Consider the following 54,374-nt stretch of genomic DNA (forward strand, 5'->3'; position numbering starts at 1 on the left):
AGGAACAAGATCAGCACGCACTCCGGACACCCTGCCGACCAAGATCGTCGAGCACAAGACCCGCAGCGCAACTCATTCTGAAACGATCAGTTAGTGACATCCACGACCGGGATATCGACCCAGGAATCGGTCTCACCGCGCCGGTACTGATAAGTCACACCAGTGTACGTGGTCTTGCCGGTCGAGGTGAGGCTGACTCGGCGAGCGGCACTGTCACCATCACCCGGGGTGAGCAGACCAGCACCGTCACCGACGCCGAAGGCGTAGGCGGTGGCGGAGGTGGAGATATTGCCGCCGGAGTCGATGGTCTTGGCGTACAGCTTGTGCCAGTCCTCACCCGGGCTGATCGAGATGGTCAGCGGGTCACCGCCGTTGCCGTCGACGGTGTCGTACACCGACTTCGGCGTGCTGGAGTCGTCCAAACCCCACAAGTAGCCCTGGCCGTCGGACGAGGACGTGTCCAGGGTGCAGGTCGCGCCACTGTCCGCCTTCGCCGTCCAGGTCTGCTCGGTGTACGGGTCGCACGAGATCGTCGGCGCGTTCGGCTTGGCGACGTTCGGCACGAAGTAGATGTACGACGACCAGGCCCCGTAGTCCGTGCCGTCATAGCCGCGCACCCGCATGCGCAGGTGTGCCGCGGCCAGCTGGCTCGCGGACGGGATGGTCAGCGTCGCGGTGCTGCCGGAGGCCACCGAGGACGAGGTGCCGGTGTAGGAGTACGACGTCTCGCCGGAGTACGAGGGGTCGTTGGTGATCTCGAACTGCGCCTTGACCGTGGAGCTGTCCGCGTCCGTTACCTTCGCCGACAACGTCGGGGTGTAGGTGGTCACGTACCGCTTGCCGCTGTACGCGTTCACGCTGCTCGGCGAGATCGCCAGCGAGCTGGTCGTGGCGTACGAGTTGTAGGTCACCACCAGCTTCGGGGCGTACCCGGAGGTGGTGTAGTTCGCCGACCGGAAACGCCGCCAGGTGGTGGAGTCGCTCTCGCTGTCGGCGCGGATCTGGAGGCCGTAGTTGGTCGAGCCGTCCGCCCATGCCTGCACGATCGTCTGCAGGTTCCAGTTCGACCAGTTCGCCGCGCAGCCGGTGTAACCCCAGTGGCCGGTGTTGGAGGCCATGCCCGTGGTCGTGGTCGACGGCTGCGCGCCCCAGGTGATCGATGACGAGGACCACGTGGAGGTGATCCGCTTCGCCACCGTGGCCGCCCCGGAGGTGGAGCAGGTCGCCGAGTAGTAGTTGTACAGCGACATCGTCGCCGCGGTGATGTGCTTGCCGGTGAACTTCGACACGTCGAACTTCAGGTACGAACGGGCCGTGTCCGTACCGCCGTCGTACGTACCCGACTTCAGTTCCTGCGAGGAGATCTGAGAGTCCGGGTAGTCCGGGTTCTGCACCCAGGTGTCGGTGGTGACCGCCAGGGTGGTGGTCGGGTCGACCGTCACCGGGTAGGTCGCGGTGGCCAGGAAGTCCTTGTCCGGGGTCAGGACCAGAGTCTGGGAGCCGTCGTCCGCGGTCTCGACCTTCGTCGCCACCTGCTCCTGGTGGGCGGACTCGCCGGACGCCTCTCCTTGCTCGCGTCCCACATCATCGGGGCCGGCGCCTCGGCCACCAGGTCTCCGTCGCTGTTCTTCAGCAGCAGGTGCCCGGAGTCGGCCTGGGACAGCTTCAGCCCGTCCAGGTTCAGCGGAAACCGATAGGAGACCGCGTCACCGTCGGGCTGCTGAGTGAGCTTGACGTTCTCCGAGAAACCCTGCGCCAGCGCCGTGACAGACAGGGTCTGGCCACTGCCCAGGCCGTAGGAGGCGGTGCTGTCCTTGACGGTCGGGGTCGGGAGCTTGTCCTCCCAACCGAGCCCGAAGGACTCCTTGTCCTTGGTCACCGACGCCAGCTGTGTGTCACCGCCGTCGGAGACGGTGACGTCGGCCGCCGCCGCGGCCGGCGTGAGGTCGGAGCCGGTGTCGGAGAGCGACGTGTCGATGTCCTTCCACACGCCGTCCTGCTTCACCCGGACCGGACCCGCGTACGCCTCCGTCTCCAACTCACCGCTGGGCAGCGCATACGTCGTCGAATCCGTCGTCCGAGCGGACAACACCTCGATCTTGCGGTCCTGCAGACGCGCCATCAGCACCGCCGACGCCTCGTCCTGCGCCTCCGCAGGACCCGACGCTTTGGTGGTATCCGACTGGACGGACTCCACTGTTGCGCCGGATGCCGGCGTGGCGAACGCGACACCGGTGTCTTGCGACACCAGCGCGGCCTCCGCTGCGAACAGCATCACCACGCCGATGGCGATCTGTCGTAGCCGTCGCGCCTGGCGCGACCCGCCCCTTCTCCATCTGTCATGGGCCACAGGTCTGTGACGCACGATCAGCTCCCTCCCTGACACTCCGCAACGCGGAGCCAACAGAAACGAACTGATCTTCACTGAAGGTTCGCAGTACACCCATAGGGGTCGCAGGAGATGCCCAAATCAAACCCTTGAAAACACCAAGGAATTCCAAAGTGCTTCCGATGGGTAGTCAGGTATAAACTTCCCGATTGGGGGCTTTTGCTCCCCTAGGTCTGCATGTGGCGGATGCCGCGAGGCCGCAAACAGGTTCCCTCGACCGATTCAAGATTTTCCCAAGACGTGAAAGAAGACGTGGATCAATCGGTAAGAATTTCGCAAGAGTCCTGACGGGTCGCCTCCCCGCCCCCTCCCTGACGTCACGAGCAACTTCAAAGTGACACGGCTCAGTGAGACTGGTTCAGGGCACGAGTCAGTTCCCTGTTGGCACCCCGAGCCGCGTCAAGTTCCTCCGCCCTTTCCTCCAGCTCTCCGCGCGTCACCGCGAGTTCCTGTTCCAGCATGGCGATGCGTCGCTGCAGTTGGTCGACGTCCGGTGCGGCCCCGAGTCCGGACTCGCGCCATGCCTGCTCACCGAGCTGCTCGGACAGGCGCTTCTCCAACTGCCGCACTCGTGCGGCCAGACGAGTGTTCCGCTCCAGTGCGTTGGCCAGGTCGGCCTGCAGGGAGGCTCGGCTGACGACAGCAAACCGTCCCTCCTCGACGGGCGTGTTGGCAGCGGCGTGAATGCGTTCGAGCAGGTCACGGTGCCGGTAGAGGAAACTGCGATCGACGCGGGCGGCGCGAGCGAGGCCGGAAACGGTGATGTCATCTCCGGTTCGCAGGGCCGTGTCCAGGGCCTTGATGACGCGCTCCCGGCGCCGTACGGAGTCGGCTCGCTTGCCTTCGATCATGCTGGAGGTCATACGGTCCTCTCGGGACGTAGATCGGGCAGGGGCTGTCTCACCTTCGGCATGCCGAGCGGGACAACGCCCGCCCGCGTTCTGCGGACGACGGTGACGGCCTGCTGGATCTGGGCCCGGTCCTCGTCGGTGAGATCGTTGAGTTCCCCGCGAACGCGCTTGACCAGTCGGCGCACCCGGCTGATCTCGTCGTCCGAGGGCATGGCCTCGCCCTTAGCCCAGTCGTCGGCCTCGGTGAAGGCGGCCAGCCGCTCGCGGTTGCGCAGGAGATCCGCCAGGTAGGCTTCCAGATCGGGCAGGTAGGACACGTCGGTGCGGAAATGGCTGCAGCCGACGCACCGGAACCGGACGGGGCAGTCCTGGCCACCGGCAGCGACGTTGGAGGGTTCGGTGCAGGTACCGTAGGGGACCTGGGTCTCGCCGACCACCCGGCGGGCGTGCTCGGAGTCGAGGACGGCCTTGGCCCGGCGCCAGACGCGGTTGCCGTGCCGGTCGAACTGCATCGCCGTGACACGCTCGACCGCTTCCCGCTGACGCTTCTCGCCGACCCGGTAGTAACGCTGCGTAGTGGCGAGTTGGCGATGATCCATCAAAGCCCTGAGAGCGTCGACAGGGACGCCGGCATCGGCGTGACGTTGAGCGTAGGTGTGACGGTAGGCGTAGGCAAAGATCTTCGCCTTGTCGAAGGGCAGCATCTTCGTGACGCGCTCGCCGGCGACCGCGACGACGGTGGGGAGAAGGAAGTCGGGCAGGGAGTCGACCCACCCTCGGTGGCGGTCCCCGAGCCAGCTGGCGGTCAGCGACTTCGTGCCGTGCGGGTTCGCGACCGGCGAGGGCAGGAGCGCGAGGTCTTTGTCCGGGGTGTGGGGGAAGCGGGCCCGCACTCGCTGCCGCTGTTCGATGATGAGGGCCGCGGTGGCCTTGGCGATCGGGAGCCGTCGGCCGTTCCGGAGTGCCTTGCGGTTGTCGTAGATCAGGACGGGCTCGCCGTCGCCATCGCGTTCGAGGCAGTCGAAGGGCAGCTTGCAGATCTCATCCGGTCTCCGGCCGGTGTCCATCAGCAGCTCGACCGCGGTGCGGGCCTGCAGGTCGCCCTTGCCCAAGACGTCAAGGTGATCGCAGAGTTGCCGCATCACCTCGGGCGGCAGGTCACGGCCGGCCTCGGTGTCCTCGGGATCGTCCGGGATGTCCTCGGGCCGGAACGTGAACTGTTCGGACAGGCCGTGCAGCGAGTGGCCAGGCTGGGTCAGCCCAAGGCTCCGCATCCGCAGCAGCATGCGCCGCAGGTGCCGGACATCGACGACGTGACGCGTGGCGGCGACCTCTCCCTTCTGTACCAGGTAGCGCATCCGGTTGAGGATGGCCACAATGTCGTCGCGGCCCAAAAGCCGCGGATCCGTGCCCTGGTCCGGCCGGTTCAGCCGGAGGCTCTCCGAGAGCCTGACGATGCAGTTGATCTGCGTCTGCATCGCTCCGCGGGGATTGGTGCCTCTGTGGCGGGGAGCGTCGTCGACCGCCCAGTCCTGGGCGGCTCTGCGCAGCCAGGGCTGGCTGATCTTCTCGAAGTGGAGGTAGCCGGTCATGCCGAACGCGGCGCCGTCCCAGGTGTCCTTGTGCCGCTCGGTCTCCGGCGACATGCGCAGTCGGACGACGTGCTTGAGGAACCCCTTCGCCAGCGCGGCGTTCATCTTGCCCAGGTCACAGGTGTCGAGTTCGGTCAGCGAGCCGACCTGCCGGGTTCGGACGAGGTCGCAGAACGGCCGGACGTGGTGGTCCTTGTGCCGGATGCCGGCGGCGACACGTTGCTGCAGTCCGTAGAGGATCTCGGTCACGACCCGGTCGGGCAGGCCGAGCAGGCTGACCACGCCGGCTTGGGCGATGGCCGGGGTCGTCAGCCGCCAGGTCTCCTCATCGAGGGTGCTGCCCTTGCTGATCTCCAGCAGACGGCGCTGATAGTGGGCCATGCAGTACCGGCGGCTGTGTCCATCGCGAGATCGCGGACACGCAGCGACCTCACAAGGGCCGAAGCCGGGCAAGGGCTTGACGCCAGGGTGGTGAACGAACTCCTCCACCGACAGGCCGAGCGACTTCTGCTGGCCCAGATGGGTGCTGCACAGCCCGGCGCGTGACGTCTTCGACGGGCGCCCGCACTCCGGAACCCCGCAGTTGCTGATCCCGATCGAGCGCCAGTGCCGTTTGACGGTGGCCACGAACTCCTCGAAGCTCTGCCCGCTGCCCTTCAGGCGCTTCGCGCAGCCCACGCACAGCCCATGGTCCGCGGTGTGGAAGACGACCTTGTCACAGCCCGACACCAGGCACTCCGGCCCGCCGAGCAAAGGATGATCACGAGGGAAGACCAGCTGCCGGGCCTCGCCGTCCCAGCTCATGAGCCGCTGGAACTCTGCGGTCACTGCACCCATGAGAGCGACGGTGACATCGGCCAGCTCTGCCGGCAGGTTCTCGACCAGGGCGATCCTCACCGAACGTCCTCCTTGGCGGCCACACGCGGAAGAGGAACCCGCTCAACGGCCTCGCGAAGCCGCGAAGGCTTGGGATGCAGGTAGGGCCGCGGCGATTCCGCACTCTTCTGCCCGAGCAGGGCCTGCACCTCGTCCAACTGCCCGCCGGCATCAGCGACGTTGCTGGCCATCGCATGACGGCACATCCGCGGACCGATCGTGCGGCCCAGCCCGGCCCGCCGGGACAAAGACTCACACAGGTCACCGATCGCATCCGGTGTCATCGGCGCCCCGTAGGGCGGCCGGAACAGGTTGACCAGCAGAAAGTCGCTGCCGTCCGCGCCCAGACGCTCGTGGCGTTCCAGCGCGTACTGGTCGAATGCCTGGACCACAAGGAAGTCCACTGGCATCGCCCAGGACTTCCTCGACTTCGACCAGGCGCGGTTCTCGTTCTCACGCCGGATGACGTGCACGTGGGCGCCCTCAACGTCGCAGCCCAGCGAGCGTGAGTCCATCAGCAGATGCGGATCGCAGCGGCGCAGCCCCGCGACCTGTCCCGGGCGCAGGCCGACCCGCGACAGCAAAACGAGGATCAGCCTGTCGCGGGCGGAGCGGCACTGCAGGAACATCGCAACGATCTCCTCGTCACCGGCCCGGTCGATGGCGCTCTCGGGCTCCTGGAGCCGGTGACGGGCCCGCATCCGGTACCGCATGACGCCGCTCTCACCACGAGCCTCCCGGGGCAGGTCTCGGTCGTCGCCGAGCTCGTAGATCTGTTCCAAGATGCTGGCCGGCGCAGCCTTGTTCACCACGGCGTGCACCAGGAACATGCGGACGGCAGTCAGCACCTTGTTGATCCGGCGCTCGCCCCGGACCGGCTTCGTACCCGGCCCGGGCACCACCACCCGCCGCTGACCGCCGTTTCCCGGGGTCCACTTCAGCCAGAGCATGAACAGCCCCATGTCGCGAGCGGCAGTCCGCCACTCCCGCCCGGTGGTCGCGCACCACACCAGGAACAGCACGATGGCCTCGGCATACGCCTTCGTCGTCGTCTCCGCCCGCCCCCGGGCCAACCTCAACTCCCGCAGGAAGCCGTCGGCTTCCTCCACCGCCCCCAACTCGTCATCCAACACAGTCCAGTACCGGACGCCCGACGGCAGCTGTACAGGAAATGCACGCACTGGTACCCCTACTCCACGACTCGACCGCAACGATCCACCGCAGAGCCACACCCCCTGAGAACCGTCACGACCTCCCCAACGAGAGGAACCGGTACGACGTCACACCACAGCCGGGGAACCCCCAGAGAACACCCGGCTCGCCGACAGGATCCTCGTCATGGACCAAGGGCGAATCATCGAGCAGGGCCGATACGAGGAACTCGCCGCAGCCGGCGGCCTGTTCGCCGAGCTGGTCTCCCTGGCCCAGGACCGCTGACACCACAGGATCGAGACGAACATGACCGAGGCGAACATGACCGAGGCGAACATGACCGAGGCGAACATGACCGACGCGAACATGACCGAGACGCACATGACCGACACCTGGCAGACGATCACTCGCCTCGCCACCCGCCTGGAGAACCACTCCACCCTTCCGCGCGAACAGCGCATCCTCGTTCAACTGCTCAAGATCCAGGAGGAGGCCGGAGAAGTCGCCGAGGCCGTCATCGGCGCCCTGGGACAGAACCCCCGTAAGGGCCACTCGCACACATGGGAGGACGTCGAGGCCGAGGTCTGTGACGTCATCGTCTCCGCCATGGTCGCGCTGACCCGTATGAACCCCGAAGCCGCGACCGTGTTCGCACGGCACATGGAGCGCATCGCCGCACGAGACCTGGGCGGGGCCGCGGAGCGCACCCCTGAGCGTGTATCCGTGCGCGGGGACGTTCGACAGGTGATGCCGGCCAGGTGATCATCACGGCCACGGCCACGGCCACAGCCACGGCCAGCCAGGGTCATGGCCACGGCCAGGGGTCATGGCGAGGGGTCATGGTCATGACCACGGCCACTGGGGTGGTCCGCGGTGGCTGCGGCAGGACCGGGCGGCGCGGGGTCCGGGCACCTGAGCCGATGACGCGTTAAATCACGCCAGAGATCCCGAAGAGCCCGGCGCAGCGCGCTGACGACGGGGACTGCCGAGCCACGCCCACCTCGCCTGAAGGAGATCGCAATGAGTGGCATTCCGGGCCTGCCGACACCGGCGGGCCCCTATCTGGGCGACGGGCTGCTGCCTGCCGACTTCTACGCTTTCGAGGAACTGCTGTCGGACACGGAGCGGAAGAAGATCGAGACCCTCCGTGAGTTCCTCCGCACGGAGGTCGATCCGGTCGTCGACGACTACTGGTCCCGCGCCGAGTTCCCGTTCCAGCTGATCGAGCGCTTCGGGCGGCTCGGCCTTCTGGAGTGGGCCGACCCGAACTCCTCGCAGACGAGGCCGAGCAACCTTCTCGCGGGCTTCATGGCACTGGAGTTCGGGCACGCCGACGCCTCCATGGCGACGTTCTACGGCGTGCACGCGGGTCTGGCGATGGGCACCATCATGGCCTGCGGTTCCGAGGAGCAGAAGCAGCGCTGGTTGCCGGCGATGAGCCGCTTCGAGAAGATCGGCGCCTTCGGTCTGACCGAGCCGCACGGTGGCTCCGACGTGGCCGGCGGCATGGCGACGACCGCGCGCCGGGACGGCGACGGATGGATCCTCAACGGCGCCAAGCGGTGGATCGGCAACGCGACCTTCGCCGACCTGGTCGTCATCTGGGCCCGTGACGTCGAGACCAAGCACGTGCTGGGCTTCGTCGTGGAGAAGGACACCCCCGGCTTCACCGCGACGAAGATCGAGCACAAGATGGCGCTGCGCATCGTGCAGAACGCCGACATCGTGCTCGAGGACTGCCGCGTCCCGGAGGCCGACCGGCTGGCGAACGCCAACTCGTTCAAGGACACCGCGAACATCCTGCGCCAGACGCGCAGCGGGGTGGCCTGGCAGGCGGTCGGCGTGATGTTCGGCGCCTACGAGATCGCCCTCGCGTACGCGAAGGAGCGCGAGCAGTTCGGGCGCCCGATCGGCGGCTTCCAGCTCGTCCAGGACCTGCTGGTGAAGATGCTCGGCAACGCCACGGCGTCGTGCGGCATGGTGACCCGCCTGGCCCAGTTGCAGGACGCCGGGATCTACCGGGACGAGCAGTCCGCGCTGGCCAAGGCCTACGCCACCGTCCGGATGCGCGAGAACGTCGGCTGGGCCCGTGAACTGCTGGCCGGCAACGGCATCGTCCTCGACTACAAGGTCGGCCGCTTCGTCGCCGACGCGGAGGCCCTCTACTCGTACGAGGGGACGCGGGAGATGCAGACCCTCATCGTCGGACGAGCCGTGACCGGCGGCCTGAGCGCGTTCGTGAGGTGACGGCCATGACCACCGAATCCGTCTTCACCGGACTGAAGGTCCTCGACGCCTCGACCTTCATCGCCGGACCGGCCGCGGCCGCCATCCTCTCCGACTTCGGAGCGGACGTCATCAAGGTCGAGCCCCCGGGCGCGGGCGACCCCCAGCGGCGGCTCGGCTCCGTTCCGCCCAGTCCGCAGGCAGAGGCCAACTACAGCTGGCATCTCGCCAACCGCAACAAGCGCGGCATGGTCGTGGACCTGAAGAAACCGGAGTCCGTCGAGGTCCTCAAGCGGCTCGTGGAGTGGGCCGACGTGGTGATCACCAACTTCCCGCACGGCACACGCGAGAAGCTGCACCTGGGCTACGAAGAGGTCTCGGGCTGGAACCCGAAGGTCGTCTACGCCGACATCACCGGCTTCGGAGACGCAGGCGCCGACGCCAGGCAGCCAGGCTTCGACCTGACCGCCTACTGGTCGCGCAGCGGCCTGCTGGCCTCCACCCGCGACGCGGGCGCCCCGCCGACCGTTCCGATCTGGGGCAGCGGCGACTACGGGTCGGCCATCGCGATCTACGCCGCGATCGTGACCGCGCTGTACCACCGCGAACTGACGGGACAGGGCGCCGATGTCGGGACGTCGCTGCTTGCCGTCGGCACGTGGGCCACGGGAACGCTCGTGGCCGGCGCGCTCGCCCACGGCACGCCGTTCGAACTGCACGACCGCAAGGCCCCGGCCAACCCCCTGTCGAACCCCTACCAGTGCGCGGACGGCGAGTGGTTCATGCTCGCGGCGTCGGTCCCGCAACTGCGGGGACTGGCGCGGGCCGTCGGACACCACGATCTGATCGAGGATCCCCGGTTCGCGGACCTCGCGAGCTTCGTCAAGAACTCCGCCGTACTGGCCGAGATCCTCGACACCGATTTCCGTTCGCGGCCATTCGCCCACTGGAAGGACGTCCTGACCCGGGAACGCGTCACCTTCAGCCTGATCCAGACGCCGGAAGAGGCCGCGCGGGACCCGCAGTTGCGCGCGAACGACATCGTCGTACCGATCGAGGGAGTGACCGGGCTGGAGTACACCGTCAACAGCCCGGTCACCCTCCGCGGCATCCCGAAGGTACCGGCGAAGCGGGGACCCGACCTGGGGGAGCACAACGACGAGATCCTCGCCGGGCTGGGATTCGGCCCCGCGGAGATCTCCGAACTGCGCGCCCGGGGAGCGATTCCGGACGACGGGAAGGAAGCGGCGGTGTCCTGACCGGCACGGGGCCCGGTGCGGGGCCCGGTGCGGGGCTCGGCATGGGGCTCCGCATTGGGTTCGACACGGGGCTCGGCGCGGGGCCCGGCGCGGGGCCCGGTGCGGCGGCTCGCTCCGCCCTCAGGGGCGGGGGCGGGCGGAGGCGCCGGGGCGGGTGTAGGCCTGCCGCGGAGTGAGCGTGTCGTGCTCCCCGTGCCCCCCGTGCTCGCCGGTGCAGACGACCACCGTCTCGACGACGTCGCCGCAGTCACGGTGGCGGACCTCCAGGGGCGGGCCCTCCGGGTCCGCGGTGTACCGGTCGCCCCACTGCTTGAGGGCGATCATCGCGGGCCACAGGTCCCAGCCCTTGGGGGTCAGCCGGTACTCGTTGCGGGTACGGCTGCCCGGTTCCCGGTACGGGACGGTCTCCAGGATCCCCGCGGCGACCAGCTTGCGCAGCCGGTCCGCCAGCACCGCCTCGGACACCCCCATGTGGTGGCGGAAGTCCTCGAAACGGCGCACTCCGTTCATCGCGTCCCGCAGCACCAGCAGCGACCACTTCTCACCGACGACGTCGAGTGTCCGCCGCACCGTGCAGTTCTCGGTACTGGTCTCCAGCCAGGTCATACGGCCATCCTAGGCTGGCTTCGCCATTGACAGCCAGAGCTGGGCACGGCTAGCTTCGAACGAAGAAGCCAGAAGTCCGGAGGGAGCGCCGATGTCGAGGTCACGCACATACGAGTGGGGGGACCCCCGCGTCTCGGCAGCGGCGGTCGGCCGGACGAGCGGTCTGGAGTTCCTCCGGGACGTACAGGCCGGGCGCCTGCCGGAGCCGCCCATCGCCGCGACCCTCGGATTCACCCTCGACGAGGTCGAGTCGGGCCGCGCGGTCTTCGCGATCGAACCGGGGGAGGAGCACTACAACCCCATCGGCAGCGTCCACGGCGGCGTCTACGCCACCATGCTCGACTCCGCCGCCGGCTGCGCCGTGCAGTCCGTCCTCCCGGCCGGCATGGGCTACACCTCGCTCGACCTGACCGTGAAGTTCCTGCGCCCGATCACCGTCGACACCGGCAAGGTCCGCGCCGTCGGCACCGTCCTCAGCCAGGGCCGCCGCACCGCCCTCGCCCAGGCCGAGCTGCTCGACTCGACCGACCGCCTGCTCGCCCACGCCACGAGCAGCTGCATGATCTTCCCCATCCCCGCCTGATCGCCTGAACCTGCGCACCTCGTGAGCTTCCCCGGTGAGGAGCACTTCGCCGCCTGCCGTGCCGATCCCCGACGCGCCTCGGCCGCACCGCTGTTGGGAAGATCCGCAGCGGCGATCGAACTCTTCGCGGTGTGTGACGTGCCGTAGCATCCGGCGTTGTGTCCATACAGACCCCCTGGGGAGCGCCGTACGGCGGACCCCGACCCCCGGAGCCGAACATCCCGTCGAAGGACGTGCGGCCCAGGCGTCTCTGGTACCTGGTGGCCGCTCTGGTGGGACTCGTGCTGATCGGTGCCGGAACGGCGTTGATCGTGACGACGGTCAAGAGCGCGGTCGGCTCGATCGACACCGCGCATGCGTTCCGCGGCGGCGACACGAAGACGTTCGGCTTCGTCCGGGGGGAGACCAAGGCGATCTACGTCTCCCAGTCGGGGAACGGGCAGGTCGACTGCCAGGTCCGGGGGACGGGTTGGTCCGGGTCGATGACGCGGCCGACCAGTACTTTCCATGTCGCCGTCGGGTCCCGCAGTTGGGAGCGTGTCTTCGAGGTGAAGCCCGGCAGCAGCGGCGAGTTCACGCTCACCTGCACCTCGGAGCAGCCGGCCGAGTTCGCGCTCGGGGACAGGCCCGAGGTGGGAGCGACCATCGGGGGCATCGCCGCCGCGATCGGCTGCTTCATCGCCGCGTTCGTGTCGGCCGCCACCATCGTCGTCGTCACGGCCGTCCGGCGCAGCCGCCACCGCCGGCGGCTCGCCGCCCCGTCGGCCCCTCCGCCGCCGTGGGGCCCACCACCGTTCGGCCCCGCGCCGGTACCTCCGCCCGGCCCCATGGCGTAGCGGTCGACGCCGGCCGAGGTGTTCGGCTGCCGGAACATGAGCGGAGCCGAGGTCGGGGCAGGGCCAGGGTCAGGGCAGGGTGAGGATGCGGGGGCCGTCCTCGGTGATGGCGATGGTGTGTTCGATGTGGGCGGCCCGGCTGCCGTCGGTCGTGCGCAGGGTCCATCCGTCGGGGTCGGTGCGGTAGTCGTTGTGGCCGCCGGCCATGAACATGGGCTCGATGGCGAGCGTGAGCCCGTGGCGCAGGGGGAAACCGCGGCCGGGGCGTCCCCAGTTGGGGACGTGGGGGTCTTCGTGCATCTGGCGGCCGATGCCGTGGCCGCCGAAGTCGGTCGGCATGCCGCAGCCGGCCTTGCGGGCGACCGTGCTGATGGCGTGGGCGATGTCGCCGAGCCGATGGCCGACCGTGGCGGCGGCGATGCCGGCGTCCAGAGCCTGCTGGGTGGCGGCGATGAGTTCGAGGTCGGCGGGCCGGGGAGTGCCGACGGTGAAGCTGATCGCGGCGTCGCCGGTCCAGCCGTCGAGTTTCGCTCCGCAGTCGATGCTGACCAGGTCGCCGTCGCGCAGCCGGTGGTCGCCGGGGATGCCGTGCACGACGGCGTCGTTCACGGAGGCGCAGATCACGGCGGGGAAGGGGGTCGGGGCGAAGGAGGGCCGGTAGCCCAGGAAGGGTGAATGTGCTCCGGCCTCGGTGAGCACGGTGCGGGCTGCCTCGTCGAGGTCGCGCAGACGCACTCCCACGGACGCCGCCGCGCGGGCCGCCGCGAGAGCGTTGGCCACGACGCGTCCGGCTTCTCGCATCGCCTCCAGTGCCGTGTCGGACTTGATCTCCACCATGTGTCGTGACTCCTTGCCATGCGATGCTGCCCAATACTTATACCGGTATTAGTATCACGGGCATGGTGAGAGTTCCTTTGAGTCCGCAAGAGCGGCAACGCGGAGAGCGCTTCGGGATCCTGCTCCGCCAGGCCCGCGGTGACCGCAGCATGGTCGACGTGGCGGCGGCTGCCGGGGTGTCCGCCGAGACGCTCCGCAAGATCGAGACCGGCCGGGCCCCGACCCCGGCCTTCTTCACCGTGGCAGCCCTGGCCCATGCCCTGGACCTGTCCCTGGACGATCTCGCCGCCGCCTGCGCGGAATCCGCCGAAGGCGGCGAGGAGGCCATGTCGGCGTGACCGTGCGCGGCACCGGCCGTCACGCGCCGACCGGTTCCGAGTGAGCGGTCGGCCGCGGTGGTTCGGTGCCCGTGAAGGCGCTGACGTCCACCGGCGTGGGTGGTGATCGAAACCGCTCGTGGCATGAGCAAGCGCTCAGTAGCATGGTGCGCATCCGTCCGCCGCGGCAGGGAGAGGCAGTCAGTCATGCCGGTTTCGGAAGCAGAGGCCTTCTACGAGCGGGAGGCGCACGACCGCTTCCTGCCCACCGCCTACACCCGAGGGCCCTGGGACGCCGACTCGCAGCACGCCGGTCCGCCGGCCGCGCTTCTCGCCCTGGCCGTCGAGCAACGACCGGGCGGACGGCCGGACTTGAGGATCGTCCGGCTCACGTACGAGATCCTGCGCCCCGTCCCGCTGCTGCCGCTGCGCGTGCGGACGCGCGTGCTGCGTGCCGGGCGGAAGGTCGAACTCGTGGAGGCCTCCCTGGCGCCCGACGGCGGCCAGGAGGTGATGCGGGCGACGGCACTGCTGATGAAGGCCGCGCCGGGCTCGGTGCCCGAAGTGCCGCCGGAACGGCAGGTGCCCGGCCCCGGCCCCGGATCCGTGCCGCCGAAGGCGTTCTTCCCCGTCCCCTGGGACCAGGGCTACCACACCGCCATGGACGTGAGCTTCGCCGCCGGCTCGTTCCTGGAGACCGGCCCGGCCACGGCGTGGATGCGGATGCGGGTCCCGCTCGTCGCGCACGAGGAGATCACGCCGCTCAGCCGGGTGCTGACGGCAGCCGACTCGGGCAACGGCGTGAGCGCCTCGCTGGATTTCCGCCGCTACGTCTTCATCAACGCCGACCTCACCGTGAGCCTGCACCGCTTCCCCGAGGGCGAGTGGGTCTGCCTGGACGCCCGGACGACGGTGGACGGGGCGGGCATCGGCCTCGCCGAATCCGCCCTGCACGACGAGAAGGGCCCGCTCGGCCGCGGTACCCAGAGCCTGTACGTCGCCGAGCGCGGCTGAGGGGTGCGTGGCCCGTCGAAGTGCGAGTGCGGCTGAGGGGTGCGTGGCCCGTCGAGGTGCGAGCGCGGCTCAGGGGCGCACGGCCCGTCGATGTGGCGGGGAAGCGGCTCGTGCTCGCCGTGCGGAACGGCCCGCGTCACTGGCCCACCCGTCCGTCGACGCACTCGCGCAACAGGTCGGCATGCCCGCAGTGGCGGGCGTACTCCTCGACCCGGTGCACCAGCAGCTCCCGCACCGCGATGCCTTCCCTCCCCAGGCGCTCGCCCAGGTCGTCGTGTCCGGCGAGCGCGGCGTCGGTCGCGGCCTGCTCACGCTCCAGGTCGCGGTACGCGGCGTCGACCACGGCCCGGTCGGCGACCGCCTGGTCGAAGTCCGCGTCACGCTTGCCGTACAGCTTCGGCAGCGGGTCGCCGTCGGTGATCCAGTTGCGCCAGTCCCGTTCCACCTCGGCGAGATGCCGCAGCAGGCCGAGGAGCGACATCGTCGACGGCGGGACCGACCGGCGTGCGAGCTGCTCCGCGTCCAGGCCCTCGCACTTCATCAGCAGGGTGATGCGGTAGTTCTTCAGGTAGTCCTGCAGGGTCGCGAACTCACCGTCCGGACTCGGTCCTTCGCGGGGGTCGTCGTCCGGATCGGCCCACATGTCGGGGAAGACTGTTGCCTGGGTCCATCGCGCGGGTTGGTCACTCATGTGCTGCATGGTCGTGCGTGACGGCCCAGGCGCGCCACCGGGTTTCTCGTTTCCACGGCGGTTCCCGTGCGGCATGCCCGCGCCGGGCGCTGCGCCGGCACCGCATTGTCAGGCAAGTCGTTGCTTGCCTATGGTGTGGTCGTGGCGGACGATGTGTTCAAGGCGCTGGCCGACCCCACGCGACGGCGCATCCTCGACGAGCTGACGGAACGCGGTGGCCAGACCCTGTTCGAAATCTGCGGGCGCCTGGCGACCAAGCACGGTCTGGGGATGTCCCGGCAGGCGGTCAGCCAGCATCTCGCCGTACTCGAAGCCGCGGACCTGGTCCGGACCCGACGCGAGGGTCGCTACAAGTTCCATGACCTGAACACCGAACCGCTTGAGCGCATCACGACCCGATGGCTCAGGCCCGACGTGCCGGAGAGCACCCCATGAGGATCAACCTTGCCAGCGTCTTCGTCGACGATCAGGACAAGGCCCTGCGCTTCTACACGGACGTCCTGGGCTTCGTGAAGAAGTCCGACGTGCCGCTCGGCGAGCACAAGTGGCTGACCGTGGTCTCGCCGGAGCAGCCGGACGGTACGGAACTGCTGCTGGAGCCCGCCGGCGGGCACCCGGCCGCCAAGCCGTATCAGGCGGCGCTGGCCGCGGACGGCATCCCGGTCACCTCCTTCGCCGTGGACGACGTGCGCGCCGAGTTCGACCGGCTGCGCGCTCTCGGTGTGCGGTTCACGCAGGAGCCGGTGGAGATGGGCCCGGTCATCACGGCCGTCCTGGACGACACCTGCGGCAATCTGATCCAGATCGCCCAGCACACGTAGACGACGGGCCAGTTGCACGTCGGTATGGGGAGCATGCCCGCGTACTTGCGGGACTTGCGGGACTGGCAGGACTTGCGGGACCTGCGGGGGCCGGGTGTGCCGCGTCACCAGTAGTGGCGGCGGCCCCCGACGGCGTGACCCGCCAGGCCCAGAACCCACAGGACGATGCCGACGACCACCAGGATGATTCCGATGGTCCACAGGATGCCGATTCCGGTCAGCAGTCCGATGAGTAGCAAGATGATTCCGAGGATGATCACTGTGACCTCCTGCTTTCGTCGCCCCCTGCCTTCGGCGTTCGAGTACCCGGGTCGGCGTGGCGCAGTCGGCCCGCGTCCCGACAGCGGACGGTGAACCGTGGTGACACCGAGCGAGCCTTGGCGTCCCCCTGCCGGGCGTCTGCCCCGGTATGCCCAACTCCCGTTCAGCGACCGCTACTTCTGACGCAGGACTTGCCGATGCTTTGACGATCCGTTTCATCAGCGTTCAGCCCGGAGTCCGTGTGAGCGCTGTGTGCCGTCTTTAGCCTCCCTGAGGACTTCGAAAGAAGGGACTCATGGAGAAACCTCTCGCCGTCCGGGCTCGCGGGATCACCAAGTGCTTCGGCGGCGTCGTCGCCCTCGACGGGATCGACCTGGATGTGCACCAAGGTCAGATCCATGGCCTGGTCGGACCCAACGGTGCCGGCAAGACGACGTTGCTCGGACTCCTGCTGGGACTGGCCGTGGCCGGCAGCGGAAGCCTCGACATCCTGGGAACGCCGGTGGGCCGGGCGCTCGCCGCTCCCGACGGTGTCGCCGGGTTCGTGGACGGGCCCGGCCTCTACCCCTGGCTCACGGCCAGGCAGAACCTCGCCGCGCTGGCCGCTCTGCGCGGCGGCGACGCACGGTCGGCGGGGATCGACGACGTGCTTCACCAGGTCGGGCTCACCGATGTCGCCGACGAGCGGGTCCGCGGCTTCTCCCTGGGCATGCGCCAGCGGCTCGGGCTCGGTGCCGCACTGCTCACCAGGCCCCGGCTGCTCGTGCTCGACGAACCGTCCAACGGCCTCGACCCGGCCGGGAAAAGACACGTGCACGGTGTCCTCACACGGCTCGCGGCGGACGGAACCGGTGTCGTGCTGTCGAGCCACCGCATGGACGACCTCGAGGCGCTGTGCTCGGACGTGACCATCCTCGCCACCGGACGGGTCGTGTTCTCCGGGCCGCTGAACAAGCTGGCCGCCGAGAACTGTGAACTCGACTACCGGGTACGCACCTCCGATCCCCGGGCCGCGCGCCGGCTCGCCGCGGAAGCGGCCGGGATCCGGGTCGTCGAGAACGCCGGGACACGGCAGGACGACGAGGTGGTCGTGGTGCGCGCGCTGGTGCCCGCCCTCGACGAACTGGTGGTGAGCCTCGTGCGGTCGGGCATCGCCGTGCGCGAACTCGCGCCTGTCGTATCGCCGTTGGAGGCCGCGTTCCTCGCCCTCACCGAGCAGCAGGAGGCTGATCGATGACCGCGACCGTCACCGAAGACAGCGTTGTCAGTACTGGAGTCACCCGCGGTGTCCCGGTGTGGCACGCCTACCGGTTCGAACTGGTCAAGCTGGTCGCGCAATGGCCGGTCCGCCTGCTGGTGCTCGCCTGCTGGGTCGCGCCGGCGCTCTTCGTCGCCGGGGTGAGCACGCAGAGCACGCTCCCCGCCGACACCCTCTTCGGCCGCTGGATGCACGCCACCGGGTGGGCCGGACCGCTGGTGATGCTCGGCTTCGCGGGCACCTGGGCGCTCCCGCTGCTGACCTCGGTCGTCGCCGGCGACGTGTTCGCCTCGGAGGACCGGCTCGGCACGTGGCGCCACCTGCTCGTGGCGGTCCGCTCGCCCCGGCGGATCTTCGTGGCCAAGGCCCTGGCCAGCCTCACCGTCATCCTGCTGCCCGTGGCAGGGCTGGCCTGCTCCAGCACGGCCGGCGGGCTCCTGGCGGTCGGCAACGAGCCGCTGGTCGGCCTCGACGGGCACCTGCTGTCACCGTCGGACGCCGCCGTCCGGACCCTGCTCGCCTGGGGCTGCGCCCTCGCTCCGACCCTGGCGCTCGCCGCGATCGGACTGCTCGGGTCGGTCGTGCTGGGCCGGTCCCCGATGGGCCTGCTGCTGCCCCCGATCGTCGCGCTCGCGATGCAGGTGGCCCAGATGCTGCCGCTGCCCGTCGCCGTGCGGCTCGCCCTGCCCGGCTACGCCTTCATCTCCTGGAACGGGCTGTTCACCAGCCCGGCCCAGCTCGCCCCGCTGCTGATCGGCATCGCGGTCAGCCTGGTGTGGGCCGTCCTCGCGACAGCGCTGGCGTATCTCCTCTTCCTCCGGCGCGACTTCACCAACCTGGCCTACGACGGCTCCGGGCGCCGCGCGTTCACCCTCGGCGTCCTTCCGCTGGCCGCGCTGACCGCCGTCACCGTCGGGGCCGTCGCCGTGGCGACCCCGTCCATGGGCTCCGGGATCCGGCAGGACAAGGTCGAGCGGTCCCTGGCCACGGAATTCGCGCACCTCTACCGCATGCAGACCCGGCAGCTCCACCGTCCCGCCGTCACCGAGGCGCAGTTGCGGGCCACGGCGGCGTGCACCAAGAGCGACGGCCGCGCTGCCGCCCAGGGGGCGGGCAACGACTGGCGTTGCGTCGTCACCTGGCACCTCCCCGCGGTCGCGACCGCGGGGACGGCCGTCTATCAGCTCGATGTCGGTTCCGACGGGCGGTACGTCGCCGACGGCGACGGACCGAAGGAAGTGAACGGCTACTTCCTGGTGCGGACCCCGGCAGGGGACGCACCGAACCCGCTGTGGCAGTTCGACGGCAACGTCGAGCTGCTCGACACCACCTCGAAGGGATAATCCATGCAGGTCACTCGGCAGCGCCGGATCAGCGACAAGGCGGAGGTCAGCCTCTTCGGCAGACGCGTCGGTCGCCGCAGCTTGCTGGTGGCGACGGGCATAGCCGTCACTCTCGCCGTCACGGGCACCGCTGTCGCCCAGACGCACCAGTTCGGCTACGACCAGGTCGGCCAGGTCACCGACGACGGCCAGGTCGTCTCCGCCGACCAGTACATCGCCCCGTACGGTGACCGCACCGTCATCAACAACGGCAAGATCATGTCGTCGGCGGTCAGCCCGGACGGCGTACACCTCGCCGCCTCGGTGACCGACGGGGACGCCGCTCTGGTCATCATGGATCTGACGACCGGTCAGGTGAAGCAGCGCGTCGGCACCAACGCGAAGGACGAACTGCGCATCAAGAGCGCCGCGGTCGGCCAGGAAGGCCCCACGTACTCGCCCGACGGCAAGCAGCTGTGGCTGGGCCAGGCCGACGGCTACACCAAGTTCACCGTGAACCCGGACGGCACCCTCGCCAACCCCATGGCCGTTTCGGTCCCGGTCGACGGCACCAAGCACGCGCTCGTGGGTGCCGCGGTGTTCTCGGCCGACGGCTCCACCGTGTACGGCGCGGTCAACGGCCAGAACCGGGTGGTCGCCATCGACGCGGCGACCGGCGCCCTCAAGCAGAGCTGGGCCGTGGGCAACGCCCCCCGCGGCATCGCCCTGGCCGGCGGCAAGCTGTACGTCAGCAACGAGGGCGGCCGTCCGGCCAGGCCCGGCGACACCACGATCAACTCCTACGGCACCAAGGTGCCGGCCGACCCGGACACCGGCGCCAGCACCACCGGTACCGTCAGCGTCATCGACCTCGCGGACCCGTCCGCCGCCGTCGGCAGCATCGACGTCGGTCTGCACCCCACCGCGGTGTACGCCAGTAAGGGCGCGGTGTTCGTCACCAACACCGCCGACAACAACGTGTCGGTCATCGACACCAGCAAGGACAAGGTCGTACAGACCATCGCCACCCAGCCGTGGCCGGAGGCCAAGGTCGGCTACGAGCCCGACGCGGTGACCCTCACCGACGACGGCCACCTGCTGGTGACGCTCGGCCGCGCCAACGCGGTCGCCGTGTACCGCTACACCTCCGCGCAGCAGCCGGCCAGTTACATCGGTCTGCTCCCGACGGACTACTTCCCCTCGGAGATCACCACCGTGGGCGGCAAGGTGGTCGTCTCCAACACCCGCGGCATCGACGCCCTGCGCCCCAACAACCCCGCCGGGCACGGCACTCACGACACGACGTCGAGCCTGACGCAGTTCACGCTGCCGGCCGACGGGGTCATCCGCTCCCAGACCGGCAAGGTCTTCAAGCAGAACGGCTGGACCGGCGGCTCGGTCACCAGGGGCAAGGGCAACGCGAAGCCCGTCCCCGTTCCGGTGCGGCTCGGCGACCCCTCGACGATCAAGCACGTCTTCCTCCTCGTCAAGGAGAACCGGACCTACGACCAGGTCTTCGGCGACCTCCCGCAGGGCAACGGCGACCCGTCGCTCACGCAGTTCGGCGAGAACGTGACGCCCAACCAGCACGCGCTCGCCCAGCAGTTCGGGCTGTACGACAACTTCTACGACGTCGGCACGAACTCGGCCGAGGGCCACAACTGGCTGATGCAGTCCGACAACCCGGAGTACACCGAGTCCTCCGCCGGTGAGTACACGCGCAGTTACGACACCGAGGACGACGTCCTCGGCCACCAGAAGTCCGGGTTCATCTGGACGGGCGCGCAGGCCGCCGGGAAGAGCGTCAAGGACTACGGCGAGTTCCAGAACTTCGAGAGCAAGCCGGCCGGCGCGAACTGGCAGAACCTGTACTGCGACGCCAAGAACATGGCCGCGACCGGACAGCGGAGCGCCTATCCCATCCAGACGGGCTCCGCGATCCCGTCCCTGAACAAGGTGTCGGTGCCCGGCTTCCCGCTGTTCGACCTCGACGTCCCGGACGTCTACAAGTACGAGGTCTGGAAGCAGGAGTTCGAGAAGAACGGTCCGGCGAACCTGAACATGTTCTGGTTCTCCAACGACCACACCGGCGGTCCGGCGAGCGCGCCCGCCCAGGTCGCGGACAACGACCTCGCGGTCGGCAGGATGGTCGACGAGATCTCGCACAGCCCGTACTGGAAGGACTCGGCGATCTTCGTCGTCGAGGACGACTCCCAGAACGGTCTCGACCACGTCGACGGCCACCGCGCCCCCGTCCAGGTCATCAGCCCCTGGGCCAAGCACGGCACCGTCGACAGCCACTACTACTCGCAGATCACGATGATCCGCACCATCGAGCAGATCCTCGGGATCCACCCGATGAACCAGAAGGACAGCGCGGCCACCCCGATGCGCGGGGCCTTCACCCGGCACAGGGACCTCACGCCGTTCTCGGCGCTGCCCAACCGGACCTCGCTGACCGACGGCCTGAAGACCCCGCCCGCCTGTGGCACGGACACTCCCGCGCCGCAGAACCCCGGCGCGGCGGCGGTGCCGTCGGCCAAGGTGCCGGCGGCCAGGCAGGCGCTCGCGAAGAAGTGGGACCAGTGGAAGTCGCACCAGCGGCTGACCGGCACCCACGCCGTCCCCGACTTCGCGAACCCCGAGCAGATGAACCGCTTCACCTGGTACGAGGCGCACAACTGGACCAAGCCGTACCCCGGTGACGACAAGCTGTTCGCGCCGGACGACGTCCCGGGCGCCTACATCCCGTCCGCGGACAACGACGGCTGACCCGAACCGGTCACCCCGCAGGGGCCCATGGTCGGCATGCCCGCCGGCCATGGGCCCTTTCGTGCCACGACCTCCGTGGGCGTCTGCCCTCGTGGGCGGAACCGGTCGCCGCACCTGTTCCGTTGCGCGTTCGCTGCGTACACTCACGGCCACATGTGATCAGGACAACAGCGACGTGCGGGACTTGAGGGGCCGGTTGAACCAGACCTACGCAACAGCCGCAGTGTCGCTCATCGTGCTGGCGACACTGCTTGTCGGAGCACTCGGACTGCGCATCTCACGCACCACGTCCGACTTCTACGTCGCCTCCCGCAGCGTCCCGCCACGACTGAACGCCTATGCGATCAGCGGCGAGTACCTGTCGGCCGCCTCGTTTCTCGGCGTCGCCGGCCTCGTGCTCGCTCAGGGCGTCGACATGCTGTGGTTCCCCATCGGCTACACGGCCGGGTACCTGGTGCTGCTGATCTTCGTGGCCGCCCCGCTGCGCCGCTCCGGCGCCTACACCCTGCCCGACTTCGCCGAAGCCCGGACGGAGTCCCGGACGGTACGCCGTATCGCCTCCGTGTTCGTCGTCGGAATCGGCTGGCTCTACCTGCTTCCGCAGCTGCGCGGCGCGGGGCTGACGCTCCGCCTGGTCACCGGGGCACCCCAGTGGTTCGGCGGCCTGCTGGTTGCCGCGGTGGTGACGACGGCGGTGGCCGCCGGGGGCATGCGCAGCATCACGTTCGTCCAGGCATTCCAGTACTGGCTGAAACTCACCGCGCTGCTGCTGCCCGCGGTGTTCCTGCTCGGCGCCTGGGGGAACGACCACGCACCGAGGCCGTCCTGGGACGGTCCGCCCACGTTCCATCGGGCGACCGTCGTCGACTTCGACGCGGCCCAGCGCATCGCCGTGGACCAGCCGGTCCGGGTCACCGTGAAGGGCACGGTCGACGGGAAACGCCTCGACCGCGCCCCGCTGCTGCTCGCCAAGGGCCCCCACGAGATCGCGGCCGGCGCCTCGGTGCGCTTCCCCGAAGGGGCACGCGTGCCCCGCACGGCCGCCGGAAGCCAGGCCGGTCCGGACCGCTCCAGCTGGGCCAATCCCGTGTCGGCGGACCGCGACCAGCACAGCCTGTACGCGACCTACGGCCTGATCCTGGCCACGTTCCTCGGCACGATGGGGCTGCCGCACGTCGTCGTGCGCTTCTACACCAACCCGGACGGCCGCGCCGCCCGCCGCACCACGGTCATCGTCCTCGGTCTCCTGAGCGCCTTCTACCTCCTCATGCCCGTCTACGGCGCACTCGGCCGCCTGTACGCCCCCGATCTCGTGCTCTCCGGCGACACGGACGCGGCGGTCCTGCTGCTGCCCCAGCGGCTGATCGGTGGCATCACCGGTGACCTGCTCGGCGCGCTCGTCGCCGCCGGAGCCTTCGCCGCCTTCCTCTCCACCACGTCCGGCCTCACCTTGTCGGTCGCCGGCGTGCTGGCGCAGGACGTGCTCCCCACCCTCGGCGTGCGGCACTTCCGGCTCGCCACCCTCCTGGCGGTCGCGGTGCCGGTCGCCGCCACCTTCGCGGTGCCCGACCTGTCGGCCGCCGGTGCCGTCGGACTGGCCTTCGCCGTCTCCGCCTCGTCCTTCTGCCCGCTCCTCGTGCTCGGGATCTGGTGGCGCGGCCTGACACCACCGGGGGCGGCCGCCGGTCTGCTGGTGGGTGGGGGATCCGCGTTGGTCGCGGTCGCCGCGACGATGGGCGGCGCACCGCGCTCCGGTCTGCTGCACGCCCTCTTCGCCTGGCCCGCGGTCTGGTCCGTACCCGTGGGCTTCACCACGATGATCGTGGTCTCCCTCGCCACCCGGCACCGCATCCCTCCCAGTACGGCCGCGGTCATGGCCAGGCTGCACCTGCCCGAGACCAGCGGCCCACGGCCGTCGCTCCCGTGAACAGGATGCGCAGAACCCCCTTCCCCCGCCCCCTCCAGCAGTCGGTTGAGGAGCCCCGCCCATGAGTTCTCTGGCCACCGTGGCGATCACGGTCGGCGGCCCGCTGCTGCTCGCCGTCGGGGCGGGGGCGGGCTACCTGGCCGCGCGCCGCGGGCACAGCGGACCGCCCGGCCTCGGTACTCCGGTCGAGCGCGCCACGTTCCACACCCTGCACACCGCGTCCCTTGCCGCACCTCCCCTGCGGGCGGGCCTCACCGCCGACACCGCCCGCAAGGCGGCACGGCGACTGAGGCCTCTGCTGGGCGACGCGTCCATGATCCTCACGGACGAGGAGGGGGTGCTCGCCTGGGAGGGGCCCGGCGCCCACCACGGCGACGAGGTGCGGCGACTGATACCCGAGGTGGTCACCAAACGGCAGCCCCGCACCGTCAAGGTCTCCTGCGACCAGCCCGATTGCCCCGTGCGCTGGGGCGTCGTCACCCCGCTCGTGGTCGACGGCCGCGGAGCCGGGGCACTCGCGGCGTTCGGCCCGCAGGAGTCCGCCGTCCTGTCCCGGGCCGTCGACGAGGTCGCCCGCTGGGTCGGTGTGCAGCTGGAGCTGGTCGACCTGGAGCGGGCACGCTCCGGCGTCATCGAGGCGGAGATCCGGGCACTACGGGCACAGATCTCCCCGCACTTCATCTACAACTCCCTCGCCAGCATCGCCTCGTTCGTCCGCACCGACCCCGACCGGGCCCGTGAACTGCTCCTGGAATTCGCCGACTTCACTCGGTACAGCTTCCGCAAGCACGGCGACTTCACCACGCTCGCCGACGAACTGCGCTCCATCGAGCAGTACCTGGAGCTGGCCCGTGCCCGCTTCGGTGACCGCCTGGAGGTGAACCTGCGGATCGCACCCGAGGTGCTCTCCGTGACCCTGCCGTTCCTCTGCCTCCAGCCGCTGGTGGAGAACGCTCTCAAACACGGCCTGGAAGAGAGCATGGAGCGCAGCACGATCACCATCGTCGCGCAGGACGACGGTCCCGACGCGCTCGTGAGCATCGAGGACAACGGCGTCGGCATGGAACCCGAGCGACTGCGCGAGATCCTCAAGGGGGCCGGCGGCCTGGCGACGGGTATCGGGCTCAGCAACGTCAACGTCAGGCTGCGCCAGGTGTACGGAGACGCCTACGGCCTCGTCATCGAGACCGCCGTGGGAGCGGGCATGAAGGTCACCGTGCGCATCCCCAAGTTCCGCGCGGGCGTTCAGTCGGCACCGCCGAGCCGGTGAGGTGAGGTGGGGTGGGGGGAAGTGGGACGAGGTGAGATGGGGTGAAGTGAGGCGTGGCGTGGTCCGCCCGGTGCCGTTCGTCGGGCGTCGGTGACCGTCCGGCGATCAACCGCGACCGTTCACGGATTCGGCGGCCGACGGACGGACGACGAGTGCCGGGTGCGCCCTATCGTGAGCGGCAGGCCTCCTTGCCCGGCGGCCCGGAGGGGAGTCCATGTCCGAGATCGAGGAGCTGCTGGAAGAACTCGGCAAACTGCCCCCCGGCGCTCCGAACACGGTGCACGAACTCGCCGAGACCCTGATGCGGATCAAGAGCGCCGCAGGGCGCTGGGCGGATGTCCTCTACGAGGTCCGCCAGTGGTCCTCGCACCATGCGGGCCCTCGCGCGTCGGCCGCGCTGGAGATCGCCTTCCGCAAGGCCGAAGAGTCCTACGTGGAACTGGAGATAGCCCACAAGGACGTCCGGGAGAGCGCCGGCGGCCAACTCCGGCATGCGCGGGATCAGGGCCGCGGGAAAAGTCCGCGCACCCGCTGAACCGTTCCCCGGCCCCGACCGTGAACCTGGGTGAAGCGCGGTCCGGGCCACACCTCACCTCCCCCCGGCCGTGACGTCCCAAGGGGCGCGTCCCCCCGCCCCGTTGAGACACGGCTGCTCTGTCGCCACCCCTGGGAGCCAGGCCTCCCGCGACGGGCAGCCGTCTTCGCTGCGCGCACACTCCTTGATCGCGCATATGCCGACTTGTGCCCACCGCATGACTCGTCGTCCCCTTGCCGCGTAAACTCGGCTTCGCAGGGTGGTCGTCGGGGCTCTGGGGGTGCGAGATGGGTGGCGGTTCCGTCCCTCGCAGAGTGGTGGTCACCGGCGGGCCCGGTGAGAACCGAAGCGGTGGTTACCTGCCCGGTTCGCAGGGTGCCGCGCCGGAGAGCGGCGCCGCAGACGCCGGTGGTGAATCCCCGGCCGTTGCGCCGCTGTTGCGCAGGCAGGCGAGGCTCGGCCTCTGCGCGTCCGCTCTGCTCACCGTCCTGCTCGGTCTGCTGCCCGTGGTCCTGCGGGTGATGGCGCCGGCCGATCCGGGGGGCGGCGTCCCGCTCGTCGTATGGCTGGCGTTGGGCTTTGCGCCGTATCCGGTCCTGGTGGGCATCGGGTGGTGGTACGTCCGCCGGGCGGAACGCAACGAGCGCGAGTTCACCGAGGTTCCGCGTGAGGCGTAAGGCCCCCTGGAATTCGCCCAGCGGGGCCTGCCCGGCAGGGGTGCCGTCACGCCGGTGAGGTCTGCGGGAGGCGTCGTTCGAGTTCCGCGAGCCTCATGCGCAGTGCCTTCTCCGTGTCGCGTCGCTCCGTCACCTCGCGCATGATCGCGGAGATTCCGGCGAGCCGGCCGCTCTCGTCGTGCAGGAGTGCCACCGTGAACTCGATCGACGGACGGTGGCCGTCCCGGTGGGTGGCGGGAACGGCGAGGAGCTTGTCGCCGTATCGGGTCCGGCCGGTGGCGGCCGTCTGCCGGTAGCCCTTGCCGTGCCGCTCCCGCAGCTTCTCCGGGATGATCAGGTCGAGACCGGCGCCCACGGCCTCGGTGGCGCTGTGGCCGAACATGCGTTCCGCGCCGCTGTTCCAGACCAGGATGATCCCCTCCGGATCCGCCACCACGATGGCCTCGGGCGACTCGTGCACGAGCGCCTGGGCCAGCCAGGGTTCCGGCTCCCCGGTGCGCGTACCACCCGAACCCGGCTGAGCCGGCGAAGTTCCGTTCCCGGACGCCGTGTTGTCGTCGCCCACGGTGTTTCTCCCTCCTGTCGCGGGGTGCGCCGTGTCGTCGATCGGCACCGTCGCCAGTATGGCGCCCCTACGTGAATAAGGAATACTGCATACAATGTTCCAGGCGTGAGAGGAGCCGCTCCATGCTGTTCCGGCAGCTCGAGTACTTCGTGGCGGTGGCCAAGGAGAAGCACTTCGCGCGGGCGGCCGACGCCTGCTACGTCTCTCAGCCCGCCCTGTCGATCGCGATCGCCAAGCTGGAACGGGAGTTGAACGTCACCCTCATCAACCGGGGGCACAACTTCGAGGGCCTGACCCCGGAGGGCGAGCGGCTCGTCGTCCGGGCCAAGCGGATCCTCGCCGAGCACGACGCGTTCAAGGCCGAGGTGGCCGTCATGCAGTCCGGCATCACCGGGACACCACGGCTCGGGACGGGGCCCACCGTGTCGACGACGACGGCGCTTCCGGTGGCCGCGTTCTGCGCGATGCACCCGCTGGCCAGGGTGAAGGTCTGCTCCCGGCTCTCCTCCACCGAGTTGGTCAGGCAGCTGCGCGCGTTCGAACTCGACGCCGCCATCGCCCACTTCGGGCCCGAGGACCGCGATGGCCTGGACGTCGTACCGCTGTACCAGGAGCAGTACGTGCTGCTGACGTCCGGCGATCGGCTCGTCCCCCCGAGCTCCACCGTCACCTGGGCGGAGGCGGCCCGGTTGCCGCTTGCGCTGCTCTCACCGGACATGCGGTTCAGGCAGTTCATCGACGGCGCCTTCGACAGCGCCGGCGCGAGTGCGACCCCCCCAGGTGGAGACGGACTCCGTCGCCTCGCTGTACGCCCATGTCGCCACGGGCGCGTGGGCGAGCGTCGTCCCGCACACCTGGCTGGACGCCATGCCGGCGACGGGCGGGATCAGGGCGGTCCGACTGGTCGAGCGCGGCAAGCCGGGCCGGATCACCGCACCCGCGCGGTGGCGCGAGGAACTCGCCGCCCGCTCGGCGCAGAACGTCGCCAAGATGGCCGGCCGCCTGAAGGCCGCCGAGACGGCGCATCCGATGACGTTCCTGGGCGCGCTGCGGGCCATCCGCGACGTGCTGCGGGAGAACCCGCGCGCGTACGTCGTCAACGAGGGCGCCAACGCGCTGGACCTGGCCCGCAGCACCATCGGCATGCAGGTGCCGCGCCACCGGCTGGACAGCGGCACCTGGGGGTCATGGGCATCGGCATGGGGTACGCGATCGCCGCCGCCGTCGAGACCGGCGACCCGGTCGTCGCCATCGAGGGCGACAGCGCGTTCGGGTTCAGCGGCATGGAGATCGAGGCGGTCTGCCGCTACCACCTGCCCGTCGTCACCGTCGTCCTCAACAACAGCGGCGTCTACCGCGGTGACGCCCCCGCCGTCGGCGGCGACCCGGCGCCCACCGTCCTCAAGGCCCGCCACGACCTCATGATCCAGGCGTTCGGCGGCAAGGGCTACCGGGCGACGACGCCCGCGGAGGTCGCCGCCGCCCTGCGCGAGGCCCTGGCCGCCGGTGCTCCCGCGCTCATCGACTGCGTGATCGACCCGACGGACGGCACGGAGAGCGGCCGGATCGCGCACCTCAACCCCAAGGGCATCACGGCCAGGCACTGACCACGTACGGCCATCTCCGTATCGAGACGATTCATGACAAGGACGGGAACATGACTGCGCTGCCCCTTTCCGGGACGAAGGTCATCGACTTCACCGGGGTGCAGGCCGGACCGGCCTGCACGCAAATGCTCGCCTGGCTCGGCGCCGACGTGCTCAAGGTCGAGCGCACCGCCGGCGGCGACGTGACGCGCCGGCAGTTGCGCGACATCCCCGACGTCGACGCGCTGTACTTCACCATGCTGAACAGCAACAAGCGCTCCCTGGCCATCGACACCAAGACCCCCGGGGGCCGGGAGGTCATGGAGAAGCTGATCCGCGGGGCCGACATCCTGGTCGAGAACTTCGCGCCGGGCGCCATGGACCGCATGGGCCTGGACTGGGAGACGCTCCAGGAGTGGAACCCGCGCCTGATCTTCGGCTCAGTCAAGGGCTTCAACGAGAACTCGCCCTGGAACGACCTCAAGGTTTACGAGAACGTGGCCCAGTGCGCCGGCGGCGCCGCCTCGACGACGGGCTTCTGGGACGGTCCGCCCACCGTCAGCGGCGCCGCCCTCGGGGACAGCAACACCGGCATGCACCTGCTCATCGGACTGCTCACGGCGCTGATCGACCGTGACCGGACCGGCAAGGGCCAGAAGGTGTCGGTGTCCATGCAGGACGCCGTGCTCAACCTGTCCCGGGTCAAGCTCCGTGACCAGCAGCGCCTGGACCGGGTGGGCTACCTGGAGGAGTACCCGCAGTACCCCGACGGCACGTTCGGGGAAGCCGTTCCGCGCGGGGGCAACGCCGGCGGTGGTGGCCAGCCCGGCTGGGTGCTGAGGTGCAAGGGCTGGGAGACCGACCCCAACGCGTACATCTACTTCACCGTCCAGGAGCAGAACTGGAAGCGGACCGCCGAGGCCATCGGCCGTCCCGAGTGGGCCGACGATCCGGACTACAGCACCACCAGGGCCCGTCAGCCCCGGCTCTTCGAGATCTTCGAGGAGATCGAGAAGTGGCTGGCCGACAAGACGAAGTACGAAGCGGTCGACATCCTGCGCAAGTGGGAGGTGCCCTCCCGCGCCCGTGATGAGCATGAAGGAACTTGCCGAGGACGGGGCGCTGCGCCGGAGCGGGACTGTCGTGGAGGTCGAGCAGCAGGACCGCGGGACGTATCTGACGGTCGGCAGCCCGATCAAGTTCTCCCGCTTCACGCCCGACATCAAGGGCGCCCCGCTGCTCGGCGAGCACACCGACGAGGTCCTGAGCGAGCTGGGCTACGACGCCGGTGCCATCGCCGGGATGCGCGAGAAGAAGGTCGTCGTCTGATCCCCCGCACGAATGATCCCAGGCACGAATGATCCCAGGAACGAACGAGCCGGCCCGGACACCTCGTCCGGGCCGGCTCTGTCGTACCAGGACGCTCAGCCCGCCACCGTCACCTGACGCGCGGTCGGCGGCGCTTCACGCCGTCCGTCGGCGGCGAGCGCGCGCAGGATCTCCTCCACGCTCTGCTTGGCGTCACCGAAGAGCATGCTGCTGTTCTCGCGGAAGAACAGCGGGTTCTGCACGCCCGCGTAGCCGGAGGCCATCGAGCGCTTGAAGACGATGACCTGCTCCGCCTCCCAGACCCGCAGCACGGGCATGCCGGCGATCGGACTGGACGGGTCCTCCTGCGCGGCGGGGTTGACGGTGTCGTTCGCGCCGATGACCAGCACGACCGAGGTGTCCGCGAAGTCGTCGTTGATCTCGTCCATCTCCAGGACGATGTCGTACGGGACCTTCGCCTCGGCCAGCAGGACGTTCATGTGTCCGGGCAGGCGCCCGGCGACGGGGTGGACGCCGAAACGGACCTCCACGCCCCGCTCGCGCAGCTGCCGGGTCAGCTCCGCGACCGGGTGCTGGGCCTGCGCGACGGCCATGCCGTAGCCGGGGGTGATGATCACCGAACGGGCGCCGGCGAGCATCTCGGCCGCCTCCGCGGCACGCACCTCGCGGTGCTCGCCGTGCTCCTCCTCGCCACCGGCCGGCGCCTCGATGCCGAAACCGCCCGCGATGACGGAGATGAAGGAGCGGTTCATCGCCTTGCACATGATGTACGACAGATAGGCACCGGAGGAGCCGACCAGCGCGCCGGTGACGATGAGCAGGTTGTTGTCGAGCAGGAAGCCTGCCGCGGCCGCCGCCCAGCCCGAGTAGCTGTTCAGCATGGAGACGACGACGGGCATGTCGCCGCCGCCGATCGAGGCGACCAGGTGCCAGCCCAGGGCCAGCGCCAGCGCGGTCACCGCGATCATCAGCGGCAGGCTCGGGCTGACGGTGAACCAGACCGTCAGCGCGACGAAGGCGCCGAGCGCGCCGAGGTTCAGCGCGTTCTTGCCCGGCAGCATCAGCGGACGCGACTTGACGCGCGCCGACAGCTTCAGGAACGCGACGATCGAGCCGGTGAAGGTGACCGCGCCGATGAAGATGCCGATGAACACCTCGGCGTGGTGGATGCCCAGCAGATCGGCGCCGATCGCGGTCTGCGCCGAGCCGTGCGACTCCACCTCCAGGTAGCTGTCCCAGCCCACCAGCACCGCGGCGAGGCCGACGAAACTGTGCAGCACCGCGATCAGTTCGGGCATCTGCGTCATCTCGACCTGGCGCGCCCGCCACAGGCCGATCGCCGCGCCGAGCACCATGGCCAGCACGATCAGGGTCACCGCGCCGGCGGTGATGCTCTGCGCCGCCATCACGATCGTGGCGACGAGCGCGAGGGCCATGCCCGCGATGCCGTAGACGACACCGGCGCGAGAGGTGCGGTGCTGGGACAGGCCGGCCAGGCTCAGGATGAACAGCAGGGCGGCGACGAGGTCGGCCGCGTGAGAGGCCGTCAGGGAGGTCATCTCGGCTCAGCCTTTCGAGAACATGGACAGCATGCGGCGGGTGACGGCGAAACCTCCGAAGATGTTGACGCTCGTCAGCAGGATCGCCACGAAGGACAGGGCGGTCACGAGCGGGCTCTCGTGCCCGATCTGCAGCAGGGCGCCGATCACGACGATCCCGGAGATCGCGTTGGTCACCGACATCAGCGGTGTGTGCAGCGCGTGGTGCACCTTGCCGATGACGTAGTAGCCGATGACCACCGCGAGCGCGAACACCGTGAAGTTCTCGGCGAGTTGCGCGGGCGCGAAGGCCACCAGCAGGAACAGCGCGAGCATGCCGAGCCCGATCAGCCCGAAGCGCCTCACCGGTGTCAGCTTCGGCTGTCCGGCCTCGGGTTCGGGCCTGGCGGGTGCTTCGGCGGGCCGTGCGGCGGGCGCGGCCGAGACCGATACGGGCGGGGGCGGCCAGGTGACGTCGCCGTCCCGTACGACGGTCACGGCCCGCTGCACGACGTCGTCGAAGTCGATCGTCAACTGCCCGTCCCTGCCGGGCGTGAGCAGCTTGAGCAGGTTCACCAGGTTCGTGCCGAACAGCTGGGAGGCCTGTGCGGGCAGCCGGGAGGCGAGGTCGGTGTAGCCGATGATGGTCACGCCGTTGTCGGTGACCACCGCCCGGCCCGCGACCGTGCCCTCGACGTTGCCGCCCTGGGTCGCGGCCATGTCGACGATGACGCTGCCCGGCTTCATGACGGCCACGTCCGCGGCCGTCAGCAGGCGCGGCGCCGGCCGGCCGGGGATCAGCGCCGTGGTGATCACGATGTCCACGTCCTCGGCCTGCCGGTGGTACAGCTCGGCGGCGGCGCGGTCGTAGTCGGCGGAGGTCGCCTTGGCGTAGCCGTCGGTGCTCGCCTCCTGGACGACGTCCACCGGAAGGTACTCGCCGCCCAGCGACTTCACCTGGTCCGCGACCTCGGGCCGCGGGTCGGTGGCGCGCACGATGGCGCCGAGACTGGAGGACGCGCCGATCGCCGCCAGGCCGGCCACACCCACGCCGGCCACGAGGACCTTCGCGGGCGGCACCTTGCCCGCCGCGGTGACCTGGCCGGTGAAGAACCGTCCGAAGACGTGCGCGGCCTCGATGACCGCGCGGTAGCCGGCGATGTTCGCCATGGACGACAGCACGTCCATCGACTGCGCGCGCGAGATGCGCGGTACGGCGTCCAGCGCGAGGGCGGTCACGCCGGCGTCGGAGAGCGTCTTGAGCAACTCTGGCTGCTGGGCCGGGGCCAGCAGGCCGAGCACGGTCGCGCCCCGGCGCAGCCGGGCGGTCTCCGGGCCGGAGGGAGCGTTCACCTTCAGCACGACATCCGCGTCCCACGCCTCGCCGATCTCCGCGCCGGCGTCGACGTAGGCCTGGTCGGCGAAGCCGGAGGTCTCACCGGCACCGCGCTCGATCACGACCTCGTAGCCGAGCCCCAGCAACTGGCGCACCGTCGCGGGGGTCGCCGCGACGCGGGTCTCCCCGGGGACGGACTCGGCGACCACACCGAGTCGCTGGGGAGGATGATATGCGGATTCATGAGCAGACATGTCCTGTATCTCTCGTCCGAGTGAGCGTTCGAGGGCGATTCTGCGATCGCTGCAACCTACCCGCCGGGCGGATGCGGGCCAACGTGACCAGACCGGTCTGTCCGCCGGTCACCGCGAAGACCCTCGGTCGGACGAGGACAATGAGGATCGAATGCTGTATGCAATGCTCGGTCGAAATCGACCCCACGGGCTCCCGCACACCACGCCGCCCCACCCGGGCTCCGCACATCACACCGCCCCGCCTGGGCTCCGCACGCCACACCGCCCCACCTCCCCCGGTACAGGGGAGATGAGGCGGCGTCATGCACTTGGGCCCTCGGCTCAGCCGGCCGGGGCCTGCCCAGGCTGCCGCAGGAGGCGAACGGCCGCCACCACCACGGGGTCCAGGCCCTCCGCCCCGGCCTCCACCAGCTCGAACAACCGCCCCCGCATCCGGGGGTCCCAGAACCGGCCGACATGACCCGCGAGCGCCTCCGCGGCCCGATCGCCGGGCACATGCCCCAGGTTCGCGGCGATCTGGTTCGCCATCCGCTGCTCCGGCGGCACGGCACCGGCCATCTCAGTCCACCCCCGCGAGCAGGTCGGTCTGTGCCGACTCGGAGGCGTGCCGCCCGAGCGGGTGCGCGAGGGCGACCTGGAGGCGGTCACCTTGTACTCCGGGCAGTTGGTGGCCCAGTCGGAGTTCTCGGTGGTGACCACGTTGGCACCCGTCACCGGGTGGTGGAACGTCGTGTGGACGACGCCCGGCGGCATCCGGTCGGACACCCGCGCCCGCAGCGTCGTACGGCCGACCCTGCTCGCCAGCGTCACCATGTCCCCGTCCGTGACCCCGCGGTTCTCGGCGTCCAGCGGGTGCAGTTCGAGCACGTCCTCCGGGTGCCACGCCACATTGCCGGTACGGCGCGTCTGCGCCCCGACGTTGTACTGGCTCAGGATCCGGCCCGTGGTCAGCACCAGCGGGAAACGCGAGGTGGTGCGCTCGTCCGTCGGCACGTGGGCGGTGACCACGAACCGGCCCCTGCCCCGCACGAACGCGTCGACATGCATGGTCGGCGTGCCCTCGGGCGCCTCGTCGTCGCACGGCCACTGGACGCTGCCGAGCTTGTCCAGCACGCCGAAGGAGATTCCCTTGAACGTCGGCGTGACCTGGGCGATCTCGTCCATGATCTGGCCCGGGTGGTCGTACGCCATGGGGTAGCCCATCGCGGTGGCGATCTCGCAGACGATCTGCCACTCGTGCTTGCCCGTCTTCGGCTTCATCACCGCCCGCACCCGGTTGACCCGGCGTTCGGCGTTGGTGAACGTGCCGTCCTTCTCCAGGAACGACGCGCCCGGCAGGAAGACGTGCGTGAACTTCGCCGTCTCGTTGAGGAACAGGTCCTGCAGCACGACCAGGTCCATCGCCGACAGCGCGGTACTGACGTGCCGGAGGTTCGGATCGGACTGGGCGATGTCCTCGCCGTGGACGAACAGGCCCCGGAACGAGCCCTCGATCGCCGCGTCGAACATGTTCGGGATCCGCAACCCCGGCTCGGGCAGCAGCGAACGCCCCCACAACTCCTCGAACACGCCCCGCACCGCGTCGTCCGAGACATGGCGGTAGCCGCTGAACTCGTACGGGAAGGAACCCATGTCGCAGGAGCCCTGCACGTTGTTCTGACCGCGCAGCGGGTTGACGCCGACGCCGTCGCGGCCGATGTTGCCGCACGCCATCGCGAGGTTCGCCATCCCCATCACCATCGTGGAGCCCTGGCTGTGCTCGGTCACCCCGAGGCCGTAGTAGACGGCCCCGTTGGGCGCCTGCGCGTACAGCCGGGCGGCGGCCCGCAGTTCACCGGCCGGCACACCGGCGACCGGCTCGGTGGCCTCCGGGCTGTTCTCCGGGAGCGCCACGAACTCGGCCCACTCGTCGAAGCCTTCGCACCGCGCCGCGACGAAGGCCCCGTCGACCAGGCCCTCGGTGACCACCACGTGCGCCACCTGGATGGCCCGCATCCGCGTGGCGACCGTACGGATCGCCTCGTCCCACCCGACCTCGCGCCACGGGTCCGTGGTCTTCTCGCGGTCCATCGGCCTGAGCTTGCGGTCGGGGTGGGTCGCGTAGGCGAACGCGAAACGGCCCTTGACGCACGAGTGGCCCTCGTTCGCCCCGCCGTCCTTGTACGGCACCATCCGGACCAGTTCGTCGCCGCGCAGCTCGGCCTTGAAAGAACAGCCGACACCGCGGTAGGCGCACGTCGTGATCACCGAACGGGACGGCATGCCGAGTTCGACGACCGACCGCTCCTGCAGCGTCGCCGTCGGGCAGGCCTGCACACAGGCACCGCACGACACGCACTCGGAGTCCATGAAGGACTCACCGGCGCCGGGGGAGACCTTCGAGTCGAAGCCGCGGCCCTCGATGGTCAGCGCGAAGGCGCCCTGCACCTCACCGCACGCGCGGACGCACCTGGAGCAGGCGATGCACTTCGACGGGTCGAAGTCGAAGTACGGATTGCTCAGATCCGGTGCCGCGTCGAGATGGTTCTCGCCCTCGTAGCCGTACCGCACCTGCCGCAGCCCCACCGCGCCCGCCATGTCCTGCAGTTCGCAGTCCCCGTTGGCCGAGCACGTCGGGCAGTCCAGCGGATGGTCGGAGATGTACAACTCCATGACGCCCTGGCGCAGCTTCTCCACCTTGGGCGTCCGCGTGCGTACGACCATCCCCTCGGCGCAGGGTGTCGTGCAGGACGCCGGGGTGCCGCGGCGGCCGTCGATCTCCACCACGCACAGCCGGCAGGAGCCGAACGGCTCCACGCTGTCGGTGGCACAGAGCTTGGGGATGTCGATGCCGGCCTGCGCCGCGGCGCGCATCACCGAGGTGCCCTCGGGCACCGTGACGGGCAGTCCGTCGACCTCGACCGAGACGGTCGCCCCGCCGTGCCGTACGTAGTCCTCTGGGGAGAGCGGGTCGACGACTCCGACCCGGGCGAACGTGACGCGGTTCTGCCGTGCCAGCCACGGCAGTTCGTCCACGACACCGAGCCGCAGGGGATGGCCGGCTCCGTCCAGGAGGCCCGCGTCCAGGAGACCCGCGACGTCTTCGGGCGCCACGGGGCCATAGCCGATCCGCCCCTCGGGCGTGACCACCTCCACCAGCGGCTCCAGCCACAGCATGCCCCGGGATCCGTCGCGTACCAGCTCGACGGGCCGGCCCCGCTCGCCGGCCGCCTGCCGTATCGCCTCCGCGACCTTGTCCGCGCCGACGGACCGGGCCGCCGAGTCACGCGGGACGTACACGCGCACCGGGGAGTTGGCGGCCTGGACCGGGGCATCGGCGGCTTGCGCAGGGGAGTTGGCGGCCTGTGCCGCGATGCCTGTCCCTGCGCCTGTCCCTGCGCCCGTCACGACGAGACCGCCTCGTCGAGGATCGAGCGCAGGCGATCCGCGCTCACGCGTCCCAGCACCTCGCCGTTCACCTCGACGGACGGCCCGAGCGCGCGGTTGCCGAGGCAGAAGACCTGTTCCAGGGTGACCGAACCGTCGGCGCGCGTCTCCCCGAGCGAGACGCCCGCCCGGTCGCGGGCACAGGTCACCAGGGCGTCCGCACCGAGCGCCTGACAGGCCTCGGCACGGCAGATGCGCACCGTCGTACGGCCCGCGGGCTCGCGCCGGAAGTCGTGGTAGAAGGAGATCACCCCGTGCACGTCCGCGCGGGAGAGGTTGAGCTCCTGGGCGAGCAGAGCCGCGGACTCCCGCGGAACATGCCCCGGTTCGGCCTGGATGGCGTGCAGGATCGGCAGCAGCGGGCCGCGTTGGCCGCGATGGGCGGCCACGATCGCGCTGATGGCGGCCCGCGTCGTCAGATCACTGACGGTCGTCGTCATGGTCCCTCCCCCTGATCATCGAGCATGTGTGAATCCCTCCACAGGGCCGTCCTGTCACCGCCGTCGGCCGGCCGGGACGACCAGATGTAGCTGTCGGCCTCGCCGGCCGCGACGACGTCACGCTTCCGGGCGCGAAGTGCCACCACGTCACCGGTGCGCGTCGCCGTGGAGTCCTTGGGCGACGCAAGGCCCCCTTCGCAGTCGCAGGCGCCGTCGGTCAGGGCAAGGGTGCTGAGGTGGTGGCCGGCGGCGACCTTCCGGCGGATCCATGGCGTGCCGTACGCCTCGATGAGGGCGACGGCGGCGTAGTGGGACCGGAGGACGGCGGCGGTGGCCGGGCAGGTGCGGGACACCTCGGCCACCACTTCGGCGGCCTCATGGAGTCCCAGGCCGCCACCGCCGAGATGGGCGGAGGCCGTGAGTCCGAGCAGTCCTGTCTCGCCGAGGGCGGCCAGTGCCGCTCGCGGAAACCTCTCCCGCGAGCTGGTCGTCCGGACGGAGGGCTCGATGGCGCTGCTCAGGACGTAGGAGAGGGCGGAGCGGTACGGCATGGAGCGGCTCCCTGAGGTCCGGGCGAGCGGGGAGTCCGACGGGCTCCCTCAGGTAATCGCATACTGTATGCGATGTATGTTTCGACTATGCACAGGGTTGCCTGGGACACACAAGGGCTGAGGGGCCTGTGCGCCGGAGACTGTGCCGCCCCTTGTCGGTCGCTGACAGAATCCTGTCGGCGATGCGGTGCGCCATGAACGTGTGCACGAGCAGGCACCGGCCGATTCGGGGCACGGCGGCCACCGTGCCCCGACGGCGATGCGGCGCGTGACACGGACGCGGGACCGGTCGGCGGGTGCGCCCCCTGGCCGGCCGGTCCCCGGCGTTCCACACGTTCAACAGGCCACTCGATCAGGCCGTCAGGCTGTCAACTCGATGAGGTTGTCAACTCGGTCAGGCTGTCAGGCCGTGAGGCTGTCAGTTCGTCAGGCGAAGGTAGTCGAGGTTGAAGCCGCCGGTTTCGCAGTAGACGGTGACCGTCTGTTCCCCGGCATCGAGACGCACAGGCGCGTGCACCGACTGGTACGTGCCCCAGCCGCCCGTGGCGGGTACCGAGGCCGTCGCCAGAGTGGAGCCGCTTCCGTCGCGCAGGGACACCGCGTTCACCGCGGTGGCCGACGTGCCGTTGGAGGCGCGCAGTTCGAGGTCGTACGCGCCGGCCCGGGGCACGTCGACGCGGTAGCTGAGCCAGTTGCCGGGGGCCGTCCAGCCCACGTTCTTGCCTCCGCTGGCCGCGGCGTTGCTCTCGATGAAGTTGCCGCCGTCCGCATTCCAGCCGTGCTGGTCCGTGTAGGCCTCGGCCTCGATCTTCTCGCCCACCGGGACGGCGTGCGGTCGTACGGTCAGATGGACGGTGACCTGGTCGTGCGCCGCGCCGTCGGTGACGCGGAAGGTCAGGTCCTGCTCGCCGGCGGTGGTCGGGTGGATCGTGACCTGCCCGGTCGCCGGGTCGACGCGGACACCGTCGGGAAGGTCGGAAGCGTAGTAGGCCAGCCGGTCGCCGTCGGCGTCGATGGCGCTCAAGGGCACCCGCACGGTGCCGTACTGGTCGGCGACGACGTCCGGAGCCTGCGCGAAGACCGGGGCGTGGTTGTGGCGGCCCGAAGGAACGTGACCGCTCCACCGGTAGGTGGCGAAGGAGCCCGCCGGTACGCTCACCACGAAGGACCGGTCGCCGACGACGATGCGGACCGTCCTGTCGGTGCCGGCGCTGTTGCCCAGGACGGCGACGAACCTGTCGTGACCCGTGCGGTAGACCACGTTGCTGACGCCGTTGTCCGCCGCGCTGGACTCGAGGCGCACATCGCCGGGGGAGAGGTACTTCGCGAACTGCCCGATGGTGTAGAGCTCGTCGCGGACGGTGAAGCGCTTCGTGACCGTGTCGACCTTGACCAGCCGGTCCGGCCACTTGGTGGTGGCGGCGACCTGGTCCCAGTCGACGTTGTTGTCGCGGGCCGGCGTCCAGTGCAGCGTCCCGCCGTCCTGGTCCGTGGTCTGGGCCCAGAGGATGTAGGAGCCGGCGTCCAGGCGGAAGTCGTCGAGGATCGTCGACGGCGACAGGTCGCTCGTCTCCGTGAGCTGGACCGGCTTTCCGGTCTGTTCGTAGGCGTCGCGCATCACGCGGGGGTCACCCCAGTAGGGGTGGAAGGCGATGGCGTCGGCGGCCTTTCGGACCTGCTCGCCGCTGACGGAGCCGTCGGGGGCGTCCTCGAAGATGCGGTAGTAGTTCTTGGTCGCCGTGCTGTTGGGGTCGCGCCAGTCCCAGAAGTTGAAGTCGTGGACGTACAGCTGGGTGTTCAGGTGCGCCGCCCGCAGTTCACGCTTGATCGCCAGGGCCAGCTTCTGCTGCTGCGGGACGCTGATGTCCATGGCCGGGTAGACCACGTCCATGCCCGGTTCGTTCAGCAGGGTCAGGGCGTCGACACGAATCCCGTGGCGGGCGTAGGCTTGGACGAACCTGGCGTAGTAGCGCGCGAAGACGTCGATGCAGTCGTCGCGCAGCTTGCCGACCTGGTAATAGTCCGTGGTGCTCCCGGGCTTGAGCGCGACCTCGCCGGTGAACTGGTTGTTCGTCTTCATCCAGGCCGGCGCGCTCCAGGCGGACGCGAAGAAGGTGGCCCGGGGGTTGTAGCGCTGGATGAGCTTGATCGTGTCGATGATGTGCAGGTCGATGTCCCGCTGGACCGAGAAGTGCTTCAGGCCGAAGTCCTCGGTGACACCGGGCGGGAGGTCGTCCTCGGACCAGAACGGGAGATGCTCGATCAGGTCGGGGCTGCCGATCGTCAGGCGGAACCGGTCAAGGCCCGCCCCGTGCACGGGATCGACCAGCAGCCGGACGGCGCGCTCGCGCTCGGCGGGGGCGAGCTTCCACAGATTGGACACGCTCGTCTCGTCCAGGGAGAAGCCGATGCCCGCGTACTTCTGCCGGGCCGCGCTGGGATCGGCGACGACGGTGGCGTCGACGGGGCGGCCGGCGTCACCGCCGGCCCCGGCGGTCGGGAGCGGCTGCCATGCCGTCGCCGCGCCGGTGGAGTAGGTGCCGGACACGACGGGACCATGGCCCGCCGCCCCGTCGTCGGCCCTGTCGGCGTGCGCGGCTGGGCCCGTGCCGAACATCGCGGTCAGCGTGGTGACCGCGACGGCGGCGAACACGGTGAGCGAACGTCTCACAGCTTCTCCTGACGTCGTGGGATGGGGGAAGCCGGACAAGGGGTCCTGACGCTGCGACAGACACCGTCCGTCTCCCTTCCCGACGCACCGATGGGTGGGATCCAAGCAATGTCCTTGGTGTTAAGTCAAGGTGTGAAGAAAGGGGTTGAGGGCAAGCGCGCCCGATCCCGGAGGAGGCCACGCTCGACCCGGTGGCACCGAGCCGCGCGGCGCCACATCGCGCCGCCCCGCCGTGGCCGGTCAGACCGTGCCGCTCTCCCACCACCAGGAGCCGGATCCGTAGGAGGGGTACTGGACGCGGCTGTCCACGTGCTGCCAGGAGTGCGTGTACGCCTCCAGCCCGGAGAAGCCGCAGGTCTCGGCGATCCTGTACACCTGAAGGGTGGTGTGCCCGGACACCACGATGTCCGAGGCGACGCCGTAGCAGTGCATGCTGTTGGACGCCCCGCCCACCGACGCGTTGTAGGCGGTGCTGCGGAAGCCCGAGTTGATGGTGATCGCGCTGTTGCCGGCCTTCTTGCGCACCGCCTCCAGCTTGTACATCAGGCGGCGCACGTTCTCCTTGACTGTGGCCGCGCCCACCTTGCCGCCACCGAATCCGGCGCCGTCGTGGGAGGAGAGCTCGCTCCACTCGAAGTGCGCGGTCGAACCGTCGGCGCTCTCCAGGCTGTTGAGCACGCTCTGGGTCTGCGGGCCGACGACGCCGTCCGCGGACAGGCCGTACGCCGACTGGAACCGCTTGACCGCGTTCGCCGTCGCCGGGCCGAAGCTGCCGTCCCAGGCGACATAGGTCTGCTGGGCGCCGTCCGCCGCCCAGCCTCCCACACGTATCTGAAGCTCCGTCACATCAGCACCGGAGGAACCCTGTTGGAGGGTGCGCGTCCAACCGTACGCCGCGGCCCGGCCCGCCGAGCCGAGAGTGAAGGTCGCCGCGAGGCCTGCCGCGGCTGTCAGTCCTGCCGCACCGCGGAGCAGGGTGCGGCGGTCGATGCTCGACTCGTGAGGGTGGGGGTGGCGGTGAGGGTGGGGCATGTTCACGGTCTGTCTCCTCTGCTGGATTCCGGTCACGGACGGCTGCATTGCGGAGGCAAGGACACAACTGGTGCGGCAAGGGGCATTTCCGGGGCGCCGGCAGAGCGCCGCGTCCCCAACGGGCGCCGGGTTGACGCGCGTAAACCGTAGAAGGAGACGGTCGTGGTGGCAATGGTGCGGGTGTGAGGGAGGCGAAGAACGGAGAACGGAGAACGAAGGATGAAGAACGACGAGCTAAGAACGGCGTCGAGCGGCGATCAGCCTGTGGACTGTGCGACCAGCAGTTGAATCGGGAGGGAACTCTTGGTCATGGGATTCTCTGGACTGGCGTTCGATCGGATGCGGTGGCCTAGCATGAGGCGATCGCGAACGGTACGACCCGGGGGAGGCCCGGAATGCCCCTGTCCGGCCTCGGCCGGCGGTCCCGCTCCCTGTGGGCGGTGACCGGTCTCGTCGCCGTACTCGCCCTGCTGGGAACCCTCGCCCTGACACACGGAGCCGCTCCGGCCCGCACCAGCGCGGACGGACTGCCCCACACCACCGTCCAGGTCTCGGCCGGCGCCTGCGGCCGGGGCTGGGGCGCGCCCACGGCCGGAGTTCAGGTCTTCGACCTGGACAACACCTCCGACGACGCCACCGAGGTGTATCTGGAGGACCCGAAGAGCCAGGCCGTGTACGGCGATTCGGAGGGCATCGGCCCAGGGACGACACGGCAGTTGACGGTCCGCTTGGGCAAGGGCTCGTACGCCTTCAAGTGCGTACCCGACGACGCCGACGCGGTCACCGGGCCCACGGTCCGCGTCACCGAGGGGCGACCGGGACCGGCCGCGGCCCCGGTCACCGAGCACGACCTGATCCCTCCGGCGATCGCTTACCAGAAGTGGGTCGGCCACGGACTGGACGACGTCGTACGCCTGACCGGCCGGCTGCGGGACGCGGTCGACCGCGGGGACCTCGCCGGGGCCCGCACGGCGTGGCTGCCGGCGCATCTGGAGTACGAGAGGCTCGGCGCGGCGTACGACGCCTTCGGCGACGCGGACGCCCACATCAACGGCACCGACGCGGGGCTGCCGGGTGGCGTGCGCGACAAGGACTTCACCGGCTTCCGCCGTGTCGAGTACGGGTTGTGGCACGGCGGGAGTGCCCAGTCCCTGCGGGCCCCGGCGGCCGCCCTGGTCAAGGCCGTCTCCGCGCTGCGCGGCGACTGGGCGCAGACCCGTATGGACCCGGCCCAACTGGGACTGCGCGCGCACGAAATCCTGGAGAACACCGTGCAGTTCGAGCTGACGGGCCGCACCGACTACGGCAGCGGCAGCAATCTGGCCACCGCCCGAGCCAACCTCGACGGCACCCGCGAGGTGCTGACCCGGCTACGGCCGCTGCTCGCCACCCGCTACGCCCAACTGCCCGGCCTGGAAATGGAACTTGACCACGCGCAGCACACCCTCGACAGCTTCCACGCCCGCAGTGACGGCAGCGCCCGCAGCGACCGCGGTCACGCCAGCGCCTGGACCCCCTTGGACAGTCTGACTCGGACACAGCGTGAGAGCGTGAACGCGGTCCTGGGTGATCTGGTCGAACGGCTCGCGTCCGTGGCCACCGTGTGCGATCCGCGGAGGACGGCGTGAGCGCGGCCGGCGAGGAGACGACAGGCGAGGAGACGACGGGCGCGGTGGGCCGGCGTGGCTTCCTGCGCGGCGCGGCCCTCGCGGGCGCCGGGCTGGCCACGGGCGGTGCGGCCGCGAACGGTGTTCCCCCGGCCTCGGCCGGTACATGCGCCGACCGTACGCCCCTCGCCCCCTTCCACGGCGTTCACCAGCGGTCGGCCATCGCGACCCCACGCCGCGTCACCGTGTTCGCCGCCCTCGACGTGACCGCCGAGAGCCGCTCCGAACTGACGGACCTGCTGCGCACCCTCACCGAGCGGGCCCGGTTCCTGACCTCCGGCGGGACACCGTCCCCGGTGGGCATCACCGGACCGCCCGCCGACTCGGGCATCCTCGGGGGCCAGTTGCCCGCCGACGAACTCGCGGTGACTCTCGGCGTCGGCGCCTCCCTCTTCGACGACCGGTTCGCACTGGCCGCGCGCAGGCCGCGCCGGCTGACCCCCATGCCGTCCTTCCCGGACGACGACCTGCGGCCCGACTGGTGCCACGGCGACCTCAGCCTCCAACTGCACGCCGACGACACCGACACACTGCTGCACGCGCTGCGTGACATCGCCCGGCACACCCGGGGCGGCATGCAGATGCGCTGGCGGCTTGACGGCTTCTCCAACCCGCCCCGGCCGTCAGGGACACCGCGCAACCTTCTGGGCTTCAAGGACGGCACCGGCAACCCGGACGCCGCCGACTCCCGTGAGATGAAGCGCCTCGTGTGGGTGGGCGCCGGGACGGGCGAGCCGGACTGGGCGGTCGGCGGCAGCTACCAGGTGGTCCGCCTGATCCGCATGCTCGTGGAGTTCTGGGACCGTGTCTCGCTCAGCGAGCAGGAGCGGATGTTCGGCCGCGCGCGCGTGTCCGGCGCACCGCTGGACGGCAACTCCGAGCACGACACGCCGAATTACGCCGACGACCCCAAGGGGGACGTCATCCCGCTGGACGCCCACATACGGCTCGCCAATCCGCGCACACAGGCCACCGCCGAGCAGCGGATCCTGCGCCGCCCGTACAACTACGACCGTGGTCTGGACGCCAACGGCAACCTCGACATGGGACTGCTCTTCTGCAGCTACCAGCAGGACGTGGCACGGCAGTTCGAGACCGTGCAGAAGCGGCTGGCGGGGGAACCGCTCACCGACTACATCAAGCCGTTCGGCGGCGGCTACTTCTTCGCGCTGCCCGGAGTACAGGACGAGACGGACTGGTACGGCCGGGCCCTGCTCGCCTGAACCCGTCCGAAGACCTTGCCTGTTCGAACCTGTCTGTTCGAACCTGCCCGGACGTCATGCTTGCCTGAACCTGTCCGGAGATCCCGCTCGCCTGAACCTCTCCGGACAACCTGCTCACCCGAACTTGCCCGGACATCCTGCCAGTTCGAACCTGTCCGGACATCCTTCTCGTCAGATCGGTCAACACGCGGTCAAGATCTGCCCTATCTTCCCTGACCCGGTGTTCACTTCTGCGCCATGATGACTCTGCCGAAGGGCCGCACGGTTGACAGAGTCTCCTGGCCGTAACGACGCAACAGCACTCGCGTTCACGAGGGGTGGAAGAGCATGGCCAGCAGGGGTAGACGAGCAACTATGCGCGCTGTGGGGGCATTGGCCGGCGCCGCTGCGCTGACCGTCCTCGGTGGGGCCGCGCCCACGTGGGCGGCACCGGCAGGGGCGCACGGTCACTCGACCACGGCCACGCCGATCAAGCACGTGGTGGTGCTCTTCGACGAGAACGTGTCCTTCGACCACTACTTCGCCACGTACCCGAAGGCCGCCAACACCGACGGCACGAAGTTCAAGGCGTCGAGCAGGACTCCGAAGGACATCGACACGCTCGCGCACGCCGGTCTTCTGACGAAGAATCCGAACCAGTACGCGCCCAAGCGGCTCACCCCGTCGCAGGCCCTGACCTGCGACCAGAACCACAACTACGGCGCCGAGCAGTACGCGGCCAACGGCGGCAAGGCCGACCAGTACGTGCAGAACACCGAGGTCGACCAGTGCTCCGGCGGCCTGTTCGGTGAACCCGGCCTGGTGATGGACTACTACGACGGCAACACCGTCACGGCGATGTGGAACTACGCCCAGCAGTACTCCCTCAGCGACCGTTCCTACAGCTCGGTCTACGGCCCCTCCACGCCCGGCGCGCTGAACCTGGTCTCCGGCCAGACCCACGGCGTCGTCTCCGTCGACCCCGCGTCCGGTACGGAGAACCCGAAGCAGACCTCGACGCCGGACGCCTACACGGTCAAGTCCCCCGACGCCAAGGGCGTCGGCACGGTCGTCAACGACCCCGACCCGGCCTTCGACGACTGCTCCGGCAAGAACCACACCAGCACCAACACGCTCGCCGTGATGCAGGGCAAGAACATCGGTGACCTGCTGAACGCGAAGCGCGTCAGCTGGGGCTGGTTCCAGGGCGGCTTCCGCCCGAGCACCGCATGGGACGGCCAGCAGGGCCACTACGCCAAGTGCGACGCCGCGCACACCAACGTCGGTGGCGCGTCCGTGGTCGACTACAGCCCGCACCACTCGCCGTTCGAGTACTACAAGTCGACGTCCAACCCGCACCACCTGCCGCCCAGTTCCGTCGCCGAGATCGGCCACGACGGCCAGGCCAACCACAACTACGACCTGACCGACTTCGGCGCCGCCCTCAAGGCGGGCAAGCTGCCGGCCGTCAGCTTCGTCAAGGCACCCGAATACCAGGACGGCCACGCCGCCTACTCGGACCCGATCGACGAGCAGCACTTCCTCGTCGACCAGATCAACGCCATCCAGAGCTCCCCGCAGTGGAAGTCCACCGCGGTCGTCATCGCCTACGACGACTCCGACGGCTGGTACGACCACGCCTTCGTCGCTCCGCGCAACGGGTCCACGGACACCGCCGCCGGCTCCAACGGCAAGGCCACCGACGGCCCCGCCTGCCAGAACGGCCCCCACGCGTCCGGCGGCTACGCCGACCGCTGCGGCCCCGGCACCCGCCAGCCGCTGCTCGTCGTCTCGCCGTACAGCAAGGTCAACAAGGTGGACCACCACCTGACCGACCAGGCGTCCATCACCCGCTTCATCGAGGACAACTGGCACACCGGCCGTGTCGGGGACCACTCCTTCGACGCCTCGGCCGGCTCGCTGACGGGCATGTTCGACTTCCGGCACCCGAACAACAAGCAGGTGCTGCTGAACGCCGACGGTTCCATCAAGTCCGTCGGCCCGATCAAGCGCGTCGCCCCGGTGGTCACCAGCATCACCCCGGGCCCGGCCATGCAGAACACCGCCGCCACCACCGGCGGCTCCGGCTCCCTCACCCTTCCGGTGACCCTCGGCGTGGGCGCCCTGCTCGCGGCCGGCGCGACGGGCACCTACCTCACCCTGCGTCGCAAGCAGCGCACCATCGCCTGACATCACGTACGTGATCGGAGCGGCGCGGTCCCCGGGGCCGCGCCGCTCCGCGTTTTGCCGCTGCGGGCCACGGCGGGGCTGTTACTCACTTGCGGGTGAACGGGAGGGTGGCGGCGGGGGTGGCGCGAACGGGTAAACGGTTGCCGCAGGCACGTATCACCAGGGGCGAAACGACTTGAATCCGCACCTACATATCAATCAGCCACATAGATGCCCATTGCATCCGCGTGTAACAGAAATGTGGTGGATTTGTAACGGCATGCGCATTTCTTTCGGGAGGAGAGGTGCGGGCTGGAGGGTGTGCGTGTGCGGCCAACCGGTCGCCGAACGACCCAACGCACCTGGCCGGCCTGCGGTTTCACCGCTGCCGTGACGGCCACGGTGTGCACAGCCCTTGCAAAGGGGGACCTCGTGTCCGTTTCTGCATCCGTCCGTCGTCTGACCGCCGCTGCCGGTGTGGCTGCCGCCGTGGTGGGCACTGCCGCACTGCCGGCCTCGGCCGCCGACCACCACTCCGACCGTGCCCACTACCGCACCGTGGTCATCAGCGACGTCCAGCACGACTCCCGGGGCCGGTACGACCGGTCCGACCGCTCGATGAACAGGGAGTGGGTGGACATCACCAACAACGGCCGACGGGCAGTGAACCTGGACCGCTGGACCCTGTCCGACAGGGACGGTCACACCTACACCTTCCGCCACGTCCGGCTCGACGGCCGCCAGACCGTCCGCGTGCACACCGGCTACGGCCGCGACACCCGGTACGACCTCTTCTGGGACCGCCGCGCCTCCGTGTGGGACGCCGACCGCGACACGGCCACCCTGCGCAACGACCATGGCCGCTTCATCGACGACGTCTCCTGGGGCGGCCACCGCCACTGAACCACCACGCGCCGGCCCTCACCACCGGCGCCCGACGAGCGGACGGCGCTCTGCTCGTGGCGAGCGCCGCCCCTCAAGTCCCCTGAATCCCCTGAATCTCACAGCCGTCGACTGCCCACCAACTCCTGGTGCGCAGGGGCTCGGGGGAGTGCGTCGACGGCTGTGAACCGGGGGCCGCCCGCACACGCGGGCGGCCCCCATCTCCATGGCCGACTCCGGGCCGCGGGGACGGCTCCTGGGGTGCCGAGCGAGCCCGGGGTGGGGGCGTCGGTCCGCTGGAGCCGGCGCCTTCTCCGCCGCGAAGACCGGGGTCGGAGCTGCCGTCGGAGTCCCCCGTCAGGGCCCGCACGTTCTCCCACAGGCAGAGGCCGGACTGTCCGTCGCCGAGGGCCACCACGCCCTCGGGGTCGGGCGTGCTCCGGGCGCCAGACCGGACGGCTTCGCGGCCCCCGTACACATCGCCCTCGGCGATCCAGAACCGGCCCACCATGGCCATGCGTCGCTCGCTTCTCCCGACGACGTCACAGCGCGGGTGGACGGCAGCCTAGACCTTCGAGTTCTGCTTCCAGTCCTTGGCGAGGAGCCCGAGCAGCACCTCGTCCAGGAACTCGCCCATCACCCAGGCCGAGGAGCGCAGCACGCCCTCGCGGACGAAGCCGTTGTGCTCGGCGGAGCGCAGCATCGCGTCGTTGTCCGACAGCGTCTCGATCTGCAGCCGGTGCAGGCCGCGTACGACGAAACCGTAGTGGCACAGCACGGCGACCACGTCGGTGCCGTAGCCCTTGCCGCGGGAGGCCGGCAGCAGGCCGAGGCCGATGTGCGCGAAGCGGTTGTGGTTGTCGATGCCCCACAGCGTCGCGGTGCCGACCAGTGTGCCGCCCTCCAACTCCACCACGGAGAAGGGGACATGCTTCTGCTCCTTGTCGTCCACCACGAGCCGCGGATCCTTCGAGCCGGGCGAGATCGGCCGCCACGGACCACCTTCGGACCGCGAGGAGTTGACCACGTCGTCGAAGAGCTCGGCCCGCAGGACCGGGATGTCGTCCTCGTGCCGGGCCCTGAGCCCGACCTTGCTGCCTCTGAGCATGCGATCTTCCTATCCGGACGCAACGGCCGGCGGCAAACCAATAAGCGGTGGCGCGGAGGGGCCATTGTTCCGTAAGTCCATGATCACGTGGCGGGGTGACGCGAGTCCGGGCCATGCTTGCGTCCCTTCCTGATGGCGCTTCAACGCCGTTGCAGGTAAGGGGTGTTGGAGTTTCCCAGTGTTCCCCGGCTCACAGAAACCGAGTGCGATGTCGAGTAAGAAGGTGGTGACCGTCGCCGTCCTGGTGGCGGTCCTCACGTGGAGCACGGTGATGACCGTGCTGGGGCAGGTCGCGGCCGCAGCCGCTCTGCTCCCGTCCCTGGCACTGCTCGTGCAGCAGATCGTCCAGGCCCTCACAGCACCCGACGGCCCGGGTTCCGGCCCGGAATCCGGCAGAGGATCCGGGTGGGGATCCGGGCCGGGATTCGGTCCGGGTGCCCGCCCCGGTTCCGTGACGACCGCCGCCCCGGGCGGGGAGGAGCCGCCGCGATGATCCGTCCACCGGATGCCGAGCAGCCGCCCCCACCCGATACCGGCGGCAGGCGGGGCCGTAAACCTGCTCCCATCTGTGAGACCGCAGGCCTGTCGCACCGGGCCTGGCTGGAGCCGGTCCGCAGTTCTGTCTTCTCCAGCGGGCTGACCCTCGACGAACTCGTCTGCCGTTCCGGCTACTCGAAGACCCGCATCAGCGAACTGCTGCGCGGCAACGGCTACTACCCGGCCTGGGAGATCACCTTCAGCGTCGTCCGCGCCCTCGGCCTGCCCGCCCCTCCGGTGTGCCGGCTGTGGACGGCAGCCGCCCGTGAGGCGCGCAAGGGTGCGGGCTGGATCGAACACTGCATGCAGCAGGTGGTCCTGGAGCCGGAGGCCCCGCCGCTGGCCCACCAGGCGTTCACGGACGCCATGCGCGCCGCCTACACCGAGTACGCGCGGGCCTTCCTGCTCACCGACCACCGTGCCCGCTGGGTCGTCGCCGAGACCTTCGACATCCTGTGGCTGTGCTGGAACGAGGCCGCCACCAGCCGCGACATCCGCCGCTACGCCTGGCGTCTGCTGCGTTCGCGGGTGATGGCCCGCGCCGACCACCACGACGGCCGCCCGGATCTGCGCCCCGCTGTCTTCTCCACGCGGGAGGCGCACGACAGCGTCCCGGGCCGGTTCGTCGTCCTCACCGAACTCGTCGACCTCTTCGACGCGATCGCCAGGCTCCCGTACGACCAGATGGACGTCGCGGTGCTGCACCACCTGTGCGGCATGGATCTCGACCGGATACCGCACGTCCTCGGCATGAGCCCGGCCATCGCCCGCGCCGTCGACCACCATGCCCGCGCCGCCCTCGAAGACCTGCTCCGCTCGTGCAGCCCCCGGGAGTGAACTCCAGCCGCCATGACCGCCATCGACGCCCTCCTCGTCCGCGCCCGGCTGCACCACAGCCCCGAAGTCCCCGACGACACGGTCCCCTACGAGGACGACAGCTACCCTTCCGTCGACTATGAGAGCGCCGCGGCGCGCACGGATGATCCGGCCGCCGACGACAGCGCTGCCGAGCACCTGCACACCCTGTGCGAGGCAGTGGTGAGCGGGCTGGCTCCCGGCGCGTTGGAGTTCCTCACCGACCAGCTTCCCGAACCCGAGGGCGCATGGCTGCTGGGCTGCGCACTCAGCGTCGCCGGCGTCGACGAGGGTGCCCGTTTCTGGTGGCAGTACGCCGCCGGCGCCGGCTCGGTCCCGGCCGCCTACTGCCTCTCCCTGCAACACCACGCCCGGGGCGAAGCCCATGCCGCCGGCTTCTGGTACCAGCAGAGCGGCCTCGACGCCGCCTGCGACGGCGACACGATCCCTGTCACCGGTATCGGCCCGCATCCGAACGACTGCCGCTTCGACGCCTCCGTCAACACCGTCCTGCGCATCCTGAGCCGCCTGAACGCACCGGGCCCGCGCCGGCTCACGCACCCGGCCGACGTCATCACGCATTACGTCGCCAACGCCGTCACCCGCGGCTACGCCCGCAATCCCGACGTCGAAATCCCGCTGCCGGGCCCCTGTTTCGCCGCCCGCGTCAGCTTTCTCCTCGGCACACCGCCGCCCTGGTCCCGCCCACTGACCACCACCCTGAAACCGGACCTGCCGAGCAGAACGGAACGTGTCCCGACGCGCGGAACCGGTGGCACCGGCAGCAGAGGTGGCAACGGCCACAGCGGCGGCTGAACGCGCGGAGTGGTGAGAAGCAGCAGGCCACGACAGTCTCGGTAGGACAGCTGGTGCCACAACCGAGAAGGCTCTGTCACAGCCTGCTGACATGATCGTCCCAGCAGTGCGGACGAGAGGGCGGGTATGGACCTGACGGTGGAACAGGTGGCACGGCAGATCACGGCGGAGGTCGTCGCCCAGGCGCCTGAGGGCTGGGCGGAGTGCGTGCTGCGGGGGCACGCGAGCCGGACGGGCGTCGGTCTGTCCGGCGGCGGGTACGTGGTGCCGAGCCGTCCGGGCTTCTTCTCCGGCGTGCCGTTCCCGCACCAGGGCCTCGACTCACTGGCGTCCTGGTTCCGGGACACCTGCGGCTGGGAGGCCATCGTCCTGGAGTTGACCTGCCGCCCGCCGGGCGCCTTCGAGCTGGTGGTGTTCCGGGACACGCTGCGGCCCGGGGGCGGCCCCGAGGACGGCTGGACCCTGACCGTCGACCCCGGCTTCCAGCCGTCCGAACCGGGCGCGGCCGACGGCGCGGAACCGTCCGAACCGGGCGCGGCCGACGGCGCGGAACCGTCCGAACCGGGCGCGGCCGACGGCGCGGAACCGTCCGGGCTGCGCCCGGCCGGGGACCCGGCGGAGGCGGTCGAGCGGCTGCGGGCCGTACTCCGGCAGCACGCCGACCGTTTCGGCTCGGAACCGGAGATGCCGGCGCCCGTCACCGAGGCTCAACTCGCCGCGGCCGAGCGCCACCTCGGCCGGCCGCTGCCCGCGGACGTGCGGGCGCTCTACCTGGAGGCAGACGGGGACGGCGGCAGCGAGGCGCTGGACGGATACTGCTGGCTGCCGCTCGAAGGGGCCCTGGCCGAGCGCGACGACTACATCGGAGTACCGACCTGGTTCGGCTGGGAACTCGGCTTCCGCCAGGTGATCTTCGACGCCGACCCGCCGAACACGGTGCGTCGTTGCTCGGGGCATCCGGGCTGGCTTCCGTTCGCCACCTGGTTCGACGGCAACTTCCTCGCCGTGGACCTCGCGCCCGCCGCGGACGGCCGCCCCGGCCAGGTGATCGAGGTCGGCCGCGACTTCGACGCCGGCCCGCGCTATGTTGCTTCCTCCGTCACCGCCTGGCTCGGCCAGGCCCTGGGCCGGCCCGATCCGCACGCACCTTGGCAGTCCGGGGACGGCGTGCGCCAGTTGGTGGTCTCGGCCCTGGACGAGCGGCTCGCGCCGGGCGTCCAGGCGATCCACCTCAATGACGCCCCGTCGCCCGTCGACCTCGTCCCGCTCTCCGCCACCCCGCACCTGCGGCGCCTGCACCTCAACCGCTGCGCCACCACCGACCTGACCCCCGTGGCAGCACTCCCCGTCGAGGACCTGGCCATCGACCTCGCCCCCGGCGCCGACCTCGCCCCGCTCGCCGGCCACCCGCACCTCACCTCACTCGCCGTCGGCTCCGACACCCCGATCGACCTCGCCCCGCTGCGCACCCTCCCCGCGCTGCGCTCGCTCGACCTGTCCCGTTGCCCCACGCCGGACTTGGCGTTGCCGGCCGATCTCCCCGGCCTGCGCTACCTCGCCCTCTCCGTCACCCAGTGGACAGCCCTGATCGCCGCCCGCCGCCTCCCCGCCCACCTTGCCGCCGCTCGCCTGGCCGGAGCCCCGCCGCTCACCGCCGCCCTCGACCTGCTCGCCGCCCTCGGCGTCGACACCTCCACCGCCTACCGCCTCTCAGGCACCGCCGAGGACGCCTCCTGATGCTGCGACCGCATGGCCGACGAGGACACCGTCCGCGATGTGAAGTTCGCGGCCAGGAGCGTCACGGAGTCCACGTAGGTTTCCGAAGCTGGATCGCCGGTCACCGGGAAGTCATATGCGGCGCGGTACGGCTCCGTCCTGCCGGCGGTAGAGGTCGCGCAGCAGGGAAATCTCGGCGCCGTGATGGATCAGCTCCCTGTTGACGTGCAGGACGACGCTCTCCATGGGGAACCGCTCGGGACCCACCGCGGGCGGATTCTCCAGGTCGGCGTCCGAGAGCTCGCGGACCCCCGCGTTCCATCTCCCGTACATCTCATCGAGCTGTTTCAGCGCCTCGTCAGCGGTCCCCGCGTAGGCGAACGTCCGGGAGTCGACGTCCTGGCCGCCGAAGTGCCATCCGACCCGATAGCCCAGACAGGAGACGATGATGTGCGCCAACCGCCAGGCGATCGTGGGCGGCGGGCTGTGGGCGGCGGGAGCGTACCGCACCGGGAGACGACGGTGGGGGCTGATGTGCCCTTCGGGCCGCGCCGCCGCGAGCGGCTGTTGGGGGACCGGGGGTGGGGATGCAGTGCTGAGACGGGCCCGGCTTCGTACGGAGTCCAGGCCCGGCTTCGTACGGAGTCCCGGCCCGATGCGCTCAGTGAACGGAGAACCCGCCGTCGACGCAGATCGCCTGCCCGGTGATGTAGCCGGACGCGTTGCCGGCCAGGAACACCGCCGCTCCGGCGAAGTCCTCGGCCAGGCCGTTGCGCCCGACCAACGTGCGTGCCGCCAGCGCCGCGACCTTCTCCGGGTCGGACGACAGTCGTGCGTTGAGGGCGGTCATGACGAAGCCGGGCACCAGCGTGTTGCAGGTGACGCCGTGCGGGGACCACGCCTCGGCCTGTGAGCGGGCCAGCGACTCCAGCGCCCCCTTCGAGACGCCGTAGGCGCCGCTCTGCACGAACGCCCGGTGCGCCTGCTGGGAGGTGATGTGGATGATGCGGCCGAAGCCCCGCTCGGCCATGGCGGGCCCGAATCGCTGACCGAGCAGGAAGGGAGCCTCCAGATTCACCGCCATCGTGGTGTCCCACACGTCCTCACCCAGCTCGCTCATCGGCGGACGCAGGTTGATCCCGGCGCTGTTGACGAGGATGTCGGGCTCGCCGAACACCTCGGCCGCCTGCTCCGCCGCCGCGCGCACCCCGTCACGGGTACTCAGGTCGGCGCTCACCCAGGCAGCTCGGCAACCGTCCGCCGTCAACTCGTCGACCGTGGAGGCAAGTTCGGATTCCTTGCGTGCCACGATCACCACGCTCGCCCCCGCCCGCGCGAGTGCCCCGGCGATGGCCCGGCCGATGCCGGAACTGCCGCCCGTGACCAGGGCGATCCGGCCGTCCAGCGAGAACATTTCGGAGACGTAGTCGTGCGAGGTCATGCCCACACCCTAGACGGCGTGGGGACCGGACGGCGAAGATCGACAAGGGCCGTGACAAGGGGCAGGGCAAGGGTCAGGGGCGGCCGATGGCCGCGCGGGTGTTGCCGTGGGCCTGGTCGAGGCGCCGGACGGCTTCCTCGGCCGTGCAGTCGGCGAGGAGCATGACGATGGCGGTCTTGGCATGGCCACCGGCTGCCTCCAGGGCATCGGCGGCGGTACGGCTGTCCGCGCCGGTGGCCTCGACGACGATACGGCGGGCTCGGTCGACGAGCTTCTCGTTGCTGGCCTTGACGTCGACCATGAGGTTTCCGTAGGTCTTGCCCAGGCGCACCATCGAGGCGGTCGAGAGCATGTTGCACACCATCTTCTGGGCGGTGCCGGCCTTCAGCCGCGTCGACCCCGTGAGCACCTCGGGGCCGGTGACGATCTCGACCGGGATGTCGGCGTAGCGGCTGACGACGGCGTCGCGGTTGCAGGCGACCGAGACCGTGACGGCGCCGCGCGCGGCGGCGTGCTTGAGGCCGCCGATCACGTAGGGGGTACGGCCGCTCGCGGCGAGGCCGACCACGGTGTCCCGGTCGTTCACGCCGATCTCGTCCAGGTCGGCCATCGCCCTCGCGGGTTCGTCCTCGGCTCCTTCGACCGCTACGACGAAGGCGCCAGGGCCGCCGGAGAGCAGGCCCACGACCAACTCGGGGTCGGTTCCGAACGTCGGGGGACACTCGACGGCGTCGAGCAGGCCGATGCGACCGCTGGTGCCGGCGCCGAGGTAGATCAGCCGTCCGCCCCGCCGCAGCGACTCGGAGATCGCCTCGACGGCGGCCCCGACCTGCGGGAGGGCGTCGCGTACGGCGAGTGCGACGGTCTGGTCCTCGGCGTTCATGACGGAGAGCAGTTCGGAGACCGGCATGCGGTCCAGATCGAGGGTCCGCTCGTTGCGCGTCTCGGTGCCGAGTGTGCTGAGGTCCACGGCGCGGTGGTCCTTTCGTGGGTGGTGCTCAGGGTTCGTGGGTGGTGCTCAGAGGTGGTTGCGGGAGCAGGGGCGGGGGGAGGGTGCGGCCGTCAGCCGTCAGCCGTCAGCCGTCAGCCGTCAGCCGTCAGCCGTCAGCCGTCAGCCGTCAGCCGTCAGCCGTCAGCCGTCAGCCGTCAGCCGTCAGCCGTCAGCCGTCAGCCGTCAGCCG

Annotated in this window: 45 protein-coding genes and 2 pseudogenes; 26 read left to right on the forward strand and 21 right to left on the reverse strand. The window is 70.0% G+C overall.

Translation table 11 applies throughout. The features are described 5' to 3' along the window. Window positions 1-86: 86 nt before the first annotated feature. From ACGFYV_RS33025 to ACGFYV_RS33045, 5 genes are all read right to left on the reverse strand, one after another. Window positions 87-1,532 carry a DNRLRE domain-containing protein gene (locus ACGFYV_RS33025; RefSeq protein ID WP_393882203.1) on the reverse strand — a complete coding sequence of 482 codons (1,446 nt, stop codon included), beginning with the start codon at window positions 1,530-1,532 and terminating at the stop codon, window positions 87-89. Then, window positions 1,481-2,278 carry a hypothetical protein gene (locus ACGFYV_RS33030; RefSeq protein ID WP_393882204.1) on the reverse strand — a complete coding sequence of 266 codons (798 nt, stop codon included), beginning with the start codon at window positions 2,276-2,278 and terminating at the stop codon, window positions 1,481-1,483. The genes ACGFYV_RS33025 and ACGFYV_RS33030 overlap by 52 nt, the downstream gene beginning before the upstream one ends. Window positions 2,279-2,733: 455 nt before the next feature. After that, complete coding sequence (locus ACGFYV_RS33035) at window positions 2,734-3,240, reverse strand: DUF6262 family protein (protein ID WP_393882205.1); 507 nt, start codon at window positions 3,238-3,240, stop codon at window positions 2,734-2,736. 8 nt (window positions 3,241-3,248) lie between these two features. Next, on the reverse strand, window positions 3,249-5,729 hold the full coding sequence (locus ACGFYV_RS33040) for a tyrosine-type recombinase/integrase (protein WP_393882206.1): 2,481 nt from the start codon (window positions 5,727-5,729) through the stop codon (window positions 3,249-3,251). Then, the gene (locus tag ACGFYV_RS33045; RefSeq protein WP_393882207.1) at window positions 5,726-6,841 is read right to left on the reverse strand and encodes a tyrosine-type recombinase/integrase; all 1,116 of its coding nucleotides are present in this window, start codon (window positions 6,839-6,841) and stop codon (window positions 5,726-5,728) included. Before ACGFYV_RS33045 ends, ACGFYV_RS33040 begins: the two co-directional genes overlap by 4 nt. 325 nt (window positions 6,842-7,166) lie before the next feature. Between ACGFYV_RS33045 and ACGFYV_RS33050 the strand changes: the two genes are divergently transcribed. The 3 genes from ACGFYV_RS33050 (at window position 7,167) to ACGFYV_RS33060 (ending at window position 10,345) form a co-directional block, all read left to right on the forward strand. Next, entirely contained in the window at window positions 7,167-7,622 is a 456-nt protein-coding gene (locus ACGFYV_RS33050) for a pentapeptide repeat-containing protein (RefSeq protein ID WP_393882208.1), read from the forward strand. A 258-nt stretch (window positions 7,623-7,880) separates the two neighbouring features. After that, window positions 7,881-9,107 (forward strand): acyl-CoA dehydrogenase family protein, encoded by a 1,227-nt coding sequence (locus ACGFYV_RS33055; RefSeq protein WP_393882209.1) that lies wholly within the window; start codon window positions 7,881-7,883, stop codon window positions 9,105-9,107. A 5-nt stretch (window positions 9,108-9,112) separates the two neighbouring features. Further along, window positions 9,113-10,345, forward strand: coding sequence for a CaiB/BaiF CoA transferase family protein (locus ACGFYV_RS33060; RefSeq protein ID WP_393882210.1), 1,233 nt, complete (start codon window positions 9,113-9,115; stop codon window positions 10,343-10,345). Between the two features lie 120 nt (window positions 10,346-10,465). Here ACGFYV_RS33060 and ACGFYV_RS33065 read toward each other — a convergent pair whose 3' ends face one another. Then, window positions 10,466-10,951 carry a winged helix-turn-helix transcriptional regulator gene (locus ACGFYV_RS33065; protein ID WP_393882211.1) on the reverse strand — a complete coding sequence of 162 codons (486 nt, stop codon included), beginning with the start codon at window positions 10,949-10,951 and terminating at the stop codon, window positions 10,466-10,468. Window positions 10,952-11,042: 91 nt separating this feature from the next. Here ACGFYV_RS33065 and ACGFYV_RS33070 point away from each other — a divergent pair, with 91 nt between their 5' ends. Next, window positions 11,043-11,534 carry a PaaI family thioesterase gene (locus tag ACGFYV_RS33070; protein ID WP_393882212.1) on the forward strand — a complete coding sequence of 164 codons (492 nt, stop codon included), beginning with the start codon at window positions 11,043-11,045 and terminating at the stop codon, window positions 11,532-11,534. A 158-nt stretch (window positions 11,535-11,692) separates the two neighbouring features. Continuing rightward, window positions 11,693-12,370, forward strand: coding sequence for a serine/arginine repetitive matrix protein 2 (locus ACGFYV_RS33075; RefSeq protein WP_393882213.1), 678 nt, complete (start codon window positions 11,693-11,695; stop codon window positions 12,368-12,370). Between the two features lie 69 nt (window positions 12,371-12,439). Here ACGFYV_RS33075 and map read toward each other — a convergent pair whose 3' ends face one another. After that, on the reverse strand, window positions 12,440-13,207 hold the full coding sequence (map, locus tag ACGFYV_RS33080; protein WP_393882214.1) for a type I methionyl aminopeptidase: 768 nt from the start codon (window positions 13,205-13,207) through the stop codon (window positions 12,440-12,442). A 62-nt stretch (window positions 13,208-13,269) separates the two neighbouring features. Here map and ACGFYV_RS33085 point away from each other — a divergent pair, with 62 nt between their 5' ends. Together ACGFYV_RS33085 and ACGFYV_RS33090 are read left to right on the forward strand one after the other, a co-directional pair. After that, window positions 13,270-13,545, forward strand: coding sequence for a helix-turn-helix domain-containing protein (locus ACGFYV_RS33085; RefSeq protein WP_393882215.1), 276 nt, complete (start codon window positions 13,270-13,272; stop codon window positions 13,543-13,545). 186 nt (window positions 13,546-13,731) lie between these two features. Then, the gene (locus ACGFYV_RS33090; protein WP_393882216.1) at window positions 13,732-14,538 is read left to right on the forward strand and encodes a thioesterase family protein; all 807 of its coding nucleotides are present in this window, start codon (window positions 13,732-13,734) and stop codon (window positions 14,536-14,538) included. 136 nt (window positions 14,539-14,674) lie between these two features. On the opposite strand, the gene ACGFYV_RS33095 is transcribed toward ACGFYV_RS33090, so the two are convergent. After that, window positions 14,675-15,238 (reverse strand): DinB family protein, encoded by a 564-nt coding sequence (locus tag ACGFYV_RS33095; protein WP_393882217.1) that lies wholly within the window; start codon window positions 15,236-15,238, stop codon window positions 14,675-14,677. Window positions 15,239-15,370: 132 nt separating this feature from the next. Between ACGFYV_RS33095 and ACGFYV_RS33100 the strand changes: the two genes are divergently transcribed. Both ACGFYV_RS33100 and ACGFYV_RS33105 read left to right on the forward strand, forming a co-directional pair. Beyond that, window positions 15,371-15,664 (forward strand): ArsR/SmtB family transcription factor, encoded by a 294-nt coding sequence (locus ACGFYV_RS33100; RefSeq protein WP_393882218.1) that lies wholly within the window; start codon window positions 15,371-15,373, stop codon window positions 15,662-15,664. Then, window positions 15,661-16,050: a VOC family protein gene (locus ACGFYV_RS33105; RefSeq protein WP_393882219.1), complete on the forward strand. Its 390-nt coding sequence runs from the start codon at window positions 15,661-15,663 to the stop codon at window positions 16,048-16,050. The genes ACGFYV_RS33100 and ACGFYV_RS33105 overlap by 4 nt, the downstream gene beginning before the upstream one ends. Window positions 16,051-16,154: 104 nt before the next feature. Here the strand turns inward: ACGFYV_RS33105 and ACGFYV_RS33110 are convergent, their stop codons facing one another. After that, window positions 16,155-16,310: a DUF6131 family protein gene (locus ACGFYV_RS33110; protein WP_393882220.1), complete on the reverse strand. Its 156-nt coding sequence runs from the start codon at window positions 16,308-16,310 to the stop codon at window positions 16,155-16,157. Window positions 16,311-16,606: 296 nt separating this feature from the next. On the opposite strand from ACGFYV_RS33110, the gene ACGFYV_RS33115 reads away from it, so the two are divergent. The 7 genes from ACGFYV_RS33115 to ACGFYV_RS33145 all read left to right on the forward strand — a co-directional run bounded on the left by ACGFYV_RS33115 (window position 16,607) and on the right by ACGFYV_RS33145 (window position 26,072). Then, entirely contained in the window at window positions 16,607-17,548 is a 942-nt protein-coding gene (locus ACGFYV_RS33115; RefSeq protein ID WP_393882221.1) for an ABC transporter ATP-binding protein, read from the forward strand. Then, complete coding sequence (locus ACGFYV_RS33120; RefSeq protein WP_393882222.1) at window positions 17,545-18,912, forward strand: ABC transporter permease; 1,368 nt, start codon at window positions 17,545-17,547, stop codon at window positions 18,910-18,912. The genes ACGFYV_RS33115 and ACGFYV_RS33120 overlap by 4 nt, the downstream gene beginning before the upstream one ends. Window positions 18,913-18,915: 3 nt before the next feature. After that, complete coding sequence (locus ACGFYV_RS33125) at window positions 18,916-21,663, forward strand: alkaline phosphatase family protein (protein ID WP_393882223.1); 2,748 nt, start codon at window positions 18,916-18,918, stop codon at window positions 21,661-21,663. A gap of 196 nt (window positions 21,664-21,859) precedes the next feature. After that, entirely contained in the window at window positions 21,860-23,590 is a 1,731-nt protein-coding gene (locus ACGFYV_RS33130; protein WP_393882224.1) for a cation acetate symporter, read from the forward strand. A 61-nt stretch (window positions 23,591-23,651) separates the two neighbouring features. Next, a complete protein-coding gene (locus ACGFYV_RS33135) occupies window positions 23,652-24,860 on the forward strand; it encodes a sensor histidine kinase (RefSeq protein WP_393882225.1) in 1,209 nt (402 codons plus the stop codon). A 214-nt stretch (window positions 24,861-25,074) separates the two neighbouring features. Further along, window positions 25,075-25,395, forward strand: coding sequence for a hypothetical protein (locus tag ACGFYV_RS33140; protein WP_393882226.1), 321 nt, complete (start codon window positions 25,075-25,077; stop codon window positions 25,393-25,395). A gap of 314 nt (window positions 25,396-25,709) precedes the next feature. Continuing rightward, window positions 25,710-26,072 carry a hypothetical protein gene (locus ACGFYV_RS33145; RefSeq protein WP_393882227.1) on the forward strand — a complete coding sequence of 121 codons (363 nt, stop codon included), beginning with the start codon at window positions 25,710-25,712 and terminating at the stop codon, window positions 26,070-26,072. A gap of 46 nt (window positions 26,073-26,118) precedes the next feature. On the opposite strand, the gene ACGFYV_RS33150 is transcribed toward ACGFYV_RS33145, so the two are convergent. Continuing rightward, window positions 26,119-26,637, reverse strand: a complete 519-nt coding sequence (locus ACGFYV_RS33150; RefSeq protein ID WP_393882228.1) for a PAS domain-containing protein — start codon at window positions 26,635-26,637, stop codon at window positions 26,119-26,121. Window positions 26,638-26,759: 122 nt separating this feature from the next. Between ACGFYV_RS33150 and ACGFYV_RS33155 the strand changes: the two genes are divergently transcribed. Together ACGFYV_RS33155 and frc are read left to right on the forward strand one after the other, a co-directional pair. Next, window positions 26,760-28,244: a thiamine pyrophosphate-dependent enzyme gene (locus ACGFYV_RS33155; RefSeq protein WP_393882229.1), complete on the forward strand. Its 1,485-nt coding sequence runs from the start codon at window positions 26,760-26,762 to the stop codon at window positions 28,242-28,244. 50 nt (window positions 28,245-28,294) lie between these two features. After that, window positions 28,295-29,552 (forward strand): annotated as a pseudogene (gene frc, locus ACGFYV_RS33160) (formyl-CoA transferase). A 95-nt stretch (window positions 29,553-29,647) separates the two neighbouring features. Here frc and pntB read toward each other — a convergent pair. From pntB to ACGFYV_RS33195, 7 genes are all read right to left on the reverse strand, one after another. After that, on the reverse strand, window positions 29,648-31,111 hold the full coding sequence (pntB, locus tag ACGFYV_RS33165; protein WP_393882230.1) for a Re/Si-specific NAD(P)(+) transhydrogenase subunit beta: 1,464 nt from the start codon (window positions 31,109-31,111) through the stop codon (window positions 29,648-29,650). Between the two features lie 6 nt (window positions 31,112-31,117). Then, the gene (locus tag ACGFYV_RS33170) at window positions 31,118-32,680 is read right to left on the reverse strand and encodes a Re/Si-specific NAD(P)(+) transhydrogenase subunit alpha (RefSeq protein WP_393882231.1); all 1,563 of its coding nucleotides are present in this window, start codon (window positions 32,678-32,680) and stop codon (window positions 31,118-31,120) included. Window positions 32,681-33,001: 321 nt separating this feature from the next. Beyond that, on the reverse strand, window positions 33,002-36,067 hold the full coding sequence (locus ACGFYV_RS33175) for a formate dehydrogenase subunit delta (RefSeq protein ID WP_393882232.1): 3,066 nt from the start codon (window positions 36,065-36,067) through the stop codon (window positions 33,002-33,004). After that, entirely contained in the window at window positions 36,064-36,546 is a 483-nt protein-coding gene (locus ACGFYV_RS33180; protein WP_393882233.1) for a formate dehydrogenase subunit gamma, read from the reverse strand. Before ACGFYV_RS33180 ends, ACGFYV_RS33175 begins: the two co-directional genes overlap by 4 nt. Next, window positions 36,543-37,097: an acyl-CoA dehydrogenase family protein gene (locus ACGFYV_RS33185; RefSeq protein ID WP_393882234.1), complete on the reverse strand. Its 555-nt coding sequence runs from the start codon at window positions 37,095-37,097 to the stop codon at window positions 36,543-36,545. The genes ACGFYV_RS33180 and ACGFYV_RS33185 overlap by 4 nt, the downstream gene beginning before the upstream one ends. Before the next feature lie 418 nt (window positions 37,098-37,515). Next, window positions 37,516-39,768, reverse strand: a complete 2,253-nt coding sequence (locus tag ACGFYV_RS33190) for a carbohydrate-binding protein (RefSeq protein WP_393882235.1) — start codon at window positions 39,766-39,768, stop codon at window positions 37,516-37,518. A 240-nt stretch (window positions 39,769-40,008) separates the two neighbouring features. Then, window positions 40,009-40,800 carry a D-Ala-D-Ala carboxypeptidase family metallohydrolase gene (locus tag ACGFYV_RS33195; RefSeq protein ID WP_393882247.1) on the reverse strand — a complete coding sequence of 264 codons (792 nt, stop codon included), beginning with the start codon at window positions 40,798-40,800 and terminating at the stop codon, window positions 40,009-40,011. 395 nt (window positions 40,801-41,195) lie between these two features. Between ACGFYV_RS33195 and ACGFYV_RS33200 the strand changes: the two genes are divergently transcribed. The 4 genes from ACGFYV_RS33200 to ACGFYV_RS33215 all read left to right on the forward strand — a co-directional run bounded on the left by ACGFYV_RS33200 (window position 41,196) and on the right by ACGFYV_RS33215 (window position 46,741). Further along, on the forward strand, window positions 41,196-42,428 hold the full coding sequence (locus ACGFYV_RS33200) for an EfeM/EfeO family lipoprotein (RefSeq protein WP_393882236.1): 1,233 nt from the start codon (window positions 41,196-41,198) through the stop codon (window positions 42,426-42,428). Beyond that, window positions 42,425-43,690 carry an iron uptake transporter deferrochelatase/peroxidase subunit gene (efeB, locus tag ACGFYV_RS33205; RefSeq protein ID WP_393882237.1) on the forward strand — a complete coding sequence of 422 codons (1,266 nt, stop codon included), beginning with the start codon at window positions 42,425-42,427 and terminating at the stop codon, window positions 43,688-43,690. The genes ACGFYV_RS33200 and efeB overlap by 4 nt, the downstream gene beginning before the upstream one ends. A 354-nt stretch (window positions 43,691-44,044) precedes the next feature. Next, window positions 44,045-45,859: a phospholipase C gene (locus tag ACGFYV_RS33210; protein ID WP_393882238.1), complete on the forward strand. Its 1,815-nt coding sequence runs from the start codon at window positions 44,045-44,047 to the stop codon at window positions 45,857-45,859. Window positions 45,860-46,270: 411 nt separating this feature from the next. Next, a complete protein-coding gene (locus ACGFYV_RS33215; protein ID WP_393882239.1) occupies window positions 46,271-46,741 on the forward strand; it encodes a lamin tail domain-containing protein in 471 nt (156 codons plus the stop codon). A gap of 544 nt (window positions 46,742-47,285) precedes the next feature. Here ACGFYV_RS33215 and ACGFYV_RS33220 read toward each other — a convergent pair. Further along, entirely contained in the window at window positions 47,286-47,828 is a 543-nt protein-coding gene (locus tag ACGFYV_RS33220; protein WP_393882240.1) for a GNAT family N-acetyltransferase, read from the reverse strand. 208 nt (window positions 47,829-48,036) lie between these two features. On the opposite strand from ACGFYV_RS33220, the gene ACGFYV_RS33225 reads away from it, so the two are divergent. The 4 genes from ACGFYV_RS33225 (at window position 48,037) to ACGFYV_RS33240 (ending at window position 51,773) form a co-directional block, all read left to right on the forward strand. Continuing rightward, a complete protein-coding gene (locus ACGFYV_RS33225; protein ID WP_393882241.1) occupies window positions 48,037-48,321 on the forward strand; it encodes a hypothetical protein in 285 nt (94 codons plus the stop codon). Next, window positions 48,318-49,202: an XRE family transcriptional regulator gene (locus ACGFYV_RS33230; RefSeq protein ID WP_393882242.1), complete on the forward strand. Its 885-nt coding sequence runs from the start codon at window positions 48,318-48,320 to the stop codon at window positions 49,200-49,202. Before ACGFYV_RS33225 ends, ACGFYV_RS33230 begins: the two co-directional genes overlap by 4 nt. A 12-nt stretch (window positions 49,203-49,214) precedes the next feature. After that, on the forward strand, window positions 49,215-50,036 hold the full coding sequence (locus ACGFYV_RS33235; protein WP_393882243.1) for a hypothetical protein: 822 nt from the start codon (window positions 49,215-49,217) through the stop codon (window positions 50,034-50,036). A gap of 126 nt (window positions 50,037-50,162) precedes the next feature. After that, the gene (locus ACGFYV_RS33240; protein WP_393882244.1) at window positions 50,163-51,773 is read left to right on the forward strand and encodes an SMI1/KNR4 family protein; all 1,611 of its coding nucleotides are present in this window, start codon (window positions 50,163-50,165) and stop codon (window positions 51,771-51,773) included. 111 nt (window positions 51,774-51,884) lie between these two features. Here ACGFYV_RS33240 and ACGFYV_RS33245 read toward each other — a convergent pair. From ACGFYV_RS33245 to murQ, 3 genes and pseudogenes are all read right to left on the reverse strand, one after another. Next, window positions 51,885-52,238: pseudogene (locus ACGFYV_RS33245) on the reverse strand (DinB family protein); the annotation flags it as partial. A 175-nt stretch (window positions 52,239-52,413) separates the two neighbouring features. Continuing rightward, window positions 52,414-53,193, reverse strand: a complete 780-nt coding sequence (locus ACGFYV_RS33250) for an SDR family NAD(P)-dependent oxidoreductase (RefSeq protein ID WP_393882245.1) — start codon at window positions 53,191-53,193, stop codon at window positions 52,414-52,416. Between the two features lie 73 nt (window positions 53,194-53,266). After that, window positions 53,267-54,163 (reverse strand): N-acetylmuramic acid 6-phosphate etherase, encoded by an 897-nt coding sequence (gene murQ / locus ACGFYV_RS33255; protein ID WP_393882246.1) that lies wholly within the window; start codon window positions 54,161-54,163, stop codon window positions 53,267-53,269. Window positions 54,164-54,374 lie beyond the last annotated feature (211 nt).

It is taken from the genome of Streptomyces sp. NPDC048297 (assembly GCF_043201585.1).
Taxonomy (GTDB): Bacteria; Actinomycetota; Actinomycetes; order Streptomycetales; family Streptomycetaceae; genus Streptomyces.

Coding starts and splice junctions, on each gene's coding strand:
- ACGFYV_RS33035 (WP_393882205.1), bottom strand. CDS start 3,240: ATGATCGAAGGCAAGCGAGCCGACTCCGTACGGCGCCGGGAGCGCGTC.
- ACGFYV_RS33050 (WP_393882208.1), top strand. CDS start 7,167: ATGACCGAGGCGAACATGACCGAGGCGAACATGACCGAGGCGAACATG.
- ACGFYV_RS33055 (WP_393882209.1), top strand. CDS start 7,881: ATGAGTGGCATTCCGGGCCTGCCGACACCGGCGGGCCCCTATCTGGGC.
- ACGFYV_RS33060 (WP_393882210.1), top strand. CDS start 9,113: ATGACCACCGAATCCGTCTTCACCGGACTGAAGGTCCTCGACGCCTCG.
- ACGFYV_RS33065 (WP_393882211.1), bottom strand. CDS start 10,951: ATGACCTGGCTGGAGACCAGTACCGAGAACTGCACGGTGCGGCGGACA.
- ACGFYV_RS33070 (WP_393882212.1), top strand. CDS start 11,043: ATGTCGAGGTCACGCACATACGAGTGGGGGGACCCCCGCGTCTCGGCA.
- map (WP_393882214.1), bottom strand. CDS start 13,207: ATGGTGGAGATCAAGTCCGACACGGCACTGGAGGCGATGCGAGAAGCC.
- ACGFYV_RS33085 (WP_393882215.1), top strand. CDS start 13,270: ATGGTGAGAGTTCCTTTGAGTCCGCAAGAGCGGCAACGCGGAGAGCGC.
- ACGFYV_RS33090 (WP_393882216.1), top strand. CDS start 13,732: ATGCCGGTTTCGGAAGCAGAGGCCTTCTACGAGCGGGAGGCGCACGAC.
- ACGFYV_RS33095 (WP_393882217.1), bottom strand. CDS start 15,238: ATGCAGCACATGAGTGACCAACCCGCGCGATGGACCCAGGCAACAGTC.
- ACGFYV_RS33105 (WP_393882219.1), top strand. CDS start 15,661: ATGAGGATCAACCTTGCCAGCGTCTTCGTCGACGATCAGGACAAGGCC.
- ACGFYV_RS33115 (WP_393882221.1), top strand. CDS start 16,607: ATGGAGAAACCTCTCGCCGTCCGGGCTCGCGGGATCACCAAGTGCTTC.
- ACGFYV_RS33120 (WP_393882222.1), top strand. CDS start 17,545: ATGACCGCGACCGTCACCGAAGACAGCGTTGTCAGTACTGGAGTCACC.
- ACGFYV_RS33125 (WP_393882223.1), top strand. CDS start 18,916: ATGCAGGTCACTCGGCAGCGCCGGATCAGCGACAAGGCGGAGGTCAGC.
- ACGFYV_RS33135 (WP_393882225.1), top strand. CDS start 23,652: ATGAGTTCTCTGGCCACCGTGGCGATCACGGTCGGCGGCCCGCTGCTG.
- ACGFYV_RS33140 (WP_393882226.1), top strand. CDS start 25,075: ATGTCCGAGATCGAGGAGCTGCTGGAAGAACTCGGCAAACTGCCCCCC.
- ACGFYV_RS33155 (WP_393882229.1), top strand. CDS start 26,760: ATGCTGTTCCGGCAGCTCGAGTACTTCGTGGCGGTGGCCAAGGAGAAG.
- pntB (WP_393882230.1), bottom strand. CDS start 31,111: ATGACCTCCCTGACGGCCTCTCACGCGGCCGACCTCGTCGCCGCCCTG.
- ACGFYV_RS33170 (WP_393882231.1), bottom strand. CDS start 32,680: ATGTCTGCTCATGAATCCGCATATCATCCTCCCCAGCGACTCGGTGTG.
- ACGFYV_RS33180 (WP_393882233.1), bottom strand. CDS start 36,546: ATGACGACGACCGTCAGTGATCTGACGACGCGGGCCGCCATCAGCGCG.
- ACGFYV_RS33185 (WP_393882234.1), bottom strand. CDS start 37,097: ATGCCGTACCGCTCCGCCCTCTCCTACGTCCTGAGCAGCGCCATCGAG.
- ACGFYV_RS33195 (WP_393882247.1), bottom strand. CDS start 40,800: ATGCCCCACCCTCACCGCCACCCCCACCCTCACGAGTCGAGCATCGAC.
- ACGFYV_RS33200 (WP_393882236.1), top strand. CDS start 41,196: ATGCCCCTGTCCGGCCTCGGCCGGCGGTCCCGCTCCCTGTGGGCGGTG.
- ACGFYV_RS33210 (WP_393882238.1), top strand. CDS start 44,045: ATGCGCGCTGTGGGGGCATTGGCCGGCGCCGCTGCGCTGACCGTCCTC.
- ACGFYV_RS33220 (WP_393882240.1), bottom strand. CDS start 47,828: ATGCTCAGAGGCAGCAAGGTCGGGCTCAGGGCCCGGCACGAGGACGAC.
- ACGFYV_RS33225 (WP_393882241.1), top strand. CDS start 48,037: ATGTCGAGTAAGAAGGTGGTGACCGTCGCCGTCCTGGTGGCGGTCCTC.
- ACGFYV_RS33230 (WP_393882242.1), top strand. CDS start 48,318: ATGATCCGTCCACCGGATGCCGAGCAGCCGCCCCCACCCGATACCGGC.
- ACGFYV_RS33235 (WP_393882243.1), top strand. CDS start 49,215: ATGACCGCCATCGACGCCCTCCTCGTCCGCGCCCGGCTGCACCACAGC.
- ACGFYV_RS33240 (WP_393882244.1), top strand. CDS start 50,163: ATGGACCTGACGGTGGAACAGGTGGCACGGCAGATCACGGCGGAGGTC.
- ACGFYV_RS33250 (WP_393882245.1), bottom strand. CDS start 53,193: ATGACCTCGCACGACTACGTCTCCGAAATGTTCTCGCTGGACGGCCGG.